The following is a 55,238-nucleotide window of genomic DNA, read 5'->3' on the forward strand; positions in this document are numbered from 1 at the left end:
GAACCGCTTCGACGCCAAAACAGAAGCGGACAGATCATGTGCTACCAAACCGGACAACTTGATTAGCTACCGACAGCGCAACGACGCATTGCGGCGCGCCTGCGGCGATCCGCGCGTGCCCTCAACGCTTTATCTTACCCTTTGGCACCCTCACCCGCCGGAAGATCGCGACGATCTCTTCACGATTGCACTCGATGGCACCGAGCCGCACCGCGCGGTCGCGCTCGAAACCGGTTATGTCATAATGCGGCGCCGATGTCTTCGGCGGCCCCTGGTAGGATGAGCGCTTGATGCCGAGTTGCGCGGCGAAACGATGCAGTTCATCGGTGTCGTCGGCCATCAGATGGCACCAGCGATGGCCAACCCATTTCCAGATCGCCGCGTCGACATAGACCGCCATGAGGCTCGCCGCATTCCTTCTTCCGCCGACCGGTACCGGCGACGAGCGATGATAGAAGGGATTCGCACAGAAGATGAAGCGGCCGGCGGCCTCGAGAAGATGAGAAGCCGCCGCGACGCTTTCAAGCCGTGGACCGCGACGGCGCTGCGTCGAGGCAAATCGGAGCTTATTTCGTCGGGCAGGCCTTCGTCTGGTCGAACAGCGACAGATTGACCAGCTTGCCGGTCATGGAGAAATCGCCATAGTCCATGGTTAGATCGCGGGTGATGCCGTTCTCGTGCAGCTTGAAGCTGATCCGGTATTCCGGCGTTTCTTCTCCGTTCTTGGCACTGTCGTCGAAATAGGCGATGTCGACCGGCCAGTATTTGTCGGTGGCAAGCTTGGCCAGCGCCGGTGCTTCCGGATCGGCCTTGTCGGCATCGGTCCTCTTGCCGACGACGACGGTGGTGGACATCACCTTGTTGGCGTCCTCGGAGCCGTCGAACAGATTGGTTTGATAGAAGTTTTCACCCTTCTCGGCCTTGTCTATCAATTCGACCAGATGCTGGGTCGGAAACTGGGTGGCGGCCAGTTCCAGGCTGCTCTTCTCGGGCTTGTCGATGTCGACCTTCAGCCCTTGCGTTTCCTTCGTGGCGACACCCTTGACCTCCTTGTCGAGGTTCTGGTCGACGAAGGATTTGGTCACGAACGAGAAGGTCTTGCCTTCGGCGTCTTCGAACGTCGTCGTCTGCTGGTCGGTCAGCTTGGTGTTGTCGCTGGTGGCAATCTGGGTGACAAAGCGGAATTTCACCGTATAGCCTTCGCAGGCCGAGCCGTTGAATTCATAGACCATGCGGCCGGTAATGCCGGTGATGCCGGAGCGGTCGTCCGCCTTCTTGAGCGTAAGGTCGTAAACGGCGCGATGCGCCTGCAGCGCCGGCACGGCGAAAGCGGGGCCTATCGAAAAGACCGCCGACAACAGGACGGCATGGAATACAAGGCGCGTTGCGCGCATGAGAGGCTCCGATCGTCGCGGCTGATGGCAGGCCGCAGGGAAAGATGGTCCAGCTTAAAAAAAGTCGTGGCGGAAGCGAGGCAAAAATAGCAATTTCGGCCCGGCTGACGCGGCGCCTTCCAGCAATAGGGAAAAGCAATGAGTGAAACAATCGAAAAGCGGCTAAACGACCTCGGGGTCACCATTCCCGCGGCCGCGGCGCCTGCCGCCAACTACGTGCCGCATTGCAGGACCGGAAACCTGCTTTTCACCGCCGGACAATTGCCGCTCAAGGACGGCAAGCTGCAGGCGAGCGGACTGCTTGGCCGCGACGTCGACACAGCAACCGGCAAGGAAGCGGCAAAATACTGCGCGATCAACATTCTGGCGCAGGCCAAGGCGGCACTTGGCGATCTTGAGAAGATACGCCGGCTGGTCAAGATCACCGTCTTCGTCGCCTCGGCGCCGGATTTCGTCGAGCAGCATCTGGTCGCAAACGGCGCCTCCGATTTCCTGGTGGCGGCGCTGGCCGAGCGCGGCAAGCATGCCCGTTCCGCCGTCGGCACGGCTTCGCTGCCGCTTAATGCCGCGGTGGAAATCGAAGCGATCTTCGAAGTCGAGTGAGCGAGCCTGACATGACCGACCTTTCCTGGCTGATTGCCCGGCCTGTCGCCCATCGCGGCTTTCACGACATGAATAAGACGCGCTGGGAAAACACCCTCTCCGCCTTTGCCGCCGCGGCCGAACGCGGCTATGCCATCGAATGCGACGTGCACCTGTCGTCGGACGGAGTTCCCGTCATTATCCATGATGGCGACTTGCAGCGGCTGACTGGGCACGACGGTTTCGTCTGGCAGCGCACGGCGGCCGAACTGGCAGCGCTCAAGGTCGGCGGCACGTCTGATCATGTGCCGACGCTGCGCGAGGCGCTCGATCTGATCGACGGGCGGGTGCCGCTGGTGGTCGAACTGAAAGGCATGGCTGGATACGACAATGGCCTGGTGGCGAGCGTCGGTAGGCTGCTCAAGCGCTACAAGGGCAAGGTGGCGATCATGTCGTTCGACCACTGGCTGATCCGCGATTTCGCCAGGGATGCGCCGGGCATCCCGGCTGGATTGACCGCCTATGGCAAGGACGACAGGCTGATCGAAGCGCATTTCGCCATGCTGGCGCATCAGATCGCCTTCACCTCCTACGCAGCGGGCGACCTGCCGAATCCATTCGTCAGCTTTGTCCGTGAACGGCTCAAAATGCCGGTCATCACCTGGACGGTGCATGACCAGCCGGCGGTCGACCTTACATTCAAATATGCGGACCAGATGACGTTCGAAGGGTTCGAGCCCGATCTGGTCAAGGTCGCTTGATATGGGTGCCTAGAACGTGACTTGTAGCGGTCCGGATGGAGCTTAAATAAGCCTCATGGATCAGGGCGACGACGGCGACGGGCAAACGGTTGATGCGGAGTATGCGATCCGCATTGCGGCGGGCATCGGCGCCTTCACCTGCGAAGAGTGGGACGGTTTCGCCGGGACCACGCGCAGTGATGCCGAAAACGGTTATAACCCCCTCGTTTCATATGCTTTCCTGAGCGCACTCGAGGATTCCGGCTGCGCCGTGCGGCGCACTGGCTGGCAAGGTCATCATCTCAGGCTGGAGAATGGTCAAGGCACGCTGCTCGGCGCGGTCCCTTGCTATCTCAAGTCACACAGCCAGGGCGAATATGTGTTCGATCACGGCTGGTCGGATGCCTTCGAGCGCGCCGGCGGCCGTTATTATCCCAAGCTGCAATGCTCGGTACCGTTCACGCCGGTCACCGGCCCTCGCCTGCTGGTGAGCAGGGGCCAGCATTCCGGCACCGTCAAGGCCGGGCTCGCCGCGGGATTGAAGGCAGTGGCGGAAAAGCTCGGCGTCTCTTCCGCGCATGTCACCTTCGCGCAGGAGAGCGACGTGGACGTGCTGGAGGCGGCGGGCTTCCTGCATCGCACCGACCAGCAGTTCCACTTCGTCAACGAGGGCTTCTCGACCTATGACGATTTCCTCGCCACGCTGGCCTCCCGCAAGCGCAAGGCCATGAAGAAGGAGCGCCGCGAGGCGCTTGCCGACGGCATCTCCATCGACTGGCTTACCGGCAAGGACCTTACAGAACGGGCCTGGGACGATTTCTTCGCCTTCTACATGGACACCGGCAGCCGCAAATGGGGCCGGCCCTATCTGAACCGGGAATTCTTCTCGCTGATCGGCGATCGGATGCCCGATGACATCCTGCTGGTGATGGCCAGGCGCAACGGCCGCTACATTGCCGGCGCTATCAACTTCATCGGCTCGGATGCGCTCTACGGCCGCAACTGGGGCTGCATCGAGGATCATCCGTTCCTGCATTTCGAGGTCTGCTATCATCAGGCCATCGACTTCGCCATCGAACGCAAGCTGAAGGTGGTCGAGGCGGGCGCACAGGGCGAACACAAGCTGGCGCGAGGCTACCGGCCGGTGACCATGCATTCCGCGCATTACATCGCCCATCCCGGCCTGCGCAACGCCGTCGCCGATTATCTCAGGCGCGAACGGCGCGAGGTTGAACGCATGGGCGAATACCTGGAAGAGCACACACCGTTCCGCAAAGATCTCGAGGAGTAGGCCCATCCTGCAGGGCAGGAGCATATGTCAGGTTCGGCATCCCTGGGTTGGCAGTGCACGCCTGTCGAGATCGGCTTCATCGATCTCGCCCGATCGTCTTGCCGCTCACGAGAGGCTTCGCTACACCAATTAGCGAGGCACAATCCGGAGCGTTCGCCATGGCCGAAACCGCCTATGACACCGACAACATCTTTGCCAAGATCCTGCGCGGTGAAATTCCCTCGCACCGCGTCTACGAGGACGAAGCGGTCGTTGCCTTCATGGATGTGATGCCGCAGGGAACGGGCCATACGCTGGTGGTGCCGAAGGCGCCGTCGCGCAATCTGCTCGACGCCGATCCGGCAACGTTCGGCCCGCTTTTCACGGTCGTGCAGAAGGTGGCGCTCGCCGTCCGCGAGGCATTCAAGGCCGATGGTGTCACCGTGATGCAGTTCAACGAGCCGGCTTCCGGGCAGACCGTCTATCACCTTCACGTCCACGTCATTCCGCGCTTCGAAGGCATCGCGCTGAAGCCGCATACGGGCCAGATGGAGAAACCCGAGGTGCTGGCCGAGAATGCCGGCCGGATAAAGGCGGCCATGCCACTATCCTGACGCCTGGCTTTCAGTGGTTCCCAGCAGCTGCGGCCGTCTGGGAAGGTTACGCGGTTGCGCATCGAAAATCATGGATCCGAGCCGCCGGGACATCAGCGTGATCGCCATTCCGCCGAGCACATCAATCAGATTATGCCCGCCGTAGATGAGGAGCGGGCCGCGCGGCTGAGATTCATTCTCATCGCCGCTGAGCGCGCGATCAGGACAGCTTGTTTGCGGAGAACGCCAAAAGCCTCTCAAACGCCGTCGGAGGCTCTACATTTTGCCTGAGCCGCCCGCGGATCGCATCCGCACATTGTGCCGGCGTCAGAAGCGATGTGTCCACTTCCAGATCATACACGCCAGGCCGGTGTACCTCCTCCTGCCACAGACGCACCGCCAGCGGTACAGGGTCGTCAGGCGATCCCGTCACATATCCCCTCCCCGCCGGACTGTCGGCGCGCCTCTGCATGATGATTTCGATCGGGCAGCGGACACCGACAAACAGAACCGGCAGGCCTGCGAGGCGCCGGGCGCAATCGACAAGGCAATCAAGGGGTCGCGAATAGCTGTCGTGATGACCGAGATCGGCCACGACATTCAACCCCACTCGGCTGTGGGCGGCGATCGATTCGTAGAGCGCGGCGTAGAACCTCGGCACGAGACCCTCAATATCCGGGCGCTCGCCGCCGGGCCGCAAACCTATCCCCGGGCGACAGCGCAGCGGCGTGACCTGCTCATAGGTGTCGACCCCCAGGTTCATCCATGGGCCCTCGAAGCTCTCCTGAACTGCCTGGACGATGCTCGATTTCCCCGATCGCGGTGCGCCGTTGAGGATGATGATCTGGCCTGGTTCAGACATAAAATTCCCCATCTCATGGAGGCACTTGACCGGAACGGCATCCAACGCGCCGCCATGGTCTGGTCCCGCGGAGCGAACTCCTTCACCAACGAGGCCATGGTCTCCGAGATCGGCGATGCGTACAGTCTGGGCGCTACTTTCGGAAACGACTTTTCGCGCATGCTCGTTACCGGCAAGGCGCCGTCGGGATTGCATATCTCGATACCGTCGGGTCAACGCATAAAATCGTTCCTCGGCGGTAAGCCGAAATACGCGGCCTGCGAGGCCTTCGGCCGGGCACCCGGCCTGTCCGGCATGGTCGGCGCCAAGGTGGGAGCACCACCGTCCTGGACGGACAAATCAGCCAAAATCCGCCCGACGCCGCTTGCTGTCCAGGGGCCGCCGGCAACGCTTCAGTGATCGTCCCTTTGTGCCAACAAAAAAGCCCCGTTTCCGGGGCTTTTTCGAGGGAGTGACTATCAGCTCTTGCGCGGCAGTTGCGGCACCAGGCTGCGCTTGCCGCCGTCCTTGCCCTTGGGCTCGGGCTTCTGCGCGACGGCCTTCTTGGCCGCCGGCTTCTTGGCCACTGCCTTGCGCTGCTTGGGGGCGTCTTCCGGTTCTTCCTTCTTGGGCTTCACCGGTGCCTCGTCTGCGAGCGATTCGAGCTTCAGGCCGGTCTCGCCGGTTTCCTTCTTCTCGACGCTGACGCGCACCGTGCCGCCCTTCTTGAGCTTGCCGAACAGCACTTCGTCTGCGAGCGGCTTCTTGATGTGCTCCTGGATGACGCGGCCGAGCGGACGCGCACCCATGCGCTCGTCATAGCCCTTGTCGGCGAGCCAGGCGATCGCATCCGGCGACAGGTCGAAGGTGACGCCACGCTCGGAGAGCTGGGCCTCCAGCTGCATGACGAACTTCTGCACCACCTGATGGATAACCGGCACCGGCAGCGAGCCGAACGGGATGATCGCATCGAGACGGTTGCGGAACTCCGGCGTGAACAGCCGGTTGATCGCCTCGACATCGTCGCCTTCGCGCTTGGTCGACCCGAAACCGATCGCCGCGCGCTGCGCATCCGACGCGCCCGCATTGGTGGTCATGATCAGGATCACATTGCGGAAGTCGATCTGCTTGCCGTTGTGGTCGGTCAGCTTGCCATGGTCCATCACCTGCAACAGGATGTTGAACAGGTCCGGATGTGCCTTCTCGACCTCGTCCAGCAGCAGCACGCAATGCGGATGCTGGTCGACGCCGTCGGTCAAAAGGCCGCCCTGATCGAAGCCGACATAGCCGGGAGGCGCACCGATCAACCGAGAGACCGTGTGGCGTTCCATGTATTCCGACATGTCGAAACGGATCAGCTCGACGCCGAGCGAAGCGGCCAATTGCTTGGCGACTTCGGTCTTGCCGACGCCGGTCGGACCCGAGAACAGATAGGAGCCGATCGGCTTCTCCGGTTCCCGCAGGCCGGCACGCGCCAGCTTGATCGCCGAGGTCAGCGCGGTGATCGCGGTGTCCTGGCCGTAGACGACGCGCTTCAGCTCGATATCGAGCCCCTGCAGCACCTTCTCGTCATCGGCCGAAACAGTCTTCGGTGGGATGCGCGCCATGGTGGCGATCGTCGCTTCGATCTCCTTGATGCCGATGGTCTTCTTGCGCTTGGCCTCCGGCACCAGCATCTGCGAGGCGCCGGTCTCGTCGATCACGTCGATCGCCTTGTCCGGCAGCTTGCGGTCGTTGATGTAGCGCGCCGACAGCTCAACCGAAGCCTTGATGGCTTCCGTCGTGTAGCGGACCTTGTGGAACTCCTCGAAATAGGGCTTCAGGCCCTTCATGATCTCGATGGCGTCCTCGATGGTTGGCTCGTTGACGTCGATCTTCTGGAAGCGACGTACGAGCGCGCGGTCCTTCTCAAAGAACTGGCGGAACTCCTTGTAGGTTGTCGAACCGATGCAGCGGATCGCACCCGAAGACAGTGCCGGCTTCAACAGGTTGGACGCATCCATGGCGCCGCCCGACGTCGCGCCGGCGCCAATGACGGTGTGGATCTCGTCGATGAACAGCACAGCGCCCGGATAATCCTCGAGCTCCTTGACGACCTGCTTCAGCCGCTCCTCGAAATCGCCGCGATAGCGCGTGCCGGCCAAAAGCGTGCCCATGTCGAGCGCGAAGATGGTGGCGTTGTGCAAGACTTCCGGAACATCACCCTCGACGATGCGCTTGGCGAGGCCCTCGGCGATCGCCGTCTTGCCGACGCCGGGATCGCCGACATAGAGCGGATTGTTCTTGGAACGGCGGCACAGCACCTGGATGGTGCGGTTGATCTCGGACTCGCGCCCGATCAGCGGATCGATCTTGCCGGCCTTGGCCTTGTTGTTGAGATTGACGCAATAAGCGGTCAGCGCGTCCTGCTGCTGCTTCTTCTTGCCGCCTTCCTCTTGCGGCTCGGCGCCGTTCGCGCCACCCTGCTCGTCATCGGCGCCGCGCGGCGAACGCGTCTCCGACGCGCCCGGACGCTTGGCGATGCCGTGCGAGATGTAGTTGACCGCGTCGTAACGGGTCATCTGCTGTTCCTGCAGGAAATAGGCGGCATGGCTCTCGCGCTCGGCGAAGATGGCGACGAGCACGTTGGCGCCGGAGACCTCTTCGCGGCCGGACGACTGCACATGGATCACCGCACGCTGAATGACGCGCTGGAAGCCGGCGGTCGGCTTGGAATCCTCGTCATAGCCGGTAACCAGATTGTCGAGCTCGGTGTCGATATAGGTGAGAACAGTGTGCTTCAACTCGTCGAGATCGACATTGCAGGCGCGCATGACGGCGGCCGCCTCGGTGTCGTCGATCAGGGCGAGCAGCAGATGTTCAAGGGTTGCATATTCATGGTGCCGCTCGTTGGCGAGCGTCAGCGCTTGGTGAAGCGCCTTTTCCAGGCCTTGGGAGAAAGCCGGCATGTTACCTCACTTCTTCTCCATCACGCATTGCAGCGGATGCTGATTTTGTCGGGCGAAATCCATGACCTGGGACACTTTGGTCTCGGCCACCTCGAATGTATAGACCCCGCACTCGCCCACTCCATGATTGTGAACATGAAGCATGATGCGTGTGGCGGCTTCGCGGTCCTTCTGGAAAAAACGCTCCAGCACGTGAACCACGAACTCCATCGGTGTGTAGTCGTCGTTCAGGATGAGGACCCGATAGAGGCTGGGTTTCTTGGTCTTGGTCTTTGTGCGCGTGATGACCGCCGTGCCGCGGCCGGCCTCATTGCCGTCGCCGCTGCCGTTCTGCATCCGTGCCCTGGTGGCAGTCAAACCGATCGTCACGTAATCCTGCCTCTTTCGAATCCTCATGCGAGTTCGACATGTAGGTGTTCGATGGACGATTTTAAGCCCTTCTGGTTAGCTGACAATATGGCTAGGTGCCCAACTTGGCGGATTTTCGCAATCGTGAAGGCGAGCCAGGCCCCTGATCGGAAATTGACATGAAAAAACCCGGCCACGCTGCCGCGGCCGGGCTCTGTCTTGGCCCAATGGGCCCAGTTCTCGTACTGCCGAACGGAATTACTTCGCCTTGGCAACGATCGATTCGAACGGCTTGTAGGCTTCCTTGGCGAGTTCGGCATAGAGGTCGCCGATCTTGGTGGCCTCGGCGACGAACGCCTCATAGGACTGCTTGGCATAGTCGGACTGGACCTCGATCGCCTTGTCGAGCGACTTGGCCGAAACAATCTTCTCGAAAGCGGCGCTGCCGGCTTCGAAGCTCTTCTTGGTGTATTCGCCGGCCTCGGCCGCAATTGCCTGCGCGCCCTTGGACAAGGAGGCGAAGCTCTTCAAGCCGGTGTCGGCGAACTCTTTGCCGTATTTGCTGAAGTCCTCATAGGTCTGCGTCATTTCAATTCTCCCTGGACGGTTGATGCGCCCTGCCCCGAGCGCCTTGTGCAATGCACTCGAATATATTGTGCGACGCACAAAAGTCAAGAAATCGCCAGCTTCCGTCCTAGCCGGTGTGGGCAATGGCTAAAATTCGAATAAACAGAGGCTCAAACCACCAGAAAATGGTGAACGCGGCGGTTACCATAAACGGATTGGTAACGCTGCCCCGATAGCTTGCCCGGAAGTGAGGCAGGATCCCTTTGCCGCCTCCAGCGCAACAAGAAATTCAAAGGAACTATCAGTGCGTCAGGCGTTGTCGGGCATCGTTTCCAAATCCGCGTCCCCTTTCAAAACGGTCATGATCATCGCCGTGGCGATGACCATCGTCGTTGCAAGTGCGGCCCCGTCGCTCGCCGCGAAGTCCGCGGCCATCGTGGTCGACGCCAAGACCGGCAAGGTGCTCTACTCCTCGGATGCCAACGCCCGGCGTTATCCCGCCTCGCTCACCAAGATGATGACGCTTTATTTGACTTTCGAGGCTCTGGCCAAGGGCAAGATCAGCCGGAACTCGCCGGTCGTCTTCTCGGCTCATGCCGCGGCAGAGCCGCCGACGAAGCTCGGCGTGAAGCCGGGCGGATCGGTGGCGGTCGAGACCGCCATCCTGTCGATGGTGACCAAATCGGCCAATGATTCGGCCACCGCGCTCGGCGAAATGCTCGGCGGCAACGAGACCAACTTCGCCCGCATGATGACTGCCAAGGCGCGGCAGCTCGGTATGAACGGCACCGTGTTCCGCAACGCCAACGGCTTGCCCGATCCCGGCCAGTTCACCACTGCGCGCGACATGGCAACGCTCGGCATCGCGCTGCGCGAACATTTCCCGCAATATTACGGCTATTTCTCGCAGCGCTCCTTCCTCTATGGCCGCCAGCGCATCAACGGCCACAACCGCCTGCTTGGACGCATCAAGGGCGTCGACGGCATCAAGACCGGCTACACCCGCGCTTCGGGCTTCAACCTGGTTTCGTCGGTTTCCGACGGCAACCGTCGCATTGTCGGCGTGGTCATGGGCGGCACCTCGGGCAGCAGCCGCGACAATCAGATGGCGGCCCTGATCAACACCTATCTGCCGCGGGCATCGACCCGAGGCGGCGGCGATCTGGTCGCCAAGGCCGATAGCGGCAACCCGGTGACGGCATTGGCCAAGGTGCTGTTGCCCAAGCACGACGCACCGACTCCGGATGAGAAGCCGATGGCGGTGGCCAGCGCCGATGACGCGGACGAGGCCGTTGCCGACGACGCGACGGTAGCCCAGGGCGACAGCGAGGACGCCGACGATAACGCAGCCGAAGAAACCGAAGTGGTTGTTCCGGCAAAGAAGGTGAAGACGGTTATCGTCTCCGCCCCCAAGGTCGCCACGGCACAGGTGGTGTCCGCTTATGCCGAGCCCGCGCCGGCCGTCGACCCGGTCAATACCGCGTCGGTGCCGTCGGGTTGGGCCATTCAGGTCGCCTCGTCGCCGAAACAGTCCGAAGCCCAGGCCTTCCTCGACAAGACCACCAAGCAGGCGCCCAAGGCGCTGGCAGATGCCTCCGGCTTCACCGTCGCCTTCGACAAGGACGGCGTCACGTACTACCGCGCCCGCTTCGGCGGCTTCGGTTCCAAGACCGCGGCCTGGAAGGCCTGCACCGCCCTCAAGAAGAAGAAAATCGAGTGCTACGCCGTCCAGCAGTAGGGACGGCGTAGAAGATATCTCCCGGAAAATTTCTGCGTCGAAGGAGACTAGTTGTGATTGGAGAGCAAGACGTCCTTGGCTTCGTTGATCCGCGCCGCCAGGAAAGACGTGCCGCCGATATCGGGGTGCAGGCGTTGCATCAGGCGGCGGTGCGCCTTGCGGACATCCGCCGCGGCGGCCCCCGCTTCAAGACCAAGGACCTTGTAGGCCTCCTCCTTAGTCATGGCGCCCGGACCTGGCGCAATACCCAGCCCTTCGCCACTGTGCGCCTCAGCGTTTTTGCGCCAGACGGGAAATCTGCCGTCAAGATACGTCTCTAGCAGTTGCCGGCTCTCCGGGTCACCGGAGAGTTCGCGAAACAGCTGCAGCAATTCGGCTTTGCCCATCGCACCAAGCATCTTGCCTTCATGGCGGCCTGCCAGGACAAGGCCTTCAAGGCCTCCTGTATCGTGATCGAGGTCCATTTCCAGCGCCGCTGTGCGTACGGTCGAGCGTCTCCGCGCCGGCATCACGGCTCGCCGGTTCAGCCGCATCGAGCCGTACCAGGCGATCGCTGCGAGCAGGATGATGCCGCCGAGACCGCCGCGCCCGACCAGCAGCACGGCGCCCCCGACCAACGCCAGCAAAACCGGCCCAACCTTCCTCATGTCGCCTGCAAGCCTGCTCGGGTCGGCCCGCACGAAAGCCGTTGCCAGGCCCATCAGCACCAGCAGCAATGCGACGACAGCGATGATCGCGCCTACCATATTCCACTGCCCCGTGAATGCCTGGCGATCGGCCGGTTTTCCAGACTATTCCTGAACACGAGCATGCCGCCACCGGGTGTTATTTCTGCGCCGCAATCATGACCTTGCGCGACACATGGTCCGCATCCCACCACGCCGCGGCGCGATGTGGTCGGCGCGAGTGCGTCAGATATCGAAACCGGATGGTTCCTATCGCTCATGATTTTCAAGATGTGGCGTTGTCGCGACGCTTGCAAGTCCAACGGACAGCAACATTGAGGGCCAGCAACCGCAGTCCGCCTATACGGGCCGACCATGCCGCCAGATTGCCCCGGAGCAAGCCAACTGGCTGCTCGGAGCAAGCCAATGGGCTGCTCGGAGCAAGCCGATAGTGATTTAGAGCAGGCCGAGATCGGCGAGCTCGCGCCGGAGTTTCGGCGGCATTTCGACCTGCCCCGGCTTGCCCTTGCCGAGATCGGCGGGTGCATCCGATGGCTTTAGATAGCGCCAGCCCTGAAAGGCGCGGCGCGGCTGCCAGTCGGTGCGCACCACTTGCGGATCCAGCATCAGATGGCAGCGGCCGATGCCCTCGTCATCGGTGAATGGCCGGATCTCGGTGATCAACTGCCGGCATTGCACACTTCCCTTGATCACCCAGTAGAGCGAGCCACCGTCGGTAACCTCATCGGCGCGCGTCGGCACCATGCGGGTGGTGTGCCAATGCTCGGCCGGTTCGCCGGCACGGCGCCGCTCGTCGAGGCGGAACGCGATCCATTCTTCGAGATCCTCGACGCTGTCGCAGCCGACGCAGAGCTTTAGGAGGTTGAGAGCCATTGCCCAAGATTTAATCCGTCGCACGGATGCGTCAACGGCCTGAGCAAGTTCTCCACAGTGCCAGCGGGCTCAACACTCCACCACATTGACCGCCAGCCCGCCGAGGCTGGTCTCCTTGTACTTCTCGTTCATGTCAAGGCCGGTCTGGCGCATGGTTTCGATCGCGGCGTCCAGCGGCACGAAATGGGTGCCGTCGCCCTTGATGGCAAGCGAGGCGGCCGTCACCGCCTTGACCGCGCCCAGCGCATTGCGCTCGATGCAGGGCACCTGCACCAGCCCGCCGACCGGATCGCAGGTCATGCCCAGATGGTGCTCCAGCGCGATCTCGGCGGCGTTCTCGACCTGTTCGGGCGTGCCGCCCATGACGGCGCACAGGCCGGCCGCCGCCATGGCCGAAGCCGAGCCGACTTCGCCCTGGCAGCCGACCTCGGCGCCGGAGATGGACGCATTGGACTTGATGATGCCGCCGACGGCGGCTGCCGTGAGCAGGAAATCGCGAATGCTGGGCTGGTCGGCCTCGGGATGGAAATGCAGCCAGTAGCGCAGTACTGCCGGCAGCGTGCCGGCCGCGCCGTTGGTCGGCGCGGTGACGACGCGCCCGCCGGCCGCATTCTCCTCGTTGACGGCCATGGCATAGATCGACAGCCAGTCATTGGCGAGCAGCGGATTGGGCCGGTTCTGCTGCCACTGCTCCTGCAGCTTGTCGTGCAATTGCCTGGCCCGGCGGCGCACCTTCAGCCCGCCCGGCATGATGCCGTCCTGCGACAGGCCGCGCTCGATGCAACTCTTCATGGCACCCCAGATGGCGTCGAGGCCGTCGTCGAGCTCATCGCGCGACATTTGTGTTTCCTCGTTGACCCGCTTCATCTCGGCAATGGAAAGGCCGCTCTTGCCAGCCATCTTCAGCATCTCGAGGGCGTTCTTGAAGGGATAAGGGACTTTTTTGCCTTCGGTCGTCACCGAACCCTTGGCTTTCATGCGCTGCAGCTCTTCTTCCGAAACCACGAAGCCGCCGCCGATCGAATAATAGATGCGCTTGAGCAGCAGGCGGTCGCCGGCATCATAGGCATAAAACGCCATGCCGTTGGCGTGGCCGGTGAGCGGCGTCTTGCGGTCGAGCACCAGGTCGCCGGCCGGATCGAAACGGTAGGAGGGGTGGCCGGGCGGTGAAATCAGCTTGTCGGCGGTGATGCGAACGACAATGCCGTCCGCCTGGTCAGGGTCGACCGTCTGCGGCGTCTGCCCGGCAAGGCCGAGAATGACGGCACGGTCACTGCCATGGCCGATGCCGGTATAGGCGAGCGAGCCGTGCAGGCTGGCGCCGATGCGAGCAACCTTGGCGCCGGCCGGACGCGGCCAGTCGTCTCCGGCGATCTCGTCGAGGAAACGGCGGGCGGCCGTCATCGGTCCCATCGTGTGCGAACTCGATGGTCCGATGCCGATCTTGAACAGGTCGAAAACCGAAAGGAACACGCGCCACAATCTCCCGAAGCCGCTCTGGGACTACATATAGGAACTCCCGCGATGTTTCCGCTGTTTTGAACGGCGCGGCGCAGCGCCCGCCGACCTTGTTTGCTCCGGCAGCGACATGACCGTCGCTGCCGGCGGACGATCGAAGCAATCGCACTGGATGTGATAGGTTCCGCCAATGGGCGATTCCCTCGATCTTTCGACAGCCGATCTCGCGGCGTTGGCGTTCTTCCTCATTGCGTGGGTTTTGCATACGCTCGCCTCGGACGGTGTGCTGGTCAGCCGCATGTCCCTGACAACGGCGATGAATGCGCAGCGTCAAGCCTGGATGCACCGGATGGCCGAGCGTGAGATCCGCATCGTCGACACAGCCATCATGGGTGGCCTGCAGCAAGGCACCGCCTTCTTCGCCTCCAGCTCCCTGATCGCGCTTGGCGGCTGCTTTGCCTTGCTCGGTGCCTCCGACCGCGTCCTCGAGGTGTTGAGCACCCTGCCTCTGGGCGGCGCCTCGTCGCGCCCGGCTTTTCAGATCAAGGTGCTGGGACTGGTGCTGATCCTGGCGTTTTCGTTCTTCAAGTTCGGCTGGGCCTACCGTCTGTTCAACTATTGCTCGATCCTGATCGGTGCTGTGCCGATCCCGCATGGCGAAGCCTCGCGCAACCCGGTCACCGAAACGGCGGTGTGGAGGGCGGCGCAGATGAACATGCTGGCAGGCAAGCATTTTAATTCCGGCCTGCGCGGCGTGTTCTTTTCGATCGGCTATCTCGGCTGGTTCGTCGATCCGGTGGTGTTCGTGCTGTCGACGCTTCTGCTCCTGGCCGTTCTGGTGCGGCGCCAGTTCTTCTCGGCGGCGCGCCGCGCCGTGATCGGTCAGCCGCCAGGTGCGGGAAAAGGCCGATCGATGCGGCCGGACAGCCAATAGGCGAACAGCCCTATCCATTCGCGGATCGCCATGGTGGCCGCCTGCAGCGCATCGGCCGGATTGTCGCGGAACAGGCCGATGCCTTCGCGTCCCGACGTTCGATAGTCGACCGGCCACGGGACGGTCACGAAGCCGGCCTTGTCGAACAGCGCCTTGGCGCGCGGCATATGGTAGGCCGAGGTGACCAGCAGCCAGGTTTCGCCCGGCTTCGGCGCTATCAAGGCCTTGGTGAAGACGGCATTCTCATAGGTGTTGCGCGATTTGCCCTCGAGGATCAGGCGCTCCGGCGCCACGCCAAGCGCGCCAAGCAGGCGCGGCGCGGTGGCGGCATCGCCCTCGCCGTCGAGGAACAATTCGCCATTGCCGCCGGAGACGACCACCTTGGCGTCGGGAAAGCGCCGCGCCAGCACGGCCGTCTCGACCATCCGGTCGCCGCCGCTGTTCAGCTCATAACCGCCGCGCACCAGATTGATGCCGCCCTCGAAGCCGCCGCCGAGCACGATGATGCCATCGACTTTTTGCGGCAGCGGCGGGCGCGGAAAGCGTTCCTCCAGCGGGTTGAGCAGCAATGCGCCGAGCGAGGTCCAGGCCGAAAGCGCCAGAACCAAAAACGCCAGCACGCCGCCGGTGGCTGCCAGCCGCCGGCGGCCGAAAAATGCCGCGACCAGCCCCGCCAGCAGCAGGAAGATCGTCAGGTTAAGCGGCTGGATAAAGAACCAGAAGATTTTCGAAAGATAGAAGAACATCCCTCACCCCTTAGATGAGAAACGATCCTACCACCACTTCTCCGGCTGGAACGTTCCGGCCGCCTGCTCGATGACGGCAGCGGTCTGGAACAGCGTCTCTTCCTCGAACGGCCTGCCGATCAGTTGCAGGCCAAGCGGCAAGCCCTTGGGGTCTAGGCCGGCGGGCACCGCAATGCCCGGCAGGCCCGCCATGTTCACGGTGACGGTGAAGATGTCGTTCAGGTACATCTTCACCGGATCGGAAGCCATGTCCTCGTCTGCAATGCCGAAGGCGGCAGATGGCGTCGCCGGCGTCAGGATGACATCAACGCCGGCGGCAAAGACGTTCTCGAAGTCCCGCTTGATCAGATTGCGCACCTTCTGCGCCTGCAGATAGTAGGCGTCGTAATAGCCCGCCGACAGCACATAGGTGCCGATCATGATCCGGCGCTTGACCTCGCGGCCAAAGCCGGCGGCGCGGGTCTTCTCATACATCTCGACGATGTCCTTGCCCGGCACGCGAAGGCCGTAGCGGACGCCGTCATAGCGCGCAAGGTTGGACGAGGCTTCGGCGGGCGCCACGATGTAATAGGCCGGTAGCGCGTATTTGGTGTGCGGCAAGGAGATGTCGACGATCTCGGCGCCGGCATCCCTGAGCCAGGCAATGCCCTTCTGCCAAAGGGCCTCGATCTCCTCCGGCATGCCGTCGACGCGGTATTCCCGGGGAATCCCAACCTTCATGCCCTTGATCGGCTTGCCGATCGCCGCCTCGTAGTCCGGAACCGGCCGGTCCACCGAGGTCGTATCCTTCGGATCGACGGAGGCCATCGATCTGAGCAGGATCGCGGCATCGCGCACGTCGCGCGCGATCGGCCCGGCCTGGTCGAGCGACGAGGCGAAGGCGACGATACCCCAGCGCGAGCAGCGGCCATAGGTCGGCTTGATGCCGACCGTGCCGGTGAACGCGGCCGGCTGGCGGATCGAGCCGCCAGTGTCGGTGGCCGTGGCGCCCGCGCACAGGAAAGCCGAGACGGCGGAGGCCGAGCCGCCCGACGAGCCACCCGGCACCAGCTGCGCATTGTCCAGGGTGCGCGCGGTCCTGGTGCCGCCGGCCGAAACGAAGCCGCCATCGCCCTGATGCGTGGTTGGCATCACCATCGTATCGACGCGCGAACGCCGCCACGGGTTGACCACCGGCCCGTAATAGGACGTCTCGTTGGACGAGCCCATGGCGAACTCGTCCATGTTGAGCTTGCCCAGCATGACCGCCCCGTCAGCCCACAGATTGGAGGTGACGGTCGATTCGTAATGCGGCTTGAAACCGTCGAGCACATGGCTGCAGGCCTGGGTGTGCACGCCCTCGGTGCCGAACAGGTCCTTAATGCCGAGCGGAATGCCTTCCAGCGCACCGCCCTCGCCTTTGACCAGCCTGGCGTCGGAGGCCTTGGCCATGTCGCGCGCCTTGTCCCCGGTTACCACGACATAGGCGTTGAGCGCCGGATTGGCGCGGTCGATCGCAGCGAGATAGGCGTCGGCAATCTCGGTCGCGGTGATTTCCTTGGCGCGCAGCTTGGCGCGGGCCTGCGAAATCGTCAGTCGGGTCAGGTCGCTCATCAGGCAAGGCTCTTTTCGTAAAATACCGACCACTCGGAATCGGGATAATCCAGCACCGGACCGCAACGCGAGAAGCCGGAACGTTCATAGACAGCCCAGGCGGCAGGATGGCGATCGCCCGTCTCCAGCACCAGACGCTTCAATCCTTCCTCGCGCGCCAGCGCTTCGACACGCTCCACGATCCTGGCGCCGATTTTCTGGCCGCGATGAGTGGGCCGCGTGTACATGCGCTTGACCTCGCCTATGGCACCGTCATGGCGCTTCAGCGCCCCGCAACCGATTGCAAGATCGTCGTCGCGGGCGACGAAGACCGTGGTGTCCCGGCCGGCCATCTGCTCGACGGTCAGATGATAGCAGTGTTCCGGCGGCGTCAGTTCGAGCAGCGTCTCGTTGAGCTCCGCGACCAAGCCGCGCACATCGTCCTGCAGCGGCGTCTCGATGGCGATTTCGATGGCCATCGGCCTGTTACTCCACGACCTTCGGCACGAGGAAGAAGTTCTCTTCCGTGGCAGGCGCGTTGGCGACGATGTCGGCAGCCTTGTTGCCGTCGGTGACGACGTCCTGGCGCTTCTTCATCCCCATCGGAGTTACCGAAGTCATCGGCTCGACCCCGGAAACATCGACCTCGTTCAGCTGTTCGACGAAGCCCAGTATGGCATTCAGCTCGCCGGTCATGCGTTCGGCATCTTCCTCGCTCACCGCAATGCGGGCGAGACGCGCGACGCGCTTCACTGTCTTGACGTCAACGGACATGTTTGTGCCTCGGGAAAACCAGCCCCGGCCTATAGCGGCGCCGCGCGCGGCGCGCAACATGTGCATGCCCACAATCGGGCAAATGGCCTCACGGCGGGGCCATGCCCTCGCACAGATAGTAGCTGCTGCTGTTGCCGCTCGCCTCGCTCTCGTCTTCGATGGGCCGGACGGAGACGAGATCGATCTGAGTCGGGCTCATCTGCGTCACCGAGAGCACGTCGGGAAAAACGTAGCCCGGCTCCTGGCAAATGGCCGTCACCGCCCAGCTCGGCGAGCGTGTCGCCTTGCTGATCTGCAAGAACTCGCAATTGTATTCGACCCCTTGCAGGCCATGGGCCGACAGCACGATGTTGCCGGCATCGATCAGCGTCTGCAGGGTGTCTTTCCTGGCCTGTGCGCAGAGCTCCTCGGACTTGAGGTATACCCCTTCAATGAAATCGTCCGCGGCAAGCGCCGGCGACGCCGCAAACAGCATCGAAACGCAAAGAGAGTTCCTCAAGCCCATGGTTTAATTCCGTTTTCAATTTATAGTGTGACCGCCTCGCCGATCCCAGGCACGACGACATTCACGCCCGAACTCTCCATTCCGGCGACGAATTTGTCGGGCGTCTGGTCGAGCAGGCCGAAAGTCGCATAGTGGCATGGCACGGCGACATCGAACTTGAAATAGCGGCGGCAGGCGAGAGCCGCGACAGCGCCTCCCATGGTAAAGCGGTCGCCGACCGGCACCAGGCCGATCTTCGGCTCATGCAGCTCGTTGACCAGCGCCATATCCGAGAAGATGTCGGTATCGCCCATGTGATAGAGCGTCTTGTCGTCCTGGAAATGCAGGACCAGCCCGCAGGGATTGCCCATATAGATGCCGTCCCCATAGGACGAGGAATGCAATGCCTGGACAAAAGTCGTCGTGAACGGGCCGCAGTCCACCGTGCCACCGGTGTTGCCCTGGTTGATATTGTTCTGGTCGACGCCCTGGCCGCCGAGATAGCCGCAGACCTCGGGGTTGGCGACCAGCATCGCTCCGGTCTTCTTGAGGATCTCGAGCGCATCGCCGACATGGTCTCCGTGACCATGCGTCAAAAGCACGTGAGTGACACCTTCGGCCGGGCCTTCCCAACTTTTCTTCCAAAGCGGATTGCCGCTCAGGAACGGGTCCATCAGGATGCTTGCGCCCGTCACCTCGATCTTGAAGGCGGATTGTCCGTACCAAGTGAGTTTCATCAGCGAGTTCCTCGATTTTTGCTCCGTCGGAGGATAGAACGGCGTCAGCTCAAGAGCAAAGTGTTACGGCGTCCTCGCGTGTTCAAAACGCCGCGACGGCGCTGTCGGGTCAAAGGAAAACCGTTGGCTATCATTACCATCGAGGAATTGCCGGCACGGCTGGCCGGCGGCAGGACGCTTGCCGGGCTCGATCTCGGCGACAAGACCATCGGCGTCGCCGTTTCGGACCGTGGCTTTTCCTTCGCGCATCCGCGCCCGGTCATCATGCGACGAAAATTCTCGCTCGACGCGGCCGTGCTGCTGGATCTGCTGCAAAAGGAGAATGCCGGCGCGGTGGTGATTGGACTGCCGGTCAACATGGACGGCTCGGAAGGTCCGCGCGCGCAGAAATCGCGCGCCTTCGTACGCAACATGGCCGCCTTGAGCGACCTTCCCTTCCTGCTATGGGACGAGAGGCTGTCGACGGTAGCCGCTGAACGGACGCTGATCGAGATGGATTTTTCGCGCGCCAAGCGCGCCGGCAAGATCGATTCGGCCGCCGCCGCCTTTATTCTGCAGGGAGTTTTGGACCGGCTTCGCTCGCTCGGTGCAGCCGCTCGAACTGCACCGGAACCGCCGGCCGCCTCCTGATCCAGCCGATGATTTCACGACGGCGGCGAAACGCCCAGATCGCCAGCAGCAGCAGGCCGTCGAATATACAGGCTCTTCCCACCATACCGGGAATGATTGCCGGGTCGATGCCGAGCATCTGGCCGTAGAGTTGGAAGACGAAATCATGCAACTGCCGGCTCAGCATGACGTAGCCGAAATTCATGTCGTTGAGCGACAGGTAGAACCAGCCCCAGAAAAGCGCCATCGGAGCCGCCCACAATGCGAAGATGTAACGCATCAGCGGCCTCCCTTCCGGGTCGGCTGGGTTCGGCCCGATATCAGCGAAAGCAGCGAATTGTGGGCTGCGGCCCTGGCCATGCTGTGCGCCGTGGCGTGGATTTCAACCTCATCCGATGTGGCCAGGGTGCGGCGCTCGGCAAGCATGGCGACATAGGAGGCCAGAAGTGCGGCCAATTGCACGGCGACGACCAGGAACAGCCCGTTGATGCCTTGCGCCGCGCCTCCGACCAAGATCAGCGACAGCACGCCGGAAGCGCTGATGAAGGCGATGCGGGCAACGCTGTCGGCGCCCGGATTGCTGGCATTGTTGATCAGCGCCTCGACAAAAGCCCAGAAGAACAGCACCGCCACGACAAGCAGGGCCGTTGCCAGAGGCGCAACCACGACGACATTTTCGAGATCGACGAAGCGGGCGCTCTCGATCGTCACGCCCAGCACCCCAAGCGCCCCGGCCACGCCGCGGTTTCCATCGATGCAGATGATCGCCAGCAGGGCGAAAACGATCGTCCAGTGCAAGGCGAGAAAAGAGGTCAATACCTGTCGCATCGTGATTCCTGCTTCGACAGGAATGACAGTGGGCTTTGCCGCCAGCCCTCGCAACGGAAACCATTTGTTAAGGTTAACGGCGCAAGGGAATGACCAAGGCGTGGTCCATGGCTGCTGCTCAGGTGGTTGGCGGATAGAGCGTGTCGATGATCATGCGCGCATCATGGCGCGAATCGAGCATGCCGTAGGTGTTGCGCCACTGGCCCGCCAGCCGCGTCTCGACGAAGGCATCGGCGATCCGCCCTGCCCCCAACCGGCGCAATTCCGCCGCCGCCGCCGACAGCGCCAGTTGCTCCGTCAGCAGGCGGGCCGAGCCTTCGTCGGTCGCGGCGACTTGCATCGCCGCCTTCAGCACACCGATGGTGCCGCGTCCGCCCGCGCCCAGGTCGCGATCAATGCCGGCAAGCACCTCCTCGAACAGGCCCGGCGCGCGGCCAAGCACGCGCAGCACATCCAGCGCCATGACATTGCCCGATCCTTCCCAGATAGCGTTGACCGGAGCTTCGCGATAGTAGCGGGCGAGCGGCGCCTCCTCGACATAGCCGTTGCCGCCGAGGCATTCCATCGCCTCGTAGAGCAGCGGCGGCGCGATTTTGCAGACCCAATATTTGACGACCGGCGTCATGGCACGGGCAAAGGCCGCCTCGCCGCGATCGCTCGCCGCCTCGTCGAAGGAACGCGCCAGCCGGAACGACAGCGCCGTGGCAGCGGCGACGTCGAGCGCCATGTCCGCCAGCACGCGCTGCATCAGCGGCTGCTCGATCAGGTTGGTGCCGAACACCTGGCGATGGCGGGCGTGATGAACGGCTTCGGCCAGACCCGCCCGCATGATCGCCGAAGACGCCACGGCGCAGTCGAGCCGGGTCAAGGTCACCATGTCCATGATCGTCTTCACGCCGGCGCCCGGCTCGCCGACCATCTCACCGATCGCGTTGACGAACTCCACCTCGGAAGACGCATTCGACCGGTTGCCGAGCTTGTCCTTCAGGCGCTGGAAACGGAAGCCGTTGCCCGAGCCGTCGCCAAGGACGCGCGGCACGAGGAAGCACGACAATCCCTCCGGCGCCTGCGCCAGCACCAGGAATGCATCCGACATCGGCGCCGACATGAACCATTTATGGCCGGTCAGGCGATAGAAGCCGCTGCCGACGCGCTCGGCCTTCGTCACATTGGCGCGCACATCCGTGCCGCCCTGTTTCTCGGTCATGCCCATGCCAAGCGTAAGCCCGGTCTTCTCGACCGGCGGCTTTTGGCTCTGATCGTATTTGCGCGTCGTCACGCGCGGCGCCCACTCGCGGAACAGTTTCGGGCTCGCCATCAGCGCTGCCAGCGAAGCGCTGGTCATGGTGATGGGACACAGATGTCCGGTCTCGAGTTCGGCCGTCAGGTAGAACCGGGCCGCGCGCACCTGATGGCGGCGGCCGATCTCGGCATCGCCGTTCTCCCAGACCGAGGAGTGCAGCCCGTTGGCTACGGAACGGCGCATCAAAGCGTGATAGGCGGGGTGAAACTCGACCAGATCGATGCGCCGGCCCTGGCGATCATGCGTCCTGAGCCTCGGCGTTTCGACATTGGCGAGGCGGGCCAGTTCCTGGGCCTCCTGCGTCAGCACGAAGCGGCCGAGCCCGTCGAGATCCTTGCGCACCGGATCGGAAAAGCGCTCGGCAAGCTGGATCAGCAACGGATCGCCCCGCCAGGCGTTGCCGCCTGTCAGCGGCGGCGGCTGGTTCGTCACGTCGTCGGTCACGCTTCATCCTTACTGCCAGGCGGCTACGAATCCGGAGCCATCGGCTAGATATAGCCCAAGGCTCGCGACGAAAATACCGGGGAGAACAGCCGCAATCCAAAGCTGGCGCTTGCAGCCATGGAACGTCCACCCTATAGCAGCCCCTTGAGATGACCGACGCTTCGTCCCTGCCACTCTATCCCCACCGCCATCTTCTGGGCATCCGCGATCTTTCCCCCGCCGACATCGAGCTTCTGCTCGACAGGGCGGACCGGGCTGTCGCGATCTCGCGGCAATCCGAGAAGAAAACCTCGACACTGCGCGGCCGCACCCAGATCAACCTTTTCTACGAAGCCTCAACGCGGACGCAGTCGTCGTTCGAACTGGCCGGAAAGCGTCTCGGCGCCGACGTCATGAACATGTCGGTGGCGAGTTCCTCGGTGAAGAAGGGCGAGACGCTCATCGACACGGCCATGACGCTGAACGCCATGCGGCCCGACATATTGATCATCCGCCACCAGTCGGCCGGTGCGGCCGCCCTCCTGGCGCAGAAGGTCGGCTGCTCCGTGGTCAATGCGGGGGACGGCGCGCACGAGCACCCCACACAGGCGCTGCTTGACGCGCTGACCATCCGTCGCGCCAAGGGTCCGCTGTCGAAACTGATCGTGGCGATCTGCGGCGACATCCTGCATTCGCGCGTCGCCCGCTCCAACATCATGCTGCTCAATGCGCTCGGCGCGCAGGTGCGCGTCGTCGCACCCTCGACGCTGCTGCCTGCGGGCATCGACAGGATGGGTGTGATCGTCACCGGCTCAATGGCCGAGGGCCTGAAAGATGCCGACGTGGTGATGATGCTGCGCCTGCAGCGCGAGCGAATGGAAGGCGCCTTCGTGCCTTCGGTGCGCGAATATTTCCGCTATTTCGGCCTCGACGCCGAGAAGCTGAAGGCCGCGAAAGACGATGCGCTGGTGATGCATCCGGGCCCGATGAACCGTGGCGTCGAGATCGCTTCGGAAATCGCCGACGGCCCGCAGAGCGTCATCCAGGAACAGGTCGAGATGGGCGTCGCCGTGCGCATGGCGGTGATGGAAGCGCTGCTCGATCCGCGCCGCAACCATGAGGGCCGCGGCGCATGACCATTACGGTGTTCGAGCGCGCCCGCATCATCGACCCCTCGCGCGGCGTAGACGAGACCGGGACGGTCATCGTCGACGGGAAGAAGATAGCCGCCGCCGGCAAGGCTGCGCTGAACCAGGGGGCGCCCGAGGGCGCCACCATCGTCGACTGCGCCGGCAAGGCGGTGATTCCAGGCCTGATCGACGGCCGCGTCTTCATCGGCGAACCGGGCGGCGAACATCGCGAAACGATCGCGTCGGCAAGTGTCGCCGCGGCTGCCGGCGGCGTCACCTCGATCGTCATGATGCCCGATACCGATCCGGTCATCGACAATGTGGCCCTGGTCGAATTCGTGCTGCGCACCGCCAAGGACACGGCAATCGTGAATATTTTCCCGGCCGCCGCCATCACCAAGGGCCTCGATGGCCGCGAGATGACCGAATTCGGCCTGCTGCGAGAGGCCGGCGCCGCCGCCTTCACCGACGGCCGCCACACCATATCAAGCGCGCTGGTGATGCGCCGGGCGCTGACCTATGCCCGCGATTTCGGCGCAACCATCGTGCACGAGACCCAGGATGCCGACCTCGCGTCGTCGGGCGTGATGAACGAGGGACTCTACGCCAGCTGGCTAGGACTTTCCGGCATTCCGCGTGAGGCCGAAACCATCCCGCTGGAGCGCGACCTTGCCCTGGCGCGCCTGACGCGCGGTTCCTACCACGCGGCAAAGATATCGACGGCGATGGCGGCGGCATCGGTGGCGCGCGCGAAGGCCGACGGCGCGACCGTCACATCGGGCGTATCGATCCACAATCTGTCACTCAACGAAAACGATGTCGGGGAATACCGGACCTTCTTCCGCCTGACGCCGCCGCTGCGCGCCGAGGAAGACCGTCTGGCGATGATCGAAGCGATCAGGGATGGCACGGTCGACATCATCGTCTCCTCGCACGATCCGCAGGACGTCGACACCAAGCGCCTGCCCTTCGCCGACGCGGCAGCCGGCGCCATCGGGCTGGAAACGTTGCTGGGCGCGGCCTTGCGGCTCTACCACAATGGCGACGTGCCGTTGTTGCGGCTGATCGAGACCTTGTCCACGGCGCCGGCACGGCTGTTCGGCCTGCCCGGCGGCACGCTTAAGCCCGGCGCTCTCGCGGACCTTGCGCTTGTCGATCTGGATGAACCCTGGATCGTCAGCGAAAGCGGCATCCGCTCGCGCTCGAAGAACACCTGTTTCGAAGGCGCGCGCCTGCAAGGCAAGGTCTTGCAAACGCTGGTGGCGGGCCGCACAGTGTTCTCGGTCTGAGCGGGCGGCGGCGCATCGCGCCGGATTCAGCCCGTCAGGGGGAAATGCGGGGGGAACAATGACTTACAACCTGATCCCGGCGCTGGTGCTCGGCTATTTCTTGGGCTCGATTCCGTTCGGGCTTCTGCTGACCCGTGCGGCAGGGCTTGGCGACGTGCGCCAGATCGGCTCCGGCAACATCGGCGCGACAAATGTGCTACGCACCGGCAACAAGGGCCTTGCCGCGGCCACGCTGCTGCTCGACGCGCTGAAGGGCACGGCCGCGGTGCTGATCGCGGGCCATTTCGCGCCCGAACTCGGCGCTTGGGCCGGCCTTGGCGCCTTCCTCGGCCATCTCTTCCCGATCTGGCTCGGATTCAAGGGAGGCAAGGGCGTGGCCACCTATCTCGGCGTGCTGATCGGCCTTGCCTGGCAGGTGGCGCTGATCTTCGCCATCGTCTGGCTGGCCATGGCATTCCTGTTCCGCTACTCCTCGCTTGCAGCGCTGACGGCCGCGGTCGCCGTGCCGATCGCCCTCTATTTCCTGAGCACACCGCAGATTGCCGCATTGTTCGTCGTGATGAGCCTGATCGTCTTCATCAAGCACCGGGCCAACATTTCACGCCTGCTTGCCGGCACCGAGGGCAAAATCGGGGCGAAGGAGTGAGCAAGCCGCTCGCCGGAGCGCGCCTCAGCGACCGGCAGCGGTTGAGTTGGCTGCGGCTGATCCGCACCCAGAATGTAGGTCCTGCCTCCTTTCGCGACCTGATCAACCGCTTCGGTTCGGCCGAAGTCGCGCTGGAAATGCTGCCGGAACTGATGATTTCGGGCGGCGCCATCAGGGTCGCCCGCATTCCCTCGATCGCCGAGGCCGAAGCGGAACTGGAGGCCGCAAGGCGGGCAGACGCCCGCTTTGTCGGTATCGGCGAGCCGGACTATCCCGCCCTGTTGAAAAACATGGACCATCCGCCGCCGCTGCTGGCGGTGAAAGGCGAAGGCGCGGTGTTCCGGCTGCCCGCGGTGGCTATCGTCGGCGCCCGCAACGCCTCGCTCGCCGGCATCAAGATGGCGCGCATGCTGGCGACCGACCTTGGCCGCGACGGTTACGCCATCATCTCCGGCCTCGCGCGCGGCATCGACACTTCAGCACATCAGGGCAGCCTCTCGACCGGCACGATCGGCGTGCTGGCCGGAGGCCTCGATCTGCCCTACCCGCCTGAGAATGCCGGCCTGTGCGACGAGATCGTCGAGCGCGGCGGCGCCATCATTTCGGAGATGCCGTTCGGCTGGCAGCCGCGTGCGCAGGATTTTCCGCGCCGCAACCGCCTCGTCGCGGGCGCGGCAGTCGGTCTGGTGGTGGTCGAGGCGGCGCAGCGTTCCGGATCCCTGATCAGCGCCAGGCTCGCAGGCGAAATGGGCCGGCTGGTCTTCGCCGTACCCGGCTCGCCGCTTGATCCACGCGCCGCCGGCACCAATGGCCTGCTCAAGGACGGTGCCACCTTGGTCACCGAAGCCGCCGACATTCACAGGGCAATCGCGCCGCTGACCGGTTTGCGGGCCCCCGAACTGCCGCCCTTTGAAGATCCCCCCGATTTCTCGGCCACGCCGCCACCCGGCGAAAACGACCGCGCCAGGGTGACCGAAGCGCTCGGCCCGACGCCGGTGGCGATCGACGAGATCATCCGCCACACCGGCCTGCATCCGGCGCAGGTGTTCATGGTGCTCCTGGAGCTCGACCTCGCCGGCCGGCTCGAACGGCATGCCGGCGGCAATGTCTCGCTGGTCTTCGCGGAAGGCTGACAGCCTCCGTCAGTGGTGATCGCGTTTCTTCTGTTCGGTCTCGGTATAGTCGGGCGTGTTTGCGCCGAACAGGTCCCTCTCGACAGCCTTTCGCCAGACGGCATCGGCGTCTTCAGGACGCGAGGGATCGAAAGTTGTCTCGGTGTCCTGCATGCGCCGGCGCGAACGCCGCCGGAGCCACGCAGGCATGATCTCGTGGATGAGGCTGGTGAATTGGATCATTGATCAACTCCTGAAACCCGTTCTTCAAAGGCGCAAAATGCGTTTTGCGGCCTCAACTCTGCCGGACAGTGGGCTGGACCGCCTCCTCAAACCGGCCAGTGCCCGATTGGTCGTGACATAGGGATTCAAGCCAGGCCAGGGTCTCGCCGACATCGGCCAGCGCGTGGCGCGCCACGGTTTTCCCTTGCGGTTTGATGCGGACCGAAATGCCATCCATTTCATTGACGGCTTCGAAGCCGTTCTCATCCGACGTGTCGTCTCCGAGGAATACGGGAATCCGCCCCCGGAAAGCCGGCAACTCGCAGAAACGCCTGATTGCCGCTCCCTTGGCCGCCTCGAGCGGCATCAGTTCCACCCCGGCATTGCCGGCAAGAACCCGATATCCTCGCGGAAGCCGCTCCAGGGCCTGTTCGACCAGTTGCGTCGCCCGTTGCAGCAACTGCGGCGCCGCACGCGTATGAATGGCCAGGATCGGGCCCTTGCGCTCGATATAGACGTCCACATTGTCCAGTTCCGCCTCGATTTCCTCGGCAAGCGCGGCAATGTCGGCGGGCTCGTCGGCCGCCTCGACAGGCCCGTCACGGACAAGCCGGTGCTCCAGGCCGTATAGACCCGCAGCCGGTAGGCGCAGCGGCTGGAAGAGCCGGTCGACGGCGGAAACGGATCTTCCTGTAATGAAAGCCAGAGCGCCAGCCAGACGCCCGTCCAGCCTTGTTAGCATGCTTCGCAACGCATCGCCGACGACCACCGCGTCGGGATGGGCGGCATGTTCCAGAAGCGTACCGTCAATGTCCAGGAAGAGTGCCCATCGGCCTTGCGGGACGGTCGGCACGGACAGATTTGCCGATCCCGACATCACAGCGCCGCGACCCGTTTGCGATCAAGCAGCGATATCACATTGGCCGCGGCAACGGAGCCCGGCCCGGCAGGGTCGATCGCGATTCGCTTGCGCAAGCGGGCGGCGTCGAGAAGCATGCTGCCCGCCCAGCGATAGACATTGTTGTCGCGGACGATCTCGCGCATGCGCTGCATGCGCTGGCGCTGCTCGGCGGGCACCATGGTCAATGCCTGCAGCAACGCCTCGGCCATCATCGTCGCGTCGTAAGGATTGACGATCAGTGCCTCGAGAAGCTCCTTGGAAGCGCCGGCAAACATGCTGAGCATCAGCACGCCCTGCTCGTCGTCGCGTGCGGCGACAAATTCCTTGGCGACCAGGTTCATTCCGTCGTGCAGGCTGGTCACCATGCAGACATCGGCGGCTCGGTAGATTTCGTAGACCTGCTCCTGGGAATGGTGTTCAGCCACCATCAAGACAGGCGTGTAGCCGTCCCGGCCATAACGCTCGTTGAGCTCCGCCGCGCAACGCAGGCATTCCTCGTGCAGTTGCTGGTAGGCCGGCAAGGTTCCACGGCTTGGCGCCGCGATCTGCAGGAAGGCCACCTGGCCGATCCACTCCGGGTGTTGCTTGAACAGTTCGTCCAATGCATGAAACCGGTCGAGAATGCCTTTCGTATAATCGAGGCGCTCGACGCCGACACAGAGGCTGACATTGTCCGCCAGCCCGAATTTTTCGCGAATTCGCGCGCGGCACTGCGCGATGGCGGGCAATTTCCCGAGTTGAGCCGGCGGCCACTCTATCGAGATCGGATAGGCGTGGACCAGGCTGGTCTGGCCGCCATAGGAGATCGCCGAATCCTCGCGCTCGATCCTGCTTTCCAGGAAGCGGTCGACGCTCTCGATGAAGTTGTTGCAGTGGAACTGCGTATGAAAGCCGATGATAGAGCTCCCCAGCAGGCCGTCCAGGATCTTTTCCCGCCAGGGGCAGATGCTGAAGACTTCCGAATTTGGCCACGGAATGTGCCAGAAGGTGATGATGATCGCATCGGGCAGGCGTTCCCGGATCATTCGCGGCAGCAGCGCGAAATGATAGTCCTGGACGAGGACGATCGGGCGTTCGTTCCGCGCTTCGGCAACGACGGTATCGGCGAATTTGCGATTGACGGCTTCGTACGTTTCCCAGTCGGACGTGCGGAAGACGGGCCGCGTAAAGGCTATGTGGCACAGGGGCCAGAGACCCTCATTGGCAAAGCCCAGATAATAGCCTTGCTGTTCCTCGTCGGTCAGCCAGACACGGCGCAACGTGTAGGATGGGTTCTCAGGTGGGACCTCGATGCGGTCGTTCTGGTCGACGACGAGATGATCCGCCGAGCCGCCGCCATAGGCTATCCAGGTTCCCGCGCAGGCACGGGTGATCGGCTCCAGCGCCGAGACAAGTCCACTGGCCGGCACAACCAGGTCGACATTGTCATCCCTGAGATTGTGAATGTAGGGCTCGCGGTTGGAGACGACGATCACTTGCGCATCCGGCAGTTCCTTCGCCAGGATTTCGCGCAGTGTCGAGGGCGACCAGTTGACGAGCGCCGCGTCGGCGGAATGGCCATTCTTTTCGAACTCCCGCAATACGACACGAGCCGGTGGAGGCTCGACATTCGCCGGTTCCGGCGGGGTCCGGCGGGATCGCAGCGCGGAAATCACCAAGGCAACAAGGGAAACGCAGAGGCTGGCAAGAATGACGAACCATAGAGCGGAGGCAGAGTGGAGGAAGTCAAAATTGTTGTCTGGCATCGATGTGAATTGCTCCGGCCTAGGTCTCGCCTCTCCGCGGGGGAGATGGTGCAACGCACGTCGCCGGTGATGGTTCCGGTTTTTAGCTGCGCACGATCAAAGGCGCCAACCCTTCATGGCGGTCGGCCAGGAACGCGCCCACACGATCTCCTACACGCTGGAACGTCAGGTCGACTGCCGTGCCCGCCACCGCGAGATGGCGGATCACCAGGCTGTCGATGCCGATTGGCAGGCGCGGCCTTGTGACATGGATTTCGCCGGCCCAGCCGTCGATATGGAGGCCCAGACAGGCCTGCATCAGCATGAAGGCGGAACCTGCCGACCAGGCCTGCGGCAGGCAAGCGACCGGATACGCGATCGGCGCCTCGCCCGGTGCGCGGGTGAAGCCGCAGAAAAGTTCGGGCAGGCGCATGTTGAAATGGACGGCGGATTCGAACGTCCCGCTCATCAGCCGCACCACATTGTCGCGAATGCCGTACCGCGCAAGGCCTGCCGCGCATATCGCCGTGTCGTGCGGCCAGATGGAGCCATTGTGATACGACATGGGATTGAAGAATATTGCGTCGTCGGCGAGCGTCCTCAATCCCCAGCCGGAGTGAAAAGAAGCCGACAGCAACTGATCGGCGACGATCCGCGCCCGATCCGGATCCGGAAGCCCCACATAGAGCAGATGTCCAGCATTGGACGTGCGCACCTCGCATGGTCGGCCGTCGCCATCGAGCGCCAGCGCGTAGTAACCCAGCTCTTCGATCCAGAAATGACTTTCAACCCGCCGGCGGATCTCTTCGGCCCGCCTTTCCCAGCCTTCCGCCTTTTCTGTCTCGCCTCGCCGGCGAGCCAGTCTCGCCAGCCCCTGGAACGCCGCGAAGACGTAGCCCTGCACCTCGACCAGCGCGATCGGCCCCTTCGGGATACGACCGTCTGCATGAAAGACCGAATCAAAGCTGTCCTTCCATCCCTGGTTGGCGAGGCCTGACTCCGCCGCACGCCGGTAGGTGACGAATCCGGTCGAAGCGCTTGCCGCCTCGATCCATTCGGCGGCTGCACATAGCGACTGCCACAGGCCGTCGATAAAGACCATGTCGCCGGTGCGGTCCGCGTAAGCGCAGGCGAGATGAACGTAGAGCGGGGTGGTGTCGACGCCGCCATAGTAGCGGCCGAACGGCAACTCGCTCAGCGCCGTCATTTCACCTTTGCGCGTTTCATGCATGATCTTGCCGGGCTGAGAGTCGCTGAAGGGCGAGGTTTCGGTCGCCTGATGTTGCGCGAGAAAGGCAAGCACGCCGCGCGCCAGGCCGGGATTGAGCCAGAGCATCTGCAACGCCGAGATCACGCCGTCTCTGCCGAAGGCCGTCGAGAACCACGGAATGCCGGCATAGGGATAAGGGCCGGTCGCAAGTTCGGTGGTGAGCAGCGCCACATCGGCACGGGCGCGCTCCATCCAGTCGTTGAACACCCTGCCCGAACTGTGCAGCGTCGCGCCATGGCGGCGCTTGGCGCGCATGCCGAAACGCGCGCGCGCCGCTGCGGCGCGAAACCGGTCGCGGTCGGGCACATCGGCCATCTCGCTGCCGACCTCGACATACAGTGTCTTGCGGCTGCGTTTGGTGACTGCAATGAAGAAATCCGCCCGGTCGGAGGTCAATTCGTCCGGTTTCTGCGAAAACGATATCGTCGACGTACGCACCACCTTGTCCAGGCCTTCATAGCGAAGCAGAACCGAGTTCTGGTCCATCTCGGCGGTATGGGCGGTGCCTCGTTTGGCGCGTGTCGAGCCACGAACTTCGAACATGTCGCGGAAATCGGCGGCGAAGCGCAGCGAAAGCAGGACGGTCGAATGTTCCTGGCTGTAGTTGGAAAGGGTCAGGCGCTCATACAGGCGGTCCTCCCACAGCAGCCTGACACGCTCGATGTGGATCGCTCCTTGCGGGATGGGACGGCCGCCGGCACTCTCTATAGGCAGATTGGTCAGGTTGGAGGTGAACAGGACATTGTCCTGGCTCAGCGATGCGCCCAGCAGCGACGTCGAACGACCGCCCACCGCGAGGCGGAATTCGGAAAGCACGCGCGTGTCGTCGCGGAAGAAGCCGTCGCCCACACCGCGTATGTCGCCATAGGAATCGGCGACGGCGAAGCAGTCGCCATGCTTGAGTGCGAAGAGCCGGTGCGGTTCCCTCGGCGCGGTTTCGTCCAGGGAGGCCAGGGCTATTGCGGGATCAAGCTTGCGCTCGTCAAGTTGGGTGATGGTCAAGAAGACTGTCCCGTGCTTGTTTCTGAACGGGGCACTGTACTAGGAAGCCCTGATTTGTTGAGTGTCGATCGCCTGTGAATAGGTGGCGACATAGTCGCGCGCCATGCGGTCGGCCGAGAACCGTCCTTCGAAAACGGCCCTTATCCGGCGCCTGTCGAGCTGGAGCAGGGCCGGCATGGTGGCGACGGCGTCCTCGATGGTTTCGACGACGAAGCCGGTCACACCGTGATCGATGATCTCGGGCATGGCGCCGCAGCTCCAAGCCATGACAGGGGTTCCGCAGGCCATGGCCTCGATTACCGCCAGACCAAAAGGCTCGGGCCAGTCGATGGGAAACAGCAAGGCAGCGGCGTTGCCGAGAAAGCTGCTCTTCTGGTCCTCGCTGATCTCGCCGACATATTCGACGCGATCGCCATCGATCAGCGGCTGGACGACCTCCTCGAAATAGGCCCGGTCACCGTCGCCCACCTTGGCCGCGAGCTTGAGCCTCAGGCCCGTGCGCCTGGCAATCTCGATGGCCCGGTCCGGCCGCTTGTCGCGCGACATCCTGCCGAGGAACGCCAGATATGTACCGTCGGAGCCGGCTTCAAAATCCGGCCCATAGAGATCGAGCGGCAGCCCATGATGGATGGTCGCCAACCAGTTGGCGGACGCGAGCCTCGTCCTCTGGCTGCGTGAAATGGAAATCATCGGAAAACGCGGGAACCGCTCATAGGCCTGTGCCAGATCCACATAGTCCAGCCTGCCATGCGGCGTCGTCACCGTTCGCTCCGGCATATGGCGGAAAAACGGGAAATGCAGGAAGTGGCTGAGATGGAAGTGAAGAATGTCGAAATCGTCGGCCTGTCTCCTGACTTCCTCGAGCATCGAAAGATGCGCCGCGATCTCCGACTTCAACGGCCGTGGATCGAGGCGCAGCGCCCGTTCCCGACACGCGACCAGCCGGGCGGAGGTCCTGGTATCGCCGCTGGCAAACAACGTTACATCGTGGCCGAGCCCGACCAGAGCTTCGGTGAGATAGGAGATGATGCGTTCGGTGCCTCCATAGAGCCTTGGCGGCACGGATTCATACAGCGGCGCGATATGGGCGATCTTCATTGGCCTGCGTTCCCTCAATAAGCTGGTCAAAGGCAAAAATGCATCAGCGGCGCGATCGTTCCTCCGCTATCGGCAGATGCGTCATTTCTCATGTTTGATGTTCTTCCGGGCGGCCCTATCTCTTTAGGTGCTGCTCCTGCGCGCCATGACGACCCGAGGAGGTTCCGATGCAGCAATCAAAGGACATTGCAGCCCGCCGGCTTGACATGATCATCGAACAATATGTCGAAGCTAGAAAACAGCGCTTCGGCTATGTTTCGACGGACCAGGCCGCCAGGGTGATTCACAGAATCCTGAAACCCACGCCTTCCGACCCCAGCTTTTCGGACCACGAACTCGACGACATGGTCGCGGCCCTCGCCGTCAAGAACGGGTTGGCCGTCGTCTTTGACCGCGGCATCAGAGGATCGGTCGGCGGCACCGAGGCGGAGCTGGACAGAAAGGATCCGACCATGAGAGCACCAGCGGAAGGCCCCGACGTTGCCGGCGCGGTGGACGCGATCCTGGTTCAGCAAAAAACCGCCCCGCTTTCGATGCGCGCGATGATCTCCCTGCTGCGCGAACGCACCGGCACCACCCGATCGGACGCGGATCTGGAAGGACTGATCGCCAAAAAAGCCGCTGTCCTGAACGTGCATTTGTCACGGGACTGAGTGGTGAGCGCGATGGGATTCGAACCCATGACCTACTGATTAAAAGTCAGTTGCTCTACCGGCTGAGCTACGCGCTCCCGTGGGCTGGAAACGGCGCCCTCGAAATTGCGCGGAACATAGGGAGAGTGCCTCGACCGGTCAACCGGAAAAAACGGGCCACCAAGCCATGCGTTCCCGCCGTGCCGGCTCTCCCGGCCGGCCGTTTCCGCAAGGACATGCCGAACCTTTGCCAGGCAGGCAAAAGACCCTGTGGCCTCCATCGATCCCAAACCGGAGAAACATTACAAATCAGCAACTTGCCTTTTTTTCCAGGAACAATTCGCGAGCGTGTCCGTTTCCTCCGCCACAAGGGACGTCAACCTCTCAAGGAGAAGATCATGAACAAAGTCCTGTCGGGTTTGCTGGCGACCACACTGTCAGCTTCCTTCGCAGTGGCGGCTGCCATGCCGGTCGAAGCCGCACCGGCCTATGTACCGCAGCCTGCATCGGTCTCGTCCGATGTCCAGACCGTGCAGTACAGGCCCTGGGAGCGGCGCCGTAACTTCCGCGGCGAGTTTCGCGGCAACCGCAACTTCTACCGCGACAACCGCGGAGCCTACTGGAACGGCCATCGCGGCTACCGTGAATATCGCCCGGGCTATCGCCGTCACGGCGATTTCTGGTTCCCGCTTGCTGCTTTCGCCACTGGCGCGCTGATAACCGGCGCGATCGCCAACAACCGGAACCGCGTCTATGAAGGCAATTCGCATGTGCAGTGGTGCTATGACCGTTACCGTTCCTACCGCGCATCCGACAACACGTTCCAGCCGTATAACGGCCCGCGGCAGCAGTGCATTTCACCCTACTGATGGGCGACAGTGTTCGTCAGAGGGATAGAAAGTCAAAGCCCGTGCCGGAAATGGCGCGGGCTTTCTGTCGTGCGAGGACGGTCCCCGGGCAGGCTGTGATCAGCTGGCCCAATTAATGGTCTTGACCATATAATAAAGCCCGCCACCTTCACCACGGGGTGATCGGTACGCTCCGACGGCATCGCAAATTCGAACCGTGACGGCCGCCAATTCCCAACCCAGCACTTCCAGCTGATCCCCATCTATCACGTAAGTCTGAGCCAGTTCGTCAATGCCGTTCTTCTCACCGAAGAACCGAACCAGCTTTGCATCTCTAAGAAGACTATCGGGCAGATTTGAATTTGCCCACGCCCAGAGCCAGTTCTGTGCCTTAACATTCGTGGAACCGGCGATCTGGATTTCGGTGATCACCTTGATCGCTCCGTCCTTGGAGAACAAGAGCTTTCCGTTGCTCAAGTCATAGCGCGACCAGTGGCCGATGCGGAATTCTTCCTCCAAGCGCTTATTCTTGGCCTCAAGTTGTTTAATAGCCTCGGCGCGCCAAGCAGAGTACCAGTTTGGCTTCATTTCCCCCTCGCCCGATCTGACTGTTGGTTATGGCACGCTCAGCGTCCTGCGAACAGCATCGCGCCACCCCGCCAGCTTGGCCGAGCGTACCGCTGGTTCCATGTCCGGTCTGAAGCGCCGGTCGAGCGCCCATGTCTTGGCGAATTCCCGCGCCTTCGGCCACACGCCCGCCTTCGAGCCGGCGAGCCAGGCGGCACCGAGCGCGGTCGTCTCCAGAATGGTCGGACGGTCGACCGGCGCGTCAAGAATGTCGGCCAGCCGTTGCATGGTCCAGTCGGATGCCACCATGCCGCCGTCGACCCGAAGCACCGTCTTGGCCGCCGTACCCTTCCAATCCTTGCGCATGGCATCGAGCAGGTCGCGCGTCTGGTAGGCGACGGATTCGAGCGCGGCGCGGGCAAACTCCGGCGGCCCCGAATTGCGGGTCAGGCCAAAGATCGCGCCCCGCGCCTCGGCATCCCAGTGGGGCGCGCCGAGTCCGACAAAGGCCGGTACCAGATACACGTCCTGGGTCGGATCGGCCTCGGCCGCCAGCTTGCCGCTCTGTTCGGCCTTGCCGATCACCTTGATGCCGTCGCGCAGCCACTGCACTGCGGCTCCGGCGATGAAGATCGAACCTTCCAGCGCATAGGTGGTCTTGCCGTTCAGCCGGTAGGCAATGGTGGTCAACAGCCGGGTCTTCGAGCGCACCAGGTCGGCACCGGTGTTGAGCAGCGCGAAACAGCCGGTGCCGTAGGTCGATTTCATCATGCCGGGCTCGAAACAGGCCTGGCCGATGGTCGCGGCATGCTGGTCGCCGGCAACGCCGAGGATCCTTATCTCGGCGCCAAAGAGATTTTTCTGCGTGATCCCAAAATCATCGGCGCAGTCCTTCACCTCGGGGAGCATCCTTGCCGGAATGTTCAGGATGGCCAGCAGCTCGTCGTCCCAGGCATTCTTCTCGATGTTGTAGACTAGCGTGCGGGAGGCGTTTGTGGCGTCGGTGGCATGCACCCTGCCGCCGGTCAGGCGCCAGATCAGGAAACTGTCGATGGTGCCGGCCAGCAATTCGCCTTTCTCGGCGCGTCTCCTGGCGCCTTTCACCTTGTCCAGCATCCAGGCTATCTTCGTGCCGGAGAAATACGGATCGAGCAGCAGGCCGGTCTTCCTGGTGAAGGTCTTTTCCAATCCCTGCTTCTTCAGCTTCCGGCACAGCGGCGCGGTGCGCCGGTCTTGCCAGACGATCGCGTTGTGGATCGGCTTGCCGGTCGCCCTGTCCCAGATGACGACGGTCTCGCGCTGGTTGGTGATGCCGAGCGCGGCGACGTCCGATGCCTCCCGCCCGGCATTCTTCAATGCGCCCTTGACGGTCGCCACGACGCTGGCCCAGATATCTTCCGGGTCATGCTCGACCCAGCCGGAAGCAGGATAGTGCTGGGTGAATTCTTGCTGGCTGCTGCCGACGACTTTCATGTCGCCGTCGAACAGAATCGACCGGCTCGATGTCGTGCCTTGGTCGATTGCCAGGACAAAGCCATTCATTCGCACTTCCTCCGTCACGACACAAAGAAGGGAGACGGCAACGTGCCGCCTCCCTGAATTTTACACGGGCGCGAACGCCCGCATAGGTCAGTCCTACTTCTGCCAGCTCTTGACCAGCTCGTCATAGTTGATGGTCTGGGGCTTCTCCTTCTCGTTCTCGATCTTGAGCTGAGGAGCGAGATTGCCGGCCTTGACCGCGTCGGCATTCCAGTAGGCGAGATCATGTTCCTCGGCGAGCTTCGGCCCGATATCGCCCTGGACGCCGGACCTCTCGATGCGGCCCATGACCTTCTCCTGCTCGGCGCAAAGCGAATCCATCGCTTCCTGCGCACTCTTTGCGCCCGACGAGGCATCGCCGATCGCCTGCCACCACAGCTGTGCCAGCTTCGGATAGTCCGGCACGTTTGTGCCGGTCGGCGACCATTGCACGCGGGCCGGCGAGCGATAGAACTCGATCAGGCCGCCGAGCTTCGGCGCGCGCTCCGTGAAGCTCTTGTCGTGAATGGTGGAGTCGCGGATGAAGGTGAGGCCGACATGGCTCTTCTTCACGTCCACCGTCTTCGAGGTGACGAACTGGGCGTAGAGCCAGGCGGCCTTGGCACGGTCGGTCGGGGTCGACTTCATCAGCGTCCACGAACCGACATCCTGGTAGCCGAGCTTCATGCCGTCCTTCCAGTAGACACCGTGCGGCGACGGAGCCATGCGCCATTTCGGCGTGCCGTCGTCGTTCATGACGGGCAGGCCGGGCTTGACCATGTCGGCGGTGAAGGCCGTGTACCAGAAGATCTGCTGGGCAACATTGCCCTGCGCGGGAACCGGACCGGATTCCGAGAAGGTCATGCCCTGCGCTTCCTGTGGTGCGTAGGCCTTCAGCCAATCGAGATATTTCTGGATCGAGTAGACGGCGGCCGGGCCGTTGGTGTCGCCGCCCCGCGCCGTGCAGGAGCCGACCGGCTGCGATTTCTCGTTGACCTTGATGCCCCATTCGTCGACCGGCAGGCCGTTCGGGATACCCTTGTCGCCATTGCCGGCCATCGATAGCCAGGCATCGGTAAAGCGCCAGCCGAGCGACGGGTCCTTCTTGCCATAGTCCATATGGCCGTAGACCTTCTTGCCGTCGACGTCGCGGCCGGTGAAGAACTCGGCAATGTCCTCATAGGCCGACCAATTGACGGGAACGCCGAGATCGTAGCCGTACTTGGCCTTGAAGTCGGCCTTGTTCTTCTCGTCGTTGAACCAGTCGTAGCGGAACCAGTAGAGGTTGGCGAACTGCTGGTCGGGAAGCTGATAGAGCTTCTTGTCCGGAGCGGTGGTGAAGGAGGTGCCGATGAAATCCTTCACATCGAGGTTCGGATTGGTGACATCCTTGCCTTCGCCCGCCATCCAGTCGGTCAGGTTGCGCACCTGCTGGTAACGCCAGTGGGTGCCGATCAGGTCGGAATCGTTGACCCAGCCGTCATAGAGGTTCTGGCCAGTCTGCATCTGGGTCTGGATCTTTTCAACGACGTCGCCTTCCTGGATGACGTCGTGCGTGACCTTGATGCCGGTGATGGCGGTGAAGGCCGGAGCCAGAACCTGCGACTCGTATTGATGCGTCGTCAGCGTTTCCGACACGACCTTGATATCCATGCCGGCGAACGGCTTGGCGGCGTCGACGAACCACTGCATTTCCTTTTCCTGATCGGCGCGCGAAAGCGTCGACAGATCGCCTATCTCCTTGTCAAGAAAGGCTTTTGCCTCGTCCATGCCGGCATAGGCGTTGCCCACGCCGAGCAAGAGGACAAGGGCGGTCGTAGATGTCAATAATTGCCGTCGCATTGTGTTTCCTCCACGTTTGAAAAGACTTCAAGTGCGATCTGGAGAGGCCGCCAACAAGCGGCCGCTCCAACAGTTTCCCCCTCTATACGTAGCGGAAGACGCCGATGGCGTAGACCACGGAGAGAGCGAGAGCCCACCACAGGCTGGGTCCGACAAGACCCAGCCAAGCGAGATGGATGAAGGCGCTGCCAAGCAGCGAAACGAAGAGACGATCGCCGCGCGTCGTCTTGAAACGCAGCACGCCGATGCGCGGATCGCCGCCGGGCGAGGCATATTCCCAGACACCCATGCCGACCAGCAGCAGCGCTATGACGGCGAAGAAGGCGGCCGTCGGCCAGGTCCACGCCATCCAGGAGAAGTCGAGGTTCATGGTCACACCCTCCCCAGGGCGAAGCCCTTGGCGATGTAGTTGCGAACGAACCAGATGACGAGCGCCCCGGGGATCAGCGTCAGCACCCCGGCGGCTGCCAGCAGCCCCCAGTCCATTCCCGACGCCGACACGGTGCGGGTCATGGTAGCGGCGATCGGCTTGGCATCGGTGGTGGTCAGCGTGCGGGCGATGAGCAGTTCCACCCATGAGAACATGAAGCAGAAGAAGCAGGCGACGCCGATGCCGCTGGCGATCAGCGGCATGAATATCTTCACGAAGAAACGCGGAAACGAATAGCCGTCTATGTAGGCCGTTTCGTCGATCTCCTTCGGCACTCCGGACATGAAGCCCTCAAGGATCCACACCGCCAGCGGCACGTTGAACAGGCAGTGCGCCAGCGCCACCGCGATATGCGTATCGATGAGGCCGAATGCCGAATAAAGCTGGAAGAACGGCAGCGCGAACACCGCCGGCGGTGCCATGCGGTTGGTCAAAAGCCAGAAGAACAGATGCTTGTCGCCGAGGAACCGGTAGCGCGAAAAGGCGTAAGCCGCCGGAAGCGCCACGGCGACCGAGATCACCATGTTCATCACCACATAGGTGATCGAATTGATGTAGCCCGAATACCAGGACGCATCGGTGAAGATGATGGTGTAGTTGCGCAGCGTCGGCGCATGCGGATAGAGCGTCAGCGAATTGACGATCTCCGCATTGGTCTTGAAGCTCATATTGATGAGCCAGTAGATCGGCAGCAGCAGGACGATGATGTAGAGCGTCGGCACGATCCACCACCAGCGCGATTCCTCGCCACGGCGGCGCATGCGCCTGTCCAGCTCGCTCTGCGACAGCGAACTGGCGAGTCTTTCCGAAGCGGCGGTCCCGTTCACCAGGTTGCGCTCGGTACGTTCGTTGGCGCCGGCCATATCAGCGTTCCGCGTCGTAGTTGGTCATCACGGTGTAGAACACCCACGACAACAACAGGATGATCAGGAAGTAGACCAGCGACATCGCCGCCGCCGGACCGAGGTCGAACTGTCCGAGCGCGGTCTTGACGAGGTCGATCGACAGGAAGGTCGTCGAATTGCCCGGACCGCCGCCGGTGACGACGAAGGGCTCGGTGTAGATCATGAAACTGTCCATGAAACGCAGCAGCACCGCGATCAGAAGCACGCGCTTCATCTTCGGCAACTGGATGTAGCGGAACACCGCCCAGCGCGAGGCGCCATCGATCTTGGCTGCCTGGTAGAAGGCGTCGGGGATCGAGACCAGGCCGGCATAGCAGAGCAGCACGACGAGGCTGGTCCAGTGCCAGACGTCCATGATGATGACGGTGACCCAGGCGTCGAACGGATCCTGCACGTAATTGTAGTCGATGCCGAGCGCGTTGACGTAATAGCCGAGCAGGCCGATATCGTTGCGGCCGAACACCTGCCAGATCGTGCCGACGACATTCCACGGGATCAAGAGCGGCAGCGCCATCAGCACCAGGCAGACCGGCACGCCCCAGCCCTTTTTGGGCATGTTGAGGGCAATGAAGATGCCGAGCGGCACTTCGATCGCCAGGATGATGAAGGAGAAGATCAGGTTGCGCACCATGGCTTCCCAGAAGCGATCGGAATGCAGCAACTCCTCGAACCATTCGGTCCCCGCCCAGAAGAAGACGTTATTGCCGAACGTGTCCTGTACCGAGTAGTTGACGACGGTCATCAGCGGGATGACGGCCGAGAACGCCACCAGCACGAGCATCGGCAGCACGAGCAACCAGGCCTTGTTGTTCCAGGGCTTTTCCATCTACGCCCCCATCTCGACACGCCAGGAATCGGCATAGATGTTGATGCCGGCTGGATCGAACCGCACTTTTGGATCGGCGGGAACGGTTTCGTCCTCGCCGATGACGGCGGCGATCTCGCGGCCTTCCAGACTGGCGCGCACGACCTTGTGGCGGCCCACATCCTCGACCTTGCTGACGTGGACGGCCATGCCATCGCGGCCGAGCCTGACATATTCGGGACGGATGCCGAGTTCGACGACGCCGCTTCCGGCCTTCGGCGCGCCTGGCAATTGGATGCGTTGGGAACCAAGCGTCGCTGTCTTGCCATCGATCGCTACCGGCATGACGTTCATGCCGGGCGAGCCGATGAAGTAGCCGACGAAGGTGTGGCGCGGCCGCTCGAACAGCTCGGCCGGCGTGCCGATCTGCACGATGCCGCCATCATACATGACCACCACCTGGTCGGCGAAGGTCAGCGCCTCTGTCTGGTCGTGCGTGACATAGACCATGGTGTAGCCGAAGCGGCGGTGAAGCTGCTTCAACTGCGAGCGCAGCACCCACTTCATGTGCGGGTCGATGACGGTCAGCGGCTCGTCGAACAGGATCGCATTGACATCCGAGCGCACCAGTCCGCGGCCGAGCGAGATCTTCTGCTTCTGGTCGGCGGTCAGGCCCCTCGCCTTCTTCCTGGCCCAGTCCGCCAGGTCGATCATGTCGAGTGTCTCGCGCACCTTGCGGTCGACATCGGCCTCCGGAACGCCGCGGTTGCGCAGCGGGAAAGCCAGGTTGTCGTAGACGGTCATCGTGTCGTAGATGACCGGGAACTGGAACACCTGCGCGATGTTGCGCTCCTGCGTCGACAGTCTCGTGACATCCCTGCCGTTGAACAGCAATTGGCCGTGCGAGGGGTGGAGCAGGCCGGAAATGATGTTGAGCAGCGTGGTCTTGCCGCAGCCGGATGGGCCTAGCAGCGCATAGGCGCCACCGTCCTCGAAAGTGTGGTGCACCTCCCGCAGCGCGAAATCCGCATCGGTACGCGGGTTCGGCAGATATGAGTGCCTGACATGGTTGACGTCGATGCGCGCCATCGTTTTCTCCTCAGGCCGCCAGCTTTGCCGCGGCCACGGCGACGCCGTGTTGGTCGAAAACCATGATGTGACGCGGGTCGATGAACACTTCGACCACTTCGTCGGTCTCGAAATCGCGGATGCCATGGGTCAGCATCACCCAGCGCGCGTCGGCGAAATCAAGATGGATGAAACTTTCCGAGCCGGTGATCTCGGTGATGGTGACCTTTGCCCGCACCGGCACGGCACTCGCATCCGGCCGCTCGAGCGACAGATGGTGCGGCTGGAAGCCGATCGTGTAATTGCCGTCGGCAATGCCGACAAGTTCCGGCGGCACCGGCAGCTTGACGCCGCCCTCCAGCAGGAAATCGGGCCCGTTCTTGACCAGCACGATCGTGTTGAGCGGCGGATCGGCGAAGGTCCTGGCCGTCACCAGGTCGACCGGTTTGCGGAACACCTCGATGGTCGGGCCGAACTGGGTGATGCGGCCTTGCGACAGCGTCGCCGTATTGCCGCCGAGCAGCAGCGCCTCGTGCGGTTCGGTCGTGGCATAGACGAAGATGGTACCGGCGGCGGCGAAGATCCTCGGCAGTTCTGCGCGCAATTCCTCGCGCAGCTTGTAGTCGAGATTGGCGAGCGGCTCATCGAGCAGCACCAGGCTTGCATTCTTGACGATGGCGCGCGCCAGTGCGGTGCGCTGTTGCTGGCCACCGGACAGGCTGAGCGGCGTGCGGTCCAAATAGGGCGTCAGCTTGAGCAGGGCAGCGGCTTCCCGCACCTGACTGTCGATCCTGGCCTTCTCGACGCCCGCTACCCGCAATGGCGAAGCGATGTTTTCGTAGACGCTCATCGCGGGGTAGTTGATGAACTGCTGGTAGACCATGGCGATCTTGCGCTTTTGAACAGGCTGTCCGGTGACGTCCTTGCCGTCGAACCAGACCGAGCCGGAAGTCGGCGCGTCGAGGCCGGCCATCAGCCGCATCAGGCTGGTCTTGCCGGACAGCGTCGGCCCGAGCAGCACGTTCAGCGAGCCATGCTGGAGCGTCAGCGACACGTCGCGGATATGCTCCACCGCGCCGACCGTCTTGGTGACGTTCCTCAGTTCCAGCATGATGCCTCCTCCCAGGCCGTGTGCATCAGCAGCCCTTCATTCCGCGGCCGCGACGTGGCGGCGGCTTATGCCGCGCATGAATTCATCCAACGCCGCCGTCTGCTCGCGGCTGAAATGCAGGCCGCGCTTGGTCCGACGCCACAGCACATCTTGCGATGTGACGGCCCATTCGTTCTCGACGAGGTAGCGCACCTCGGCCTCGTAAAGGTCCGCGCCGAAATTGCGGCCGAGGTCGGCATTCGATTTGGCAAGGCCAAGCAACATCTGCGCGCGCGTGCCGTAGAGCCGCGTGAGCCGGCGCGCCAAACGCTGGTCGAGAAAGGGATAGGCGCTCTTCAGCCTCGCCACTTGCGCATCAAAACCGGTCGCCGCGAAATCGCCGCCCGGCAGCGGCGCATTTGCCGTCCACGGCTTGCCGCGCCTGCCGAGAAAGCCTTCGATCTTCTCCAGCATCGATTCCGACAGCCGGCGATAGGTGGTGATCTTGCCGCCGAACGTGTTGACGATCGGGGCTGTGCCCTCGCCGCCATCGGCCTTCAGCACATAGTCGCGTGTCGCCTCCTGCGCCTTCGAAGCGCCATCATCATAAAGCGGACGCACGGCCGAATAGGTCCAGACGATATCCGAGCGCCTGACGGGTTGGGCGAAGTACTCGCTTGCCGCCGCGCAGAGATAGTCGATCTCGGTGTCGCTGATCTTCACGTCGTGCGGATCGCCGGGATAGTCCTGGTCGGTGGTGCCGATCAGCGTGAACTCGTCCTCGTAAGGAATGGCGAAGATGATGCGGCCATCCTTGTTCTGGAAGAAATAGGCGCGTGGATCGTCGAATTTCTTCGCGATGACGATGTGACTGCCCTGCACGAGGCGGACATTGTGCACATCGTTGAGGCCGACGACGCCGGAAAGCACATGATCGACCCAGGGGCCCGCGGCATTGACCAGCAGCCGCGCCTTGACCTCTTCGGTCTCGCCGGTCCGCAGATTTTCGATCCTGATCGTCCACAGCCCGCCTTCGCGGCGCGCCCCGACCACCTTGGTGCGGGTGCGGATGGTCGCGCCCCGGTCGGCGGCGTCACGCGCGTTCAGCGTCACCAGCCGCGCATCGTTGACCCAGCCGTCGGAATATTCGAAGGCCTTCTTGAACAATGGTTTCAATGGCTTGCCGGCAGGGTCGGTGGCCATGTCCAGGGTCCTGGTCGCCGGCAGCAATTTGCGCCCGCCAATATGATCGTAAAGGAAAAGGCCGAGCCTGATCAGCCAGGCCGGACGCAGGCCCTTGGCATAGGGCAGCACGAAGCGCATCGGCCAGATGATGTGCGGCGCGTTCTTCCACAGTACCTCCCGTTCCATCAGCGCTTCGCGCACCAGGCGGAATTCGTAGAATTCGAGATAACGCAGGCCACCATGGATCAGCTTGGTCGAGCCTGAGGAGGTTCCGCTGGCGAGATCGTCCATCTCGGCCAGAAATACCGAAAACCCGCGGCCGGCGGCATCACGGGCAATGCCGCAGCCATTGATGCCACCGCCTATGACGAAAATGTCACGGATCGAAGATGCGTCCACCAATTCCTCCAGCGATTTCGCATTGCACCATTTGGCTCTTTTGCGAAACCGTGGCGGAATTATTTCGAACTCATAACGAATGTCAAACGAAATATCACAAGCTCGTGAAAGCGCTGCAACGTCCTCAATCGAGCGAGGTTTCGATCAGTTGAACCTCGGCCTCCTGGCAGATCTTGCGCACCGAGGGGATATCGCAGCGGTCGGTGATGAAGGTGTTGACCTGCGACAGATGGCCGATGCGAACCGGCGCCGTGCGCTCGAATTTGGTCCGGTCGGAGACCAGGATGACGTGCCTGGCATTGGCGATAATGGCTTGCGCGACCTTGACCTCGCGGAAATCGAAATCGAGCAAGGCCCCGTCATGGTCGATCGCCGAGGCGCCGATGACGGCGTAGTCGACTTTGAACTGCCTGATGAAATCCACCGCCGCCTCGCCGACGACGCCGCCATCCGAGCCGCGAACCACCCCGCCCGCGATCACCACCTCGATCGAAGGATAGATGCGCATCCTGTTGGCAACATTGATGTTATTGGTGATGACCATGAGGCCGCTGTGATCCAGCAGCGCCTTGCTGACCGACTCCGTCGTGGTGCCGATATTGATGAACAACGAGGCGTTGTCCGGAATCAGCCTGGCGGCCGCGCTGCCGATCGCCTCCTTCTCCTCGGCGGCGATCTTGCGCCTGGCTTCGTATTCCATGTTCTCGATGCCGGAAGGAAACAAGGCGCCGCCATGGATGCGCGACAGCAACCGCTGGTCGCAAAGATCGTTGAGGTCCTTGCGGATGGTCTGCGGCGTGACGTTGAAGTGGGTGGCCAGATCGTCGACCAGAACGCGGCCGTGATCCTTGGCCATTTGGACGATTTCGGCATGGCGCGGCGACAGATACATCTGAAGACCTTTTGCTTTCGTTTTTCTTGATCATAGACGAAAACGAAAGCAATGAAAAGGCGTAAGCCGGCTAATGGAAACCGCATGATAGCAAAGGCAAACTTGGTCGCAGTTCCGACTCAGCAGCCTCAGGTTAATCCGCGCGCGATTTCGGTGATGGCGGCAAAAGCCGAATCGACATCCGCCGCGGTCGCCTCGAACTGGCCGACCTGGAAGCGGATGGCGACGCGCCCGTTCACCCTGGTCTGTGTCAGGTAGATGCGTCCGTCATCATTGATCGCATTGACAAGCCGGAGATTGTGCTCGTCGGCATCGGCTCCCTCCGCCTTGTGCCGGAACGAAAACAGCGACAGCATCGGCTCGGTGACGATCTCGAAATCCGGCTCGTCGGCCAGGCGCGCTGCCAGGCCTTCGCTCCAGGCGACATGGTTGCGGATCATCGTGCGCAGGCCTTCCAGTCCATAGGCACGCAGCAGGAACCACAGTTTCAGCGCGCGGAAGCGGCGGCCGAGCGGCACCGACCATTCGGAATAGTTGATGATGCCGTCATGACCGTGCGTCTTCAGATAATCCGGCTTGATGGCAAGCGTCCTGACATGGCTTTCGGGGTCGCGCAGGAACTGGATCGAGCAGTCGAACTGCGCGCCCAGCCATTTATGCGGGTTGAAGACGATAGAATCCGCCTGCTCCACACCGGCCCAGAAATGCCGGTATTCCGGGCAGATCATCGCCGATCCCGCCCAGGCGGCATCCACGTGAAGATAGACCCCGTGGCGTTTGGCGATCGCGGCGACGCCGGCGATATCGTCAGTGCCACCGGTGCTGGTGCCGCCGACGCAGGCGACGATACCCGCCGACAGCAAGCCTGCCTTCTTGTCGGCGACGATCGCCGCCTCGAGGGCCGCTATGTCCATGGCGCGAAAGCGGCCGGCGACCGGAATGCGCACGAGATTGTCCTCACCGATACCGGCCACCCAGATCGCCCGGTCGATCGAAGTATGCACCTGATCCGACGAGTAGATGCGCAACCGCGCCTGCCCCGCCAGGCCCTTTTTGTTGCCCTGCCAGTCGAGCGCGCGTTCGCGCATCGTCAGTACCGCCGCCAGCGTCGCGGAGGAGGCAGAATCCTGGATGACCCCGGAAAAGCCTTCCGGCAGGCCGAGCGCCTGGCGCATCCAATCGACAGTCCGCGTTTCGAGCTCCGTCGCCGCCGGCGAGGTCTGCCACAGCATGCACTGCGCGGCCATCGCAGAGACCAGATACTCAGCCACCACAGAAACTGGTGCCGCGTTGGCCGGAAAATAGGCGAAGAAGCGGGGATGCTGCCAATGCGTCATGCCCGGCAGGATCTTCTCCTCGAAATCGGCGAAGATCCTGTCCATCGGCTCCGCGTCTTCGGGCGGCGAGGCTTCTATGCTCCTGAATATGTCGCCGGGCTCGACCAGCGGCCGCACCGGGCGCTGGCGCAGCGTTTCGCGGTAGTCGGCGGCCCAGTCGGCGGCCCGCCGCGACCATTGCCGGAAATCGTCACTGTTCATCCTGTCCTCCCGACATGATCGCTTCACCGGCGCCCTTCGCCCCGGTTGTCAAAAACCACTGTTAAACATTTGCAACCACCGGAGAAATCCGGCGCGTCCTTATCCCGGAAAATCCGGCAGACTGGCAAACGCCGTCTTCAAGGCGCTCGACCATCCCTCGGAGATCGTGCGGTAGTACGGGTCGTCATGACCGATCCGTTTCTTCAACCCGACCTGGAAGGCATCCTTTTCCAGGAAAAGCAGATCCAGCGGCAGCCCGACCGACAGGTTCGACTTCAGCGTGGAATCGAACGATACCAGAAGCAGCTTCACGGTCTCCGCGAGACTCATCGACCGGTCATAAGCGCGAATGATGATCGGCTTGCCGTATTTGGTCTCGCCGATCTGGAAAAAGGGCGTGTCATCGGTCGATTCGATGAAATTGCCCTCGGGATAGATCATGAACAGGCGCGGTGCGCTGCCCTTTATCTGGCCGCCCAGGATGAAGGAGGCGTTGAAGTAGGAATCGGCCTTGTCGCCGGCGGGCGAGGAATGGGCGATGACGTCCTTGACGGTTTCGCCGACCAGCCGCACCGTCTGGTACATGGACGGCGTTTCGAGCACTGCCGCGTGCCGGTCGCCAACCGCCTTGGTGCGCTCGTCGAGCACGCTGATCACGGCTTGCGTCGTCGCCAGATTGCCGGCCGACATCAGCACGATGACGCGCTCACCGGGATCTTCCCAGACATGCATCTTCTTGAAGGTGGAGATCGAGTCCATGCCGGCATTGGTGCGCGTGTCCGACATGAACACGAGCCCGCGATCGATCTTGAGGCCGACGCAATAGGTCATGGTTTACTCTTCCGGCAGCGAACCGTAAAAACCGCGTCGCGTCGGAACGGATCCATGCGGCGCGCTCAGGTCCTTGTTTTCATGCATGTCGTCACCCAAACCAAGGTGGCGTTGGACGACCTGCATCGGGTGACTACTGCTCCACCGTGACGGTGACGGCAAGCCGCTCTTGCGCCTCTCCCAGCAGAATCCCCGAAACCGGCGACGCATCGCGATAGTCGCGCCCCGTCGCCACTCTCACATAGCGCTCATCAGGAGAGATACCGTTGGAGGGGTCGAAGGCAACCCAGCCGAGGCCCTGAACATGTGCTTCGGCCCAGGCATGGCTTGCCGCCTGCTCGATGGCCGCGTCCATCATCAGATAGCCGCTGACATAGCGTGCCGGGAAACCCATGGCGCGGGCGGTGGCGGCAAAGATATGGCTATGATCCTGGCAGACCCCGGTTTTCAGCGCGAGAGCCTCTTCAGCCGGGGTCGTCGCATTGGTGGTGCCCGGCGCATAGGCGACCCGCTCGGAGATGATAGCCATCAGACGGTGCAGTCTTTCGATATCGGTGCCCTTGCCGGCTGTCTCGGCGAGTGCGCGAATGCCATCGCCGATCATGGTCAAAGGCGTCTCCTGTGCGAACAGCCAGAGCGGCGCGAATCCCTGATGCGGCCCACAAACCCCCGATGTATCGCGCGTCACCACCTCGCCTGACGCCTCGACCGTAATGAAATCATGGTCACCCTCGACGCTCAACAATCGGGTGTCATTGCCGTAGTGGTCGGCAAATCGCACTTCCTCGCGCGCGCCTTCTACCTTCAGGGCCCAGGACAGCACGGTCTGCGTGCGCCCGCTCACCGGAAGCAGCCGCAGCCGCTGCAGCAGGTACTGCACCGGTGCGTCGTAACGGTATTCGGTCCGATGGGTGATCTTGAGCCGCATGGCCTCCTCAATAGAACCTGTAATCCTGCGCGATCTCGTCGCCGAGCCTGGTGTTGTCGCGAATGAAGCCGGCAAGGAATTCATGCAGGCCGGCGTCGAAAATATCCTTGATCGAGCCTGCCTGCAGCATGGCCTGGGTCTTTTCCGCCGTCGCATGGCAGGGATGGCGCCCGCCATAGTCGTCGCCGAGGAACTTCAGGTGCTCGGCCAGGAAGCGATAGCAGAAGGTCAGCGATCGCGGCATGCGCACATTGAGGATCAGATAGTCGGCGATGTTGGTCGGCTTGTAGTCGGCGTCGTAGACCCAGCGGTAGGAGCGGTGCGCCGATACCGAGCGCAGGATCGATTCCCACTGGTAATTGTCGAGCGTCGAGCCGACCCAGGAGATCGACGGCAAGAGCACGTAGTACTTCACGTCGAGGATGCGCGCCGTATTGTCGGCGCGCTCGACATAGGTGCCGAGCTGCGAGAAATCGAAGATCTCGTTGCGCAGCATGGTGCCGTAGAACGAGCCGCGGATCAGCGCCGTTTCGCGCTTGATCGCATCGAGCACGTTTGGCAGGTCACGCTCGTCGATCGGCCTTGCCAGCATGCGCTTCAGCGCCATCCAGGCCTCGTTGATGCTTTCCCAGGTCTCCCGCGTCAGCGCGGTACGCACCATGCGGGCATTGTTGCGTGCCGTCTCGATCGACGACATCGTGCTCGACGGGTTCGACGTGTCGCGCAACAGGAAGTCGGCTACATCGGCCGCCGTATAGTCCTGATACTTCTGCGTGTAGGCGACGTCGGAGCCGGCGCTGAGCAGCACCGAATTCCACTCTTCCGACGCGCTCTGCGTGCGCGTCAGCGCCATGCGCAGGCCCGCATCGACCAGGCGCGCCATGTTTTCCGCACGCTCGATATAGCGGTTCATCCAGTAGAGCCCGTTGGCGGTACGGCCGAGAAGCATGGAGTGGCCCTTCGGGCTAGTGAGTAGGGAATAGTGAGTAGCGAGTAGGGAATGTTCGAGTTTCGATTGGATACGGCATTGTTCTGTCCCCTCTGATACCAACTACTGACTACTGACTACTGACTACTGACTACTCATCTCAATCATCCAGCACCCAGGTATCCTTCGTGCCGCCGCCTTGCGAGGAATTGACCACCAGAGAGCCCTCCTTAAGCGCGACGCGCGTGAGCCCGCCCGGCACGATCTGGATGCGGTCGGAGACCAGCACATAGGGTCTCAGATCGACATGGCGCGGCGACAGGCCCTTTTCGGTCAGGATCGGACAGGTCGAGAGCGCCAACGTCGGCTGGGCGATGTAATTGGACGGCTTGGCCTGCAGCTTCTTGGCGAAATCCTGGCATTCGTTCTTGGTCGCCGCCGGTCCGACCAGCATGCCATAGCCGCCTGAACCGTGCACTTCCTTGATCACCAGCTCATCGATGTGTTCGAGTACATATTTCAGGCTGTCCGGCTCCGAACAGCGCCAGGTCGGAACATTGCCGAGGATCGCCTTGCGGCCGGTGTAGAATTCGACGATCTCGGGCATGTAGGAATAGATCGCCTTGTCGTCGGCGATACCGGTTCCCGGCGCATTGGCGATCGTAATGTTGCCGGCCCGGTAGACATCCATGATGCCAGGCACGCCGAGCGCGGAGTCCGGCCGGAAAGTCAGCGGATCGAGGAAGGCATCGTCCACCCGGCGATAGAGCACGTCGATCTGCTTGTAGCCTTCGGTCGTGCGCATCGCGACATGACCGTCCACCACGCGCAAATCCTGCCCCTCGACCAGTTGCACCCCCATCTGATCAGCCAGGAAGGCATGTTCGAAATAGGCGGAGTTGTAGCTGCCGGGCGTCAGCACGGCGATGGTCGGCGTGCCCTTGGCGTTCTGCGGCCGCACCGCCGCCAGCGACTGGCGCAAAAGCTGCGGATAGTTCTCCACCGGCCGCACCTTGATTTGTTGGAACAACTCGGGGAAGAGCTGCATCATCGTCTCGCGGTTTTCCAGCATGTAGGAAACGCCCGATGGGGTGCGCGCATTGTCCTCCAGCACGTAGAACTCGTTTTCGCTGATGCGCACGATATCGACGCCGATGATGTGGGTGTAGACGCCGGCGGGTGGCCTGACCCCGATCATCTCGGGCAGGAAGGCTTCGTTCCTGGCGATCAGGTCGCGGGGAACGCGTCCGGCCCGCAGGATTTCCTGGCGGTGATAGATATCGTCGAGAAAGGCGTTCAGCGCCTGCACGCGCTGCTCGATGCCTTGCGTGAGGCGGCGCCACTCATTGCCAGAAATGATGCGCGGAACGATGTCGAAGGGGATAAGCCGCTCGGATGCTTCCTGTTCGCCATAGACGGCGAAGGTGATGCCGGTCTTGCGGAAGACGCGTTCGGCATCCTGCATTTTCTCGGTAAGCCTGGCCGGGTCCTGCTCTTTCAGCCAGCGATCGTAAGCCGAATACGGTCTTCTAAGTCCGGAGACCTCCGGAAGCATTTCATCGAACGCTGCCAATCGCATACTCCCCTGTGACGCCATTTCACTGGCGCCGCCGGAGAAAATCAAGCGCAATCGGTGATTTGAGGGATGCGGGCGATCAGTATGTCGCCCCTGCCTAAAATTGAGGCAGCGGAAATATGAGCTTGGTCACGCTTTGCCTCATGCTCGGGCAATGGGCTCCGACGCTAGAAGGCGCGAAAAGTGACGACGGTGAACGTGTCCTTGATGCCGGGAAGAATCTGCACCTTCTCGTTGACGAAGTGGCCGACATCCTCCTCGTCGTCGACATAGAACTTGGCGAGCAGATCGTAATTGCCGGCAGTGGAGTAGATTTCCGAGGCGATCTCGGCGTCGGCGAGCGCGCTGGCAACCTCATACGACTTGCCCAGTTCGCATTTGATCTGCACGAAAAACGCCTTCATGGCTCCGCCCTGCTAAACGTCCAATCCAAGCGGCCCTTCTGGCAGACTGGAGGCGGGCTTTCAAGCGCTGGAACGGTACTTAGCCGGTTCGAGCGTTGGCCACGCCTCCCGCAATTCCGCCAAGGCTGCCTGGACTTCGTCGCGCGACAACACTGAATATTCGCCGCCGGTGAAACCCTGAAGCGCCACCAAACGTATGTTAGGATGCCTGCACGGGCAGGATTTTTCGAAAGGCAAGTTCTCGAAAGACAAGGGAAACAGGCTATGCGCCGCACGCTTTTCGCATTCGCATTCCTTCCTCTCCTCCTGCCCTTGTCGGCGTTTGCCGGCGAGGCCGAGATCAAGGCGGCGCAAGCGGCCATTGACGGCCAGCTGAGAGCGTTCCTGGCCGATGACGGCGTCACGGCCTACAGCTTCGCCGCACCGAACGTGAAGCGGATCTTCCCGACCGTCGACACCTTCATGAACATGGTGACCAACGGCTACGCGCCGGTGCGCAACCCACGGAGCTACTCGTTCGGCAAGGTCGAGGAGACGGGTCCGACCTCGATCATCCAGCAGGTGCTGATCGTCGGCCCTGACGGCAAGGACTATGAAGCTGTCTACACGTTGGAGCGACAGCCCGACGGCACGTTCCAAATCACCGGCTGCAGCCTGCGCGCGTCGAATTCGCTGAGCACCTGAACCGTCACAGCGCCGGGATATCGCCCCTCGCCCAGCCCTCGGTAATTTCGGCAGCGCGTGCCTCGAAAGTGCCGGTCTCTATCGCGGCGCGTATGTCCTGCATCAGCTTCTGATAATAGGACAGATTGTTCCAGGTCAGAAGCATCGCACCGAGTGCCTCTTGCGAGCGCACGAGATGGTGCAGATAGGCGCGGGAATAATCGCGTGCCGCCGGGCAGTCGCTTTCCTCATCGAGGGGGCGCGGATCGTCGGCATGGCGGGCGTTGCGCAGATTGACCTTGCCGCGCCTTGTATAGGCAAGCCCATGCCGGCCGGCCCGCGTCGGCATCACGCAGTCGAACATGTCGATGCCGCGCGCCACCGATTTCAAGATGTCGTCCGGCGTTCCGACGCCCATGAGATAGCGTGGTTTGTCATCGGGCAGTTCCGGGCAGGTGATGTCGAGCATGTCGAGCATGACCGCCTGCGGTTCACCGACGGCAAGGCCGCCAACCGCATAGCCTTTCAGATCCATCGCGCTCAGCGCTTGCGCAGAACGCACGCGCAAATCCGCATTGTCGCCGCCTTGCACGATGCCGAACATCGCCTTCCCGGGCTGGTCGCCGAACGCCGTCTTGCAGCGCTCGGCCCAGCGCAGCGACAATTCCATGGCGCGCTCGATTTCCTTGAGCGCGGCCGGCAGCGCCGTGCATTCGTCGAGTTGCATCTGGATGTCTGAATCGAGCAGGCCCTGGATCTCGATCGAACGCTCCGGCGACATTTCATAGGATGCGCCATCGATATGGGAGCGGAAGGTGACGCCCTTCTCGGTCAATTTCCGAAGCTTTGACAGCGACATGACCTGGAAGCCACCGCTGTCGGTCAGGATCGGATGCGGCCAGCGGGCGAATTCGTGCAGGCCGCCAAGCTTCGCCACGCGTTCGGCGCCGGGCCGCAGCATCAGATGGTAGGTATTGCCCAGGATGATATCGGCGCCGACGCCGCGCACCTGATCCATGTACATCGTCTTGACCGTGCCGCCGGTGCCGACCGGCATGAAGGCAGGCGTGCGGATTTCGCCGCGCGGCATGCTGATCAAGCCGCGCCGCGCCCTGCCTTCGGTCGCCAGCACCTTGAAGGTGAACGTCTCAGCCATTGAATTCCTTGTCGTGTGCCGGTGCGCCCGGAGCCTGTTCGTCCAGCGACTGGCGATAGTGGATGCAGCCGCGCATGAATTTTGGCCAGGGCGGCACGGCGATTGCCGGATCGATCTTCTCGGGCAGCAGGTCCCACAAATCGGGATGATGCCAGCAAAGATCGTGCCCCGATGCATCGCGATGCTGGCGAATGCCGGCGCGCAATTTTTTGACTTCGGCGATCAAACTGTCGCGGTCCAGCCTGTCGAGGTCATCGTCCATCGCTCATCTCCGCTCGATACAGCAGGCTTGCATCTCCGTAGGAGTAGAATCTGTAATCGTGCTCAATGGCATGCGCATAGGCGGCGCGCATCGTATCGAGGCCGCTGAAAGCCGAAACCAGCATGAACAGCGTCGAACGCGGCAGATGGAAATTGGTCGTCAGCATGTCGGCGGTGCGAAAACGGTAGCCGGGCGTGATAAAGATGTCGGTCGGGCCGGACCATGCAGCCAGCACGCCATCCTCTCGCGCGGCGCTTTCCAGCAGGCGCAGCGAGGTCGTACCGACGGCAATGACGCGCCCGCCCCTCGCCTTTGCCGCATTCAACGCGTCGGCTGTTGCCTCGCTGACTGAGCCGATCTCCGCATGCATCTTGTGGTCGGCGGTGTCGTCCACCTTCACTGGCAGGAACGTGCCGGCGCCGACATGGAGCGTGACGAAGCGGCGTTCGATCCCCTTTGCGTCGAGTGCGGCAAACAGCTCCGGCGTGAAATGCAGACCGGCCGTCGGCGCCGCTACGGCACCTTCCTCCCGGGCATAGATGGTCTGATAATCGGCCCGATCGCGCTCGTCGTCATCCCGCTTCGAGGCGATGTAGGGCGGCAGTGGGATGTGGCCGACCGCATGCAGCGCCTCATCGAGGAAAGGGCCCGACAGGTCGAAGCCGAGCAGCGCCTCGCCCGCCTCGCCCTTTTCGATCACCGTGGCGTCAAGCTGGCCGAGGAAGCAGGAATTGCCGTCATGGCCGAAATGGATGCGGTCGCCGACGGCAACGCGCTTGCCCGGCCGCATGAAGGCCAGCCAACGGTCCGGCGCCATCCGCATGTGCAATGTGGCTTCGACCTGCGCCGCCGCCTCGCCGCGCCGCCTGATACCTTTGAGTTGCGCCGGGATAACCTTGGTGTCGTTGAAGACCAGCACGTCGCCGGCCTGGAGCAGGGAAGGCAGGTCGCTGACCGCCCGGTTCGAAACCCCCTCGCCGGGCCTGACCACCAGCATCTTTGCGCTGTCGCGCGGCTCTGCCGGGCGAAGCGCGATACGCTCTTCCGGCAGGTCGAAATCGAACAGATCGACACGCATCAGAAGAGCCTGATAAGCAGCGCCCCGGCCAGAAGCAGCACCGCGCCGGCCACGCGGCCGAGCGAGATTTCGCGAACCGCGACGCCGAGGAATCCGACGCGGTCGATCAGCATGCCCGCCAGCAACTGGCCCGCCACCAGGAACGCCATCAGCGCGGCGGCGCCGATGCGTGGCGTCAGGATGGTGGACAGTGTGACGTAGAAGCCGCCCAGCATGCCGCCGGCGATGAACAGCCACGGCGCGGGCGCCTTCCAGTCGAGCGAGATGCCTTGCAGCCTCACCACCGCGACGGCAATGATGCCGAGCACGATGGCGCCCGACAGGAACGAAAACGCGGCAGCCGCGACCGGGAGCCCCAGGCCGCGCGCCAACTGCGAATTGATCGGCGCCTGAATGGCAATGAAGGCGCCGGACAAGATGCCGAGAAGCGACCAGACGACGCCCATCATTGTCCTGCCGCCTTACTTGACGTCGGCCGCGACCTTCAGCGACACGATCTTGTCGGGATCCTGCACCGGCTCGCCGCGCTTGATCTTGTCGACATTGTCCATGCCTTCGATGACCTGGCCCCAGACCGTGTACTGGCGATTGAGGAAGGCTGCATCGTCGAAGCAGATGAAGAACTGCGAATTGGCCGAGTTCGGATTCTGCGAGCGCGCCATCGAGCAGGTGCCGCGGCCGTGGTTGGCATTGGAGAATTCGGCCTTGAGATCCGGCTTGTCGGAACCGCCCATGCCAGCGCGAGAAGGCGCGAAAGAGGGCTTGCTCGAATTGCCGAACTTGACGTCGCCGGTCTGCGCCATGAAGCCCTCGATGACGCGGTGGAAGACCACGCCGTCATAGGCGCCTTC

Annotated in this window: 58 protein-coding genes, 1 tRNA gene and 1 pseudogene (1 of these 60 running past the window's edge); 15 read left to right on the forward strand and 45 right to left on the reverse strand. The window is 62.6% G+C overall.

Annotation, left to right across the window (positions count from 1 at the left end):
- Window positions 1-121: 121 nt before the first annotated feature.
- Together FJ973_RS22115 and FJ973_RS22120 are read right to left on the reverse strand one after the other, a co-directional pair.
- Window positions 122-400 (reverse strand): DUF4031 domain-containing protein, encoded by a 279-nt coding sequence (locus tag FJ973_RS22115; RefSeq protein WP_140557707.1) that lies wholly within the window; start codon window positions 398-400, stop codon window positions 122-124.
- Between the two features lie 166 nt (window positions 401-566).
- Entirely contained in the window at window positions 567-1,394 is an 828-nt protein-coding gene (locus FJ973_RS22120; RefSeq protein WP_140557709.1) for a cell envelope integrity EipB family protein, read from the reverse strand.
- A 138-nt stretch (window positions 1,395-1,532) separates the two neighbouring features.
- Between FJ973_RS22120 and FJ973_RS22125 the strand changes: the two genes are divergently transcribed.
- The 4 genes from FJ973_RS22125 (at window position 1,533) to FJ973_RS22140 (ending at window position 4,600) form a co-directional block, all read left to right on the forward strand.
- Window positions 1,533-1,997, forward strand: coding sequence for a RidA family protein (locus FJ973_RS22125; protein WP_140557711.1), 465 nt, complete (start codon window positions 1,533-1,535; stop codon window positions 1,995-1,997).
- 11 nt (window positions 1,998-2,008) lie between these two features.
- On the forward strand, window positions 2,009-2,737 hold the full coding sequence (locus FJ973_RS22130; RefSeq protein ID WP_140498715.1) for a glycerophosphodiester phosphodiesterase: 729 nt from the start codon (window positions 2,009-2,011) through the stop codon (window positions 2,735-2,737).
- Between the two features lie 55 nt (window positions 2,738-2,792).
- Window positions 2,793-4,007, forward strand: coding sequence for a GNAT family N-acetyltransferase (locus FJ973_RS22135; RefSeq protein ID WP_140498717.1), 1,215 nt, complete (start codon window positions 2,793-2,795; stop codon window positions 4,005-4,007).
- A 158-nt stretch (window positions 4,008-4,165) separates the two neighbouring features.
- Window positions 4,166-4,600 carry an HIT family protein gene (locus FJ973_RS22140; RefSeq protein ID WP_140498719.1) on the forward strand — a complete coding sequence of 145 codons (435 nt, stop codon included), beginning with the start codon at window positions 4,166-4,168 and terminating at the stop codon, window positions 4,598-4,600.
- Between the two features lie 199 nt (window positions 4,601-4,799).
- Here the strand turns inward: FJ973_RS22140 and FJ973_RS22145 are convergent, their stop codons facing one another.
- Window positions 4,800-5,441: a chloramphenicol phosphotransferase gene (locus tag FJ973_RS22145; protein ID WP_140498721.1), complete on the reverse strand. Its 642-nt coding sequence runs from the start codon at window positions 5,439-5,441 to the stop codon at window positions 4,800-4,802.
- 18 nt (window positions 5,442-5,459) lie between these two features.
- On the opposite strand from FJ973_RS22145, the pseudogene FJ973_RS22150 reads away from it, so the two are divergent.
- A pseudogene (locus FJ973_RS22150) lies at window positions 5,460-5,840 on the forward strand (hypothetical protein); the annotation flags it as partial.
- 59 nt (window positions 5,841-5,899) lie between these two features.
- Here the strand turns inward: FJ973_RS22150 and clpA are convergent.
- The 3 genes from clpA to FJ973_RS22165 form a co-directional block, all read right to left on the reverse strand.
- The gene (gene clpA / locus FJ973_RS22155; RefSeq protein WP_140498724.1) at window positions 5,900-8,368 is read right to left on the reverse strand and encodes an ATP-dependent Clp protease ATP-binding subunit ClpA; all 2,469 of its coding nucleotides are present in this window, start codon (window positions 8,366-8,368) and stop codon (window positions 5,900-5,902) included.
- A gap of 6 nt (window positions 8,369-8,374) precedes the next feature.
- Window positions 8,375-8,704, reverse strand: coding sequence for an ATP-dependent Clp protease adapter ClpS (gene clpS, locus FJ973_RS22160; protein ID WP_027051901.1), 330 nt, complete (start codon window positions 8,702-8,704; stop codon window positions 8,375-8,377).
- 270 nt (window positions 8,705-8,974) lie between these two features.
- Window positions 8,975-9,304 (reverse strand): phasin family protein, encoded by a 330-nt coding sequence (locus tag FJ973_RS22165; RefSeq protein ID WP_140498728.1) that lies wholly within the window; start codon window positions 9,302-9,304, stop codon window positions 8,975-8,977.
- A gap of 283 nt (window positions 9,305-9,587) precedes the next feature.
- Between FJ973_RS22165 and FJ973_RS22170 the strand changes: the two genes are divergently transcribed.
- On the forward strand, window positions 9,588-11,021 hold the full coding sequence (locus tag FJ973_RS22170; protein WP_140498730.1) for a D-alanyl-D-alanine carboxypeptidase family protein: 1,434 nt from the start codon (window positions 9,588-9,590) through the stop codon (window positions 11,019-11,021).
- A gap of 47 nt (window positions 11,022-11,068) precedes the next feature.
- Here the strand turns inward: FJ973_RS22170 and FJ973_RS22175 are convergent, their stop codons facing one another.
- The 3 genes from FJ973_RS22175 to FJ973_RS22185 form a co-directional block, all read right to left on the reverse strand.
- On the reverse strand, window positions 11,069-11,767 hold the full coding sequence (locus FJ973_RS22175) for a DnaJ domain-containing protein (protein ID WP_140498732.1): 699 nt from the start codon (window positions 11,765-11,767) through the stop codon (window positions 11,069-11,071).
- Window positions 11,768-12,142: 375 nt separating this feature from the next.
- Window positions 12,143-12,580, reverse strand: a complete 438-nt coding sequence (locus tag FJ973_RS22180; protein WP_140498734.1) for a DUF1489 family protein — start codon at window positions 12,578-12,580, stop codon at window positions 12,143-12,145.
- Window positions 12,581-12,649: 69 nt separating this feature from the next.
- Window positions 12,650-14,053 carry an L-serine ammonia-lyase gene (locus tag FJ973_RS22185; RefSeq protein ID WP_140557713.1) on the reverse strand — a complete coding sequence of 468 codons (1,404 nt, stop codon included), beginning with the start codon at window positions 14,051-14,053 and terminating at the stop codon, window positions 12,650-12,652.
- Window positions 14,054-14,228: 175 nt separating this feature from the next.
- Between FJ973_RS22185 and FJ973_RS22190 the strand changes: the two genes are divergently transcribed.
- Window positions 14,229-14,972 (forward strand): DUF599 domain-containing protein, encoded by a 744-nt coding sequence (locus tag FJ973_RS22190; protein WP_140557715.1) that lies wholly within the window; start codon window positions 14,229-14,231, stop codon window positions 14,970-14,972.
- Here FJ973_RS22190 and FJ973_RS22195 read toward each other — a convergent pair.
- The 6 genes from FJ973_RS22195 to FJ973_RS22220 all read right to left on the reverse strand — a co-directional run bounded on the left by FJ973_RS22195 (window position 14,921) and on the right by FJ973_RS22220 (window position 19,285).
- Window positions 14,921-15,718 carry a YdcF family protein gene (locus FJ973_RS22195; protein WP_140557717.1) on the reverse strand — a complete coding sequence of 266 codons (798 nt, stop codon included), beginning with the start codon at window positions 15,716-15,718 and terminating at the stop codon, window positions 14,921-14,923. The genes FJ973_RS22190 and FJ973_RS22195 overlap by 52 nt on opposite strands.
- 27 nt (window positions 15,719-15,745) lie before the next feature.
- Entirely contained in the window at window positions 15,746-17,311 is a 1,566-nt protein-coding gene (locus FJ973_RS22200) for an amidase family protein (RefSeq protein ID WP_140557719.1), read from the reverse strand.
- The gene (locus tag FJ973_RS22205; protein WP_140557720.1) at window positions 17,311-17,769 is read right to left on the reverse strand and encodes a GNAT family N-acetyltransferase; all 459 of its coding nucleotides are present in this window, start codon (window positions 17,767-17,769) and stop codon (window positions 17,311-17,313) included. The genes FJ973_RS22200 and FJ973_RS22205 overlap by 1 nt, the downstream gene beginning before the upstream one ends.
- A gap of 7 nt (window positions 17,770-17,776) precedes the next feature.
- On the reverse strand, window positions 17,777-18,064 hold the full coding sequence (gene gatC, locus FJ973_RS22210) for an Asp-tRNA(Asn)/Glu-tRNA(Gln) amidotransferase subunit GatC (RefSeq protein WP_140498745.1): 288 nt from the start codon (window positions 18,062-18,064) through the stop codon (window positions 17,777-17,779).
- An 88-nt stretch (window positions 18,065-18,152) separates the two neighbouring features.
- A complete protein-coding gene (locus FJ973_RS22215; protein ID WP_140557722.1) occupies window positions 18,153-18,569 on the reverse strand; it encodes a hypothetical protein in 417 nt (138 codons plus the stop codon).
- Window positions 18,570-18,589: 20 nt separating this feature from the next.
- Window positions 18,590-19,285: a metal-dependent hydrolase gene (locus tag FJ973_RS22220; protein ID WP_140557724.1), complete on the reverse strand. Its 696-nt coding sequence runs from the start codon at window positions 19,283-19,285 to the stop codon at window positions 18,590-18,592.
- Window positions 19,286-19,408: 123 nt separating this feature from the next.
- Between FJ973_RS22220 and ruvX the strand changes: the two genes are divergently transcribed.
- A complete protein-coding gene (gene ruvX / locus FJ973_RS22225; protein WP_140557725.1) occupies window positions 19,409-19,915 on the forward strand; it encodes a Holliday junction resolvase RuvX in 507 nt (168 codons plus the stop codon).
- Here the strand turns inward: ruvX and FJ973_RS22230 are convergent.
- From FJ973_RS22230 to FJ973_RS22240, 3 genes are all read right to left on the reverse strand, one after another.
- The gene (locus FJ973_RS22230) at window positions 19,833-20,174 is read right to left on the reverse strand and encodes a DUF6105 family protein (protein ID WP_140525332.1); all 342 of its coding nucleotides are present in this window, start codon (window positions 20,172-20,174) and stop codon (window positions 19,833-19,835) included. The two genes, ruvX and FJ973_RS22230, sit on opposite strands and share 83 nt — an antisense overlap.
- Complete coding sequence (locus FJ973_RS22235; RefSeq protein WP_140557727.1) at window positions 20,174-20,722, reverse strand: hypothetical protein; 549 nt, start codon at window positions 20,720-20,722, stop codon at window positions 20,174-20,176. Before FJ973_RS22235 ends, FJ973_RS22230 begins: the two co-directional genes overlap by 1 nt.
- Window positions 20,723-20,840: 118 nt before the next feature.
- Entirely contained in the window at window positions 20,841-22,469 is a 1,629-nt protein-coding gene (locus tag FJ973_RS22240; protein WP_140557729.1) for a DNA alkylation response protein, read from the reverse strand.
- 149 nt (window positions 22,470-22,618) lie between these two features.
- On the opposite strand from FJ973_RS22240, the gene FJ973_RS22245 reads away from it, so the two are divergent.
- Genes FJ973_RS22245 through dprA form a run of 4 tightly spaced genes read left to right on the forward strand, consistent with a single transcriptional unit; the run spans window position 22,619 to window position 26,646 of the window.
- A complete protein-coding gene (locus FJ973_RS22245; protein ID WP_140525335.1) occupies window positions 22,619-23,584 on the forward strand; it encodes an aspartate carbamoyltransferase catalytic subunit in 966 nt (321 codons plus the stop codon).
- Window positions 23,581-24,867 carry a dihydroorotase gene (locus tag FJ973_RS22250; protein ID WP_140557730.1) on the forward strand — a complete coding sequence of 429 codons (1,287 nt, stop codon included), beginning with the start codon at window positions 23,581-23,583 and terminating at the stop codon, window positions 24,865-24,867. The genes FJ973_RS22245 and FJ973_RS22250 overlap by 4 nt, the downstream gene beginning before the upstream one ends.
- Before the next feature lie 58 nt (window positions 24,868-24,925).
- The gene (gene plsY, locus FJ973_RS22255) at window positions 24,926-25,513 is read left to right on the forward strand and encodes a glycerol-3-phosphate 1-O-acyltransferase PlsY (protein WP_140515331.1); all 588 of its coding nucleotides are present in this window, start codon (window positions 24,926-24,928) and stop codon (window positions 25,511-25,513) included.
- The gene (gene dprA / locus FJ973_RS22260) at window positions 25,510-26,646 is read left to right on the forward strand and encodes a DNA-processing protein DprA (RefSeq protein WP_140557732.1); all 1,137 of its coding nucleotides are present in this window, start codon (window positions 25,510-25,512) and stop codon (window positions 26,644-26,646) included. The genes plsY and dprA overlap by 4 nt, the downstream gene beginning before the upstream one ends.
- 9 nt (window positions 26,647-26,655) lie before the next feature.
- Here the strand turns inward: dprA and FJ973_RS22265 are convergent, their stop codons facing one another.
- From FJ973_RS22265 to FJ973_RS22285, 5 genes are all read right to left on the reverse strand, one after another.
- Window positions 26,656-26,868 carry a hypothetical protein gene (locus tag FJ973_RS22265; protein WP_140498769.1) on the reverse strand — a complete coding sequence of 71 codons (213 nt, stop codon included), beginning with the start codon at window positions 26,866-26,868 and terminating at the stop codon, window positions 26,656-26,658.
- Window positions 26,869-26,920: 52 nt separating this feature from the next.
- A complete protein-coding gene (otsB, locus tag FJ973_RS22270) occupies window positions 26,921-27,724 on the reverse strand; it encodes a trehalose-phosphatase (RefSeq protein ID WP_140557734.1) in 804 nt (267 codons plus the stop codon).
- Window positions 27,724-29,493, reverse strand: coding sequence for a trehalose-6-phosphate synthase (locus FJ973_RS22275; RefSeq protein WP_140557735.1), 1,770 nt, complete (start codon window positions 29,491-29,493; stop codon window positions 27,724-27,726). Before FJ973_RS22275 ends, otsB begins: the two co-directional genes overlap by 1 nt.
- An 82-nt stretch (window positions 29,494-29,575) precedes the next feature.
- Window positions 29,576-31,738: an amylo-alpha-1,6-glucosidase gene (locus tag FJ973_RS22280; RefSeq protein ID WP_140525405.1), complete on the reverse strand. Its 2,163-nt coding sequence runs from the start codon at window positions 31,736-31,738 to the stop codon at window positions 29,576-29,578.
- Window positions 31,739-31,783: 45 nt separating this feature from the next.
- On the reverse strand, window positions 31,784-32,842 hold the full coding sequence (locus FJ973_RS22285; RefSeq protein WP_140557737.1) for a glycosyltransferase family 4 protein: 1,059 nt from the start codon (window positions 32,840-32,842) through the stop codon (window positions 31,784-31,786).
- A gap of 206 nt (window positions 32,843-33,048) precedes the next feature.
- Between FJ973_RS22285 and FJ973_RS22290 the strand changes: the two genes are divergently transcribed.
- Window positions 33,049-33,495: a hypothetical protein gene (locus tag FJ973_RS22290; protein WP_246675928.1), complete on the forward strand. Its 447-nt coding sequence runs from the start codon at window positions 33,049-33,051 to the stop codon at window positions 33,493-33,495.
- A gap of 1 nt (window position 33,496) precedes the next feature.
- Here the strand turns inward: FJ973_RS22290 and FJ973_RS22295 are convergent.
- Window positions 33,497-33,572 (reverse strand) — tRNA-Lys (locus FJ973_RS22295).
- Window positions 33,573-33,872: 300 nt separating this feature from the next.
- On the opposite strand from FJ973_RS22295, the gene FJ973_RS22300 reads away from it, so the two are divergent.
- Window positions 33,873-34,343: a BA14K family protein gene (locus FJ973_RS22300; RefSeq protein ID WP_140669967.1), complete on the forward strand. Its 471-nt coding sequence runs from the start codon at window positions 33,873-33,875 to the stop codon at window positions 34,341-34,343.
- A gap of 99 nt (window positions 34,344-34,442) precedes the next feature.
- Here the strand turns inward: FJ973_RS22300 and FJ973_RS22305 are convergent, their stop codons facing one another.
- The 16 genes from FJ973_RS22305 to FJ973_RS22380 all read right to left on the reverse strand — a co-directional run bounded on the left by FJ973_RS22305 (window position 34,443) and on the right by FJ973_RS22380 (window position 51,228).
- A complete protein-coding gene (locus FJ973_RS22305) occupies window positions 34,443-34,910 on the reverse strand; it encodes a DUF6882 domain-containing protein (RefSeq protein ID WP_140557742.1) in 468 nt (155 codons plus the stop codon).
- Between the two features lie 27 nt (window positions 34,911-34,937).
- Complete coding sequence (glpK, locus tag FJ973_RS22310; RefSeq protein WP_140557744.1) at window positions 34,938-36,431, reverse strand: glycerol kinase GlpK; 1,494 nt, start codon at window positions 36,429-36,431, stop codon at window positions 34,938-34,940.
- A 93-nt stretch (window positions 36,432-36,524) separates the two neighbouring features.
- Window positions 36,525-38,249, reverse strand: a complete 1,725-nt coding sequence (locus tag FJ973_RS22315; RefSeq protein WP_140498786.1) for an ABC transporter substrate-binding protein — start codon at window positions 38,247-38,249, stop codon at window positions 36,525-36,527.
- 82 nt (window positions 38,250-38,331) lie between these two features.
- Window positions 38,332-38,619, reverse strand: a complete 288-nt coding sequence (locus tag FJ973_RS22320) for a DUF2160 domain-containing protein (protein ID WP_140498788.1) — start codon at window positions 38,617-38,619, stop codon at window positions 38,332-38,334.
- Window positions 38,620-38,621: 2 nt separating this feature from the next.
- Window positions 38,622-39,542, reverse strand: a complete 921-nt coding sequence (locus tag FJ973_RS22325; RefSeq protein ID WP_140498790.1) for a carbohydrate ABC transporter permease — start codon at window positions 39,540-39,542, stop codon at window positions 38,622-38,624.
- 1 nt (window position 39,543) lies between these two features.
- Window positions 39,544-40,410, reverse strand: a complete 867-nt coding sequence (locus FJ973_RS22330) for a sugar ABC transporter permease (protein ID WP_140557746.1) — start codon at window positions 40,408-40,410, stop codon at window positions 39,544-39,546.
- Window positions 40,411-41,478 carry an ABC transporter ATP-binding protein gene (locus FJ973_RS22335; protein ID WP_140498794.1) on the reverse strand — a complete coding sequence of 356 codons (1,068 nt, stop codon included), beginning with the start codon at window positions 41,476-41,478 and terminating at the stop codon, window positions 40,411-40,413. It lies immediately after the preceding gene.
- A 10-nt stretch (window positions 41,479-41,488) separates the two neighbouring features.
- Complete coding sequence (locus FJ973_RS22340; RefSeq protein ID WP_140557748.1) at window positions 41,489-42,568, reverse strand: ABC transporter ATP-binding protein; 1,080 nt, start codon at window positions 42,566-42,568, stop codon at window positions 41,489-41,491.
- A gap of 36 nt (window positions 42,569-42,604) precedes the next feature.
- Window positions 42,605-44,131, reverse strand: coding sequence for a glycerol-3-phosphate dehydrogenase (gene glpD, locus FJ973_RS22345; RefSeq protein ID WP_140557749.1), 1,527 nt, complete (start codon window positions 44,129-44,131; stop codon window positions 42,605-42,607).
- A gap of 124 nt (window positions 44,132-44,255) precedes the next feature.
- On the reverse strand, window positions 44,256-45,023 hold the full coding sequence (locus FJ973_RS22350; RefSeq protein WP_140515319.1) for a DeoR/GlpR family DNA-binding transcription regulator: 768 nt from the start codon (window positions 45,021-45,023) through the stop codon (window positions 44,256-44,258).
- A 128-nt stretch (window positions 45,024-45,151) separates the two neighbouring features.
- The gene (locus FJ973_RS22355) at window positions 45,152-46,561 is read right to left on the reverse strand and encodes an aspartate aminotransferase family protein (protein ID WP_140557751.1); all 1,410 of its coding nucleotides are present in this window, start codon (window positions 46,559-46,561) and stop codon (window positions 45,152-45,154) included.
- Between the two features lie 99 nt (window positions 46,562-46,660).
- A complete protein-coding gene (locus FJ973_RS22360; protein ID WP_140498804.1) occupies window positions 46,661-47,392 on the reverse strand; it encodes a peptidase in 732 nt (243 codons plus the stop codon).
- Window positions 47,393-47,525: 133 nt separating this feature from the next.
- Window positions 47,526-48,320: a transglutaminase family protein gene (locus FJ973_RS22365; RefSeq protein WP_140557753.1), complete on the reverse strand. Its 795-nt coding sequence runs from the start codon at window positions 48,318-48,320 to the stop codon at window positions 47,526-47,528.
- Window positions 48,321-48,327: 7 nt separating this feature from the next.
- On the reverse strand, window positions 48,328-49,269 hold the full coding sequence (locus tag FJ973_RS22370) for an alpha-E domain-containing protein (protein WP_140498807.1): 942 nt from the start codon (window positions 49,267-49,269) through the stop codon (window positions 48,328-48,330).
- A gap of 139 nt (window positions 49,270-49,408) precedes the next feature.
- Window positions 49,409-50,821, reverse strand: a complete 1,413-nt coding sequence (locus tag FJ973_RS22375) for a circularly permuted type 2 ATP-grasp protein (protein ID WP_181170936.1) — start codon at window positions 50,819-50,821, stop codon at window positions 49,409-49,411.
- 170 nt (window positions 50,822-50,991) lie between these two features.
- Entirely contained in the window at window positions 50,992-51,228 is a 237-nt protein-coding gene (locus FJ973_RS22380) for an Lrp/AsnC family transcriptional regulator (protein ID WP_010909609.1), read from the reverse strand.
- 264 nt (window positions 51,229-51,492) lie between these two features.
- Between FJ973_RS22380 and FJ973_RS22385 the strand changes: the two genes are divergently transcribed.
- Window positions 51,493-51,912: a DUF4864 domain-containing protein gene (locus tag FJ973_RS22385; RefSeq protein ID WP_140498811.1), complete on the forward strand. Its 420-nt coding sequence runs from the start codon at window positions 51,493-51,495 to the stop codon at window positions 51,910-51,912.
- Window positions 51,913-51,916: 4 nt separating this feature from the next.
- Here FJ973_RS22385 and tgt read toward each other — a convergent pair whose 3' ends face one another.
- The 5 genes in view from tgt to FJ973_RS22410 are tightly spaced (at most 12 nt apart) and all read right to left on the reverse strand, a layout consistent with a single transcriptional unit that may run on beyond the window.
- Window positions 51,917-53,047 (reverse strand): tRNA guanosine(34) transglycosylase Tgt, encoded by a 1,131-nt coding sequence (gene tgt / locus FJ973_RS22390; RefSeq protein WP_140525348.1) that lies wholly within the window; start codon window positions 53,045-53,047, stop codon window positions 51,917-51,919.
- Window positions 53,040-53,309, reverse strand: a complete 270-nt coding sequence (locus tag FJ973_RS22395) for a hypothetical protein (RefSeq protein ID WP_140525349.1) — start codon at window positions 53,307-53,309, stop codon at window positions 53,040-53,042. Before FJ973_RS22395 ends, tgt begins: the two co-directional genes overlap by 8 nt.
- Window positions 53,299-54,387 carry a tRNA preQ1(34) S-adenosylmethionine ribosyltransferase-isomerase QueA gene (gene queA / locus FJ973_RS22400; RefSeq protein ID WP_140557756.1) on the reverse strand — a complete coding sequence of 363 codons (1,089 nt, stop codon included), beginning with the start codon at window positions 54,385-54,387 and terminating at the stop codon, window positions 53,299-53,301. The genes FJ973_RS22395 and queA overlap by 11 nt, the downstream gene beginning before the upstream one ends.
- A complete protein-coding gene (locus FJ973_RS22405; RefSeq protein WP_140515312.1) occupies window positions 54,387-54,836 on the reverse strand; it encodes a DMT family transporter in 450 nt (149 codons plus the stop codon). The genes queA and FJ973_RS22405 overlap by 1 nt, the downstream gene beginning before the upstream one ends.
- Window positions 54,837-54,848: 12 nt before the next feature.
- Window positions 54,849-55,238, reverse strand: partial view of a peptidylprolyl isomerase gene (locus FJ973_RS22410; RefSeq protein ID WP_140525351.1) — the 3' portion only. 123 nt of this gene lie beyond the right edge of the window; only the last 390 of its 513 coding nucleotides appear in the window; its start codon lies off the right edge, out of view; the stop codon is at window positions 54,849-54,851.

This window comes from Mesorhizobium sp. B2-1-3, assembly GCF_006442495.1.
Lineage (GTDB): Bacteria > Pseudomonadota > Alphaproteobacteria > Rhizobiales > Rhizobiaceae > Mesorhizobium.

Coding starts and splice junctions, on each gene's coding strand:
- FJ973_RS22115 (WP_140557707.1), bottom strand. CDS start 400: ATGGCGGTCTATGTCGACGCGGCGATCTGGAAATGGGTTGGCCATCGC.
- FJ973_RS22120 (WP_140557709.1), bottom strand. CDS start 1,394: ATGCGCGCAACGCGCCTTGTATTCCATGCCGTCCTGTTGTCGGCGGTC.
- FJ973_RS22125 (WP_140557711.1), top strand. CDS start 1,533: ATGAGTGAAACAATCGAAAAGCGGCTAAACGACCTCGGGGTCACCATT.
- FJ973_RS22130 (WP_140498715.1), top strand. CDS start 2,009: ATGACCGACCTTTCCTGGCTGATTGCCCGGCCTGTCGCCCATCGCGGC.
- FJ973_RS22135 (WP_140498717.1), top strand. CDS start 2,793: ATGGATCAGGGCGACGACGGCGACGGGCAAACGGTTGATGCGGAGTAT.
- FJ973_RS22140 (WP_140498719.1), top strand. CDS start 4,166: ATGGCCGAAACCGCCTATGACACCGACAACATCTTTGCCAAGATCCTG.
- FJ973_RS22145 (WP_140498721.1), bottom strand. CDS start 5,441: ATGTCTGAACCAGGCCAGATCATCATCCTCAACGGCGCACCGCGATCG.
- clpA (WP_140498724.1), bottom strand. CDS start 8,368: ATGCCGGCTTTCTCCCAAGGCCTGGAAAAGGCGCTTCACCAAGCGCTG.
- clpS (WP_027051901.1), bottom strand. CDS start 8,704: ATGCAGAACGGCAGCGGCGACGGCAATGAGGCCGGCCGCGGCACGGCG.
- FJ973_RS22165 (WP_140498728.1), bottom strand. CDS start 9,304: ATGACGCAGACCTATGAGGACTTCAGCAAATACGGCAAAGAGTTCGCC.
- FJ973_RS22175 (WP_140498732.1), bottom strand. CDS start 11,767: ATGGTAGGCGCGATCATCGCTGTCGTCGCATTGCTGCTGGTGCTGATG.
- FJ973_RS22180 (WP_140498734.1), bottom strand. CDS start 12,580: ATGGCTCTCAACCTCCTAAAGCTCTGCGTCGGCTGCGACAGCGTCGAG.
- FJ973_RS22190 (WP_140557715.1), top strand. CDS start 14,229: ATGGGCGATTCCCTCGATCTTTCGACAGCCGATCTCGCGGCGTTGGCG.
- FJ973_RS22195 (WP_140557717.1), bottom strand. CDS start 15,718: ATGTTCTTCTATCTTTCGAAAATCTTCTGGTTCTTTATCCAGCCGCTT.
- FJ973_RS22200 (WP_140557719.1), bottom strand. CDS start 17,311: ATGAGCGACCTGACCCGACTGACGATTTCGCAGGCCCGCGCCAAGCTG.
- FJ973_RS22205 (WP_140557720.1), bottom strand. CDS start 17,769: ATGGCCATCGAAATCGCCATCGAGACGCCGCTGCAGGACGATGTGCGC.
- gatC (WP_140498745.1), bottom strand. CDS start 18,064: ATGTCCGTTGACGTCAAGACAGTGAAGCGCGTCGCGCGTCTCGCCCGC.
- FJ973_RS22215 (WP_140557722.1), bottom strand. CDS start 18,569: ATGGGCTTGAGGAACTCTCTTTGCGTTTCGATGCTGTTTGCGGCGTCG.
- FJ973_RS22220 (WP_140557724.1), bottom strand. CDS start 19,285: ATGAAACTCACTTGGTACGGACAATCCGCCTTCAAGATCGAGGTGACG.
- FJ973_RS22230 (WP_140525332.1), bottom strand. CDS start 20,174: ATGCGTTACATCTTCGCATTGTGGGCGGCTCCGATGGCGCTTTTCTGG.
- FJ973_RS22235 (WP_140557727.1), bottom strand. CDS start 20,722: ATGCGACAGGTATTGACCTCTTTTCTCGCCTTGCACTGGACGATCGTT.
- FJ973_RS22245 (WP_140525335.1), top strand. CDS start 22,619: ATGACCGACGCTTCGTCCCTGCCACTCTATCCCCACCGCCATCTTCTG.
- FJ973_RS22250 (WP_140557730.1), top strand. CDS start 23,581: ATGACCATTACGGTGTTCGAGCGCGCCCGCATCATCGACCCCTCGCGC.
- plsY (WP_140515331.1), top strand. CDS start 24,926: ATGACTTACAACCTGATCCCGGCGCTGGTGCTCGGCTATTTCTTGGGC.
- FJ973_RS22265 (WP_140498769.1), bottom strand. CDS start 26,868: ATGATCCAATTCACCAGCCTCATCCACGAGATCATGCCTGCGTGGCTC.
- otsB (WP_140557734.1), bottom strand. CDS start 27,724: ATGTCGGGATCGGCAAATCTGTCCGTGCCGACCGTCCCGCAAGGCCGA.
- FJ973_RS22275 (WP_140557735.1), bottom strand. CDS start 29,493: ATGCCAGACAACAATTTTGACTTCCTCCACTCTGCCTCCGCTCTATGG.
- FJ973_RS22285 (WP_140557737.1), bottom strand. CDS start 32,842: ATGAAGATCGCCCATATCGCGCCGCTGTATGAATCCGTGCCGCCAAGG.
- FJ973_RS22290 (WP_246675928.1), top strand. CDS start 33,049: ATGATCATCGAACAATATGTCGAAGCTAGAAAACAGCGCTTCGGCTAT.
- FJ973_RS22300 (WP_140669967.1), top strand. CDS start 33,873: ATGAACAAAGTCCTGTCGGGTTTGCTGGCGACCACACTGTCAGCTTCC.
- FJ973_RS22305 (WP_140557742.1), bottom strand. CDS start 34,910: ATGAAGCCAAACTGGTACTCTGCTTGGCGCGCCGAGGCTATTAAACAA.
- glpK (WP_140557744.1), bottom strand. CDS start 36,431: ATGAATGGCTTTGTCCTGGCAATCGACCAAGGCACGACATCGAGCCGG.
- FJ973_RS22315 (WP_140498786.1), bottom strand. CDS start 38,249: ATGCGACGGCAATTATTGACATCTACGACCGCCCTTGTCCTCTTGCTC.
- FJ973_RS22320 (WP_140498788.1), bottom strand. CDS start 38,619: ATGAACCTCGACTTCTCCTGGATGGCGTGGACCTGGCCGACGGCCGCC.
- FJ973_RS22325 (WP_140498790.1), bottom strand. CDS start 39,542: ATGGCCGGCGCCAACGAACGTACCGAGCGCAACCTGGTGAACGGGACC.
- FJ973_RS22330 (WP_140557746.1), bottom strand. CDS start 40,410: ATGGAAAAGCCCTGGAACAACAAGGCCTGGTTGCTCGTGCTGCCGATG.
- FJ973_RS22335 (WP_140498794.1), bottom strand. CDS start 41,478: ATGGCGCGCATCGACGTCAACCATGTCAGGCACTCATATCTGCCGAAC.
- FJ973_RS22340 (WP_140557748.1), bottom strand. CDS start 42,568: ATGCTGGAACTGAGGAACGTCACCAAGACGGTCGGCGCGGTGGAGCAT.
- FJ973_RS22350 (WP_140515319.1), bottom strand. CDS start 45,023: ATGTATCTGTCGCCGCGCCATGCCGAAATCGTCCAAATGGCCAAGGAT.
- FJ973_RS22355 (WP_140557751.1), bottom strand. CDS start 46,561: ATGAACAGTGACGATTTCCGGCAATGGTCGCGGCGGGCCGCCGACTGG.
- FJ973_RS22360 (WP_140498804.1), bottom strand. CDS start 47,392: ATGACCTATTGCGTCGGCCTCAAGATCGATCGCGGGCTCGTGTTCATG.
- FJ973_RS22365 (WP_140557753.1), bottom strand. CDS start 48,320: ATGCGGCTCAAGATCACCCATCGGACCGAATACCGTTACGACGCACCG.
- FJ973_RS22370 (WP_140498807.1), bottom strand. CDS start 49,269: ATGCTTCTCGGCCGTACCGCCAACGGGCTCTACTGGATGAACCGCTAT.
- FJ973_RS22380 (WP_010909609.1), bottom strand. CDS start 51,228: ATGAAGGCGTTTTTCGTGCAGATCAAATGCGAACTGGGCAAGTCGTAT.
- FJ973_RS22385 (WP_140498811.1), top strand. CDS start 51,493: ATGCGCCGCACGCTTTTCGCATTCGCATTCCTTCCTCTCCTCCTGCCC.
- tgt (WP_140525348.1), bottom strand. CDS start 53,047: ATGGCTGAGACGTTCACCTTCAAGGTGCTGGCGACCGAAGGCAGGGCG.
- FJ973_RS22395 (WP_140525349.1), bottom strand. CDS start 53,309: ATGGACGATGACCTCGACAGGCTGGACCGCGACAGTTTGATCGCCGAA.
- queA (WP_140557756.1), bottom strand. CDS start 54,387: ATGCGTGTCGATCTGTTCGATTTCGACCTGCCGGAAGAGCGTATCGCG.
- FJ973_RS22405 (WP_140515312.1), bottom strand. CDS start 54,836: ATGATGGGCGTCGTCTGGTCGCTTCTCGGCATCTTGTCCGGCGCCTTC.